A 56,781-nucleotide genomic window follows, 5' to 3' on the forward strand; every position below is an offset into this window, starting at 1 on the left:
CCCCGGCTTATTTCAAGATGCGACCTTTAGAGCGAGTCTTTCTCCACAGGTTAGTGACTACGAACTAACTCTGCCTGCTGTATACAATAATGACATGCAAATTAATGTTAGTTGGGTCGATAAACGCATGACTGATAATGCTGAGAACCAGATCAGTTTGAATGCGAGTTTCCCTGATTTGTCGGCGGTGTGTTAATGATAAAACATACAAAAGGGTTTAGCTTAGTCGAGTTAATGGTGGCGCTGGCTGCGGGAGCATTTTTACTTGCTGGGATTAGTTTGTCTTACTCGGCGATTAAAGGCACGATTCAGGTGAGCAAAGAGCTCGAAAATGCACAAGAGGTGCTTCGTTACACGAGTAAAGTGTTTAATCGCAGCATTAAGCAAACTCAAATAACCCCGGTTATTAGTGCTGATAAAAGCATGATAACCATCACTCAGCCTGCTGGTGTCATTGCCTGTGATGGTCAAGTTACCGCAGTGCAAGTTACTGAAGTTTATAGCTTAAACGATAATAACTTAATGTGCTCACTGAATGGCGCAGCTGCGGAGCGTTTGTTAACAGGGGTCGAGAGCTTATCGTTTGATATCGCGGGTGAATTAGTGACGGTGAGTGTGAAACCAGAGCAATTACCTGGGCAATTCGGCAATGGTATAAATATCGATATTGCGCTCACAAACACAATCTTACTGAAGGCATATGGTGGTGGCAGTGTTTAATAAGCAACATGGTTTTACCTTAATTACAGTGCTGATTTTAACGAGCATGGCCAGTCTTGTGGTGCTGAGCTCACTGCGTGAAAATATTGTGCAAGAACGTTTGAGCGGTAATTTTCAGAAAAAGTTAAACAGCCGCTTGCTAGCCGAAAAAGGGGTGTTTGAGCAAGCTAAACTATTACAACAAACACTGAATCGTGAAGGCGTATTAGCGGTTGATGATTTAATTAATAAAACGAATTTAGCGTCTGGTACCGGCATTATTGCGAGTGATGCTACCTTTAGTGCAACCCTTACTAAAAACCCTGATGGCGAGCTTGAAATTGCCAGTCTAGGGCAGCGCTTTGAAGGCGATGCACAGAGTAATTTAGTCGCACGCTTTGGCATTCAAGGTGCTAAAGGCAGCTCGGTATTTACTAATGCGATGGTTGGCTGTAAAGGGGTTAATTTGTCAGGCAGTGGAAGTATCGACAGTTATGATTCAAGCCAAGGTACTTACGAAGAAACTAAATCGGACGACGGTGATGTATCAACTATTGCCGGTGACTCTGATGTTGTGCTTTCAGGGCACTCGCCAATTAGAGGTGATGTAAAAGCTAGTGGTGTAATTTACTTAAACGGGTCATCGCCCATTATAGGTAATATTCACTCCAATACGGGGGTGTATATTTCTCCAGGTAGTGGTCTGCGAGTCGATGGAAATGTGTATACCCGGGGCTACTATAAACACCGAGGTGGCCGCATTTCAGGTGTAGTAAGAGCAAATGGTGATGCCACAATGCAATGGTCTACTTACATTGATAATACTCAAGGTGAGACCCTCGATATCATGTATGGCGGTGCTGGTGACTTTAAAGACACCTACAATAACCAGCAAGACGGCGTACATTACAGTAATAGTAAATTTAATATAAACCCGAATGTTGAACCCGTCACTGTGGCCGACCCCACGGCACCTGATTACGATCCGAGTAACCCTGATACTAACTGTGACCCTTTAATTTTGCCCGAAAAAATGACTGACATAATGGCTGGTATCACTGGGTATGATTCTGTTTCGGTTGGGCCTACTCAACTATTTAAGTTTAATACTGAACAAGGGTTTCACAGCAATGGTGGCAGCCAAATTATTGTGCCGACCTTAGCTGATGTATTTTTGTTTGATAAGAAGATTCAAAATCAATCTCATGGGAGCCATTCTAAAGAGTATGTATTTGCTTTAGATGGTTTGAAAATGACCAGTGATGGCAAAATGGAGGTCTCAGGGGGCGATGTCATCTTATTGATAGATGGTGATTTTTCAATGGAAGGTGATACCACCCTGACGATAAAAAAAGACAGCAGTCTTACTGTATTATTAACGGGGAAAGTTAATATTGGTGCCGGTGCTAAAGTGATCACTGAACAAGAAGGATTAACGACCAGTGGGCATCCATCGCTGTCGTTTTACTCGTCATTTAACGGTGTGAATGGTGTGCAATTTAGTGGCGCTGCAAACTTGTATGCCGCAATTTATGCGCCGCTTACCACGGTAAAATTGTCGGGAAGTGGCGAGCTATTTGGCAGTGTTCGTGGTGCGGTGATCACTTCATCAGGCGGCAGTGGGGCGCACTATGATGCGGGTCTGCTTAAAGTACAAAATGGGGGGAAACCGTCAACCCCTGCACGGATTGTGTTTTTAGGCTGGAGCTACAAAACACCGCCACAGAGTGAACCGAGCCCCGCACAATAATGACTTAATTCGAGCAAGGTGATACTTGCTCGAAAAAATATTTAGTTTCATTTAAACCTTTTGAATCCCTCCTTACGTCTAATACACTAAATTCACAACAATAATCATAAAGGACAACATCCAGGATGTTGATAGATGCAGAGCAAGCGTTTGCACAGCAAAGTGAGCACACCTTGATTGAGCGCGTAAAAAGCGGCGATCAAGTTGCCTATGCAGCACTTTATGAGTTGCATGTGAAACGTGTTTACAGCCTTTGTTTGCGACTTATTGCAGATAAAGAGCACGCCGAAGATGCAACACAAGAAGTGTTTGTACAGTTGTGGCACAAAATCGCCAATTTTGATGGGCGCTCACAGTTTACGACCTGGTTACACAGCGTGACGAGTAATATTGCGATTAGCTATATTCGTAAACATAAAAACTGGTTACAGAAAGTCGTGAGCTTTGAGCAAAGTGGCATGGATGAACAAAGTGCAGCGGACTGTCAGGGTTTAAATGGCCTTGATAAATTAGTACTCAGATTGCCCGAACGAGCGCGTATGGTGTTTGTACTCCATGCAATTGAAGGCTATCGCCATGAAGAAATAGCCAGCATGCTTGATATGGCCGTTGGTTCAAGTAAATCGCAGTTTCACCGTGCAAGGCAGTTATTAAAAGAGTGGTATGAAAATGAGTAAGCCAGATTTTGAACAGTTTTTAAATGACTCGCTTAATCAACCTAAGCAAGATATCGGCCCAGATAAAAACTTATGGCCGGGTATTGAGCGTGCAATTGCTCACCCTACAGAGCAACAAGCTGAACAGTCACGTTTTACGTGGAATAAGCTTGCAGCCGTTGCTGCATGCTGTGTTGCGGCACTGCTTAGCGTGCAATTGTTTGTTGCTCAGACCGAGCCGAATACGATGATAGCCATGAGTGATTATTTTACGAAGCAAAAACAGGGCTTGTTGGTGCAATATCAGAATCAACCTGCACTTACCGACAATTGGCAGCAGCAGCTTGAAGAATTAGAAGAAGCAGAGAGTGCCATTAAGCAAGCACTGGAAAATGAACCTGAAAATCCTGCGTTATTACAAATGCTGTCGCAGGTTTATCAGCAACAACTTGATTTAATTAATAAGGTGCATGCACCTAAGTGGCAAACGATTTAGGAGTGATAACCATGAAACTACTCGCATTAACATTAGGATTACTGCCACTGATGGCAATGGCAGGACAAACAATCAATGAACAGGTTGATATACCTGCGAATAAGCGCATTTTTATTGAAAACCAACGTGGTGATGTGCGTATTGAAGGGTGGGATAAACCGATGTTAAAAATCGAAGGTGAATTAGATGATAAAGCCGACGGTTATCGTTTAGATGTGGAAGGAAGCCGCGTCGAGTTTATTGTCAAAATGCCACGTAACATAAGTGGCTGGAACAAAGGCGACGGTTCACGTTTAACGATTTATATGCCAAAAAGCAGTGAGCTCGAATTTGCTGGGGTGAATGTGACCGTCAGTGCCAAAGAGCTGGCAGCAGGCGCCGACATTGATACTGTGAACGGTGATATAACGGTGCAGGATATTAGCGGTAACATGAGTTTTGAAACGGTGAATGGTGATGTCAATGCGATTGACCTAAACGGTGATATTCGTTTTGAAACGGTGAATGGTGAAATTAATGATAAAAACTCACAAGGTACGCTGCGTTTTACAGCAGTAAATGGCGATATCAAGTCAAAAACCAAAGCCGAAGATGTGCGTCTTGAAAATGTAAACGGTAATATCGACTTTGCATTTGATGCAATTAAAAAACTACGTATCAATACGGTGAACGGCGAAGCCGAAGTGCATATTAATAAATTACTCACCGGTGCAAATGTGCGCTTTGAATCTGTCAGTGGAGATGCGGAGTTTTACTTCCCAGCTGACGTATCAGCCCAGTTTGAAATAGAAGCACATGCAAACGGCAAAATTGTTAATGAGCTAAGTGATGATAAAGCAATAAAAGCGAAGTATGGACCATCGAGTGATCTTGAGTTTAGTGTTAATGGCGGGAACGCTGATATTGAAATGGATACCATTAGTGGTCGCATAGAACTGCGCAAACAAAAATAATCACTAAGGTGAGCGTCATTAATCTAAGCACTGAGTAATATGTCTAGTTACCAAGGTTTAGCTTAATTACAATAAAGCGGGAAGATTTCCCGCTTTTCTATTTGCACAGCCTTTGCAAGTCGATAGAATAGAGCCATTCAATTTAAGTTTTGTGAAGATATGGCTAAACCAGATAAGCAAGTCGATACGTTAAAAGTTCCTCCCCATTCAATTGAAGCTGAGCAATCTGTTTTAGGTGGTTTAATGCTTGATAATCAAGCGTTTGACCGTGTTGCTGAGTTGGTTGTCTCGCAGGATTTTTATACCCGCACACATAAATTGATTTTTGAAGCGATGGTGAGTCTTGCAGAAGCAGGCGACCCGATTGATTTGATCACCATTTCTGAAAGCTTAGAAAAAAATAATCAGCTGAGCAATGTGGGTGGCTTTGCTTACCTTGCTGAAATCGCAAAAAATACTCCCAGTGCTGCCAACATCGACGCATACGCAAATATCGTTCGTGAACGTGCCGTTATTCGTGAAATGATTGGTGTTGCAAACGAAATCGCCGAAGCGGGCTTTAGTCCAGAAGGACGCACAAGCCATGATTTGCTCGATTTTGCAGAAAGTAAAGTATTCAAAATTGCCGAGCAACGTACTAAAAGTACCGAAGGTCCACAAAGCTTACATAGCATTCTAGAAAAAACGGTTGATAAGATTGAAGAGTTATATCAATCGCCACAAGATGGTGTAACGGGTGTAAGTACAGGGTATGCCGATCTAGATAAAATGACGGCGGGTATGCAGCCTTCAGATCTGATTATTGTTGCTGCACGTCCATCAATGGGTAAAACCACGTTTGCGATGAACTTAGCTGAACATGCGGCAATGACGCAAGACAAACCCGTGCTTATCTACTCACTAGAGATGCCGTCAGAACAAATTATGATGAGGATGCTTGCCTCACTCGGTCGTATTAACCAAACGAAAGTACGTACAGGCCAATTAGATGATGATGATTGGGCTCGCCTCTCTTCAACCATGGGCTTATTGATGGAAAAAGGGAAGATGTATGTTGACGATGCATCGGGCCTTACACCGACCGATGTACGTTCGCGTGCACGTCGTATCGCACGTGATCATGGCGGTATTAGTATGATCATGGTCGACTACTTGCAGCTAATGCGCGTTCCGAGCTTATCTGATAACCGTACCTTAGAGATTGCCGAAATCTCGCGTTCATTAAAAGCCCTTGCCAAAGAGCTACAATGCCCTGTAATTGCCCTGTCGCAGCTTAACCGTACGCTAGAGCAACGTGCTGATAAACGCCCAATCAACTCTGACTTACGTGAATCAGGCTCAATCGAGCAGGATGCCGACTTAATCATGTTTATTTATCGTGATGAAGTGTATAACGAAGACAGTGCCGAAAAAGGGGTCGCTGAAATCATAATCGGTAAGCAACGTAATGGTCCTATCGGTAAAGTGCGTCTTACGTTCCAAGGTCAATTCTCACGTTTTGATAACTACGCGGGCCCAGCTATGGATGACGAATATTAATGCGCTTAGCCATCGCCGAAATTAATCTAAAAGCACTGGCTAATAACTTAGCGCAAGTGAAGCACTTTGCGCCCAATTGCAAGGTGATGGCGGTGTTAAAGGCCAATGCATATGGCCACGGTTTGGTTAAAATTGCCCAGCACCTAAGTGCCGCTGATGCATTTGCAGTGGCACGTATTGATGAAGCATTAGCGCTGCGGGCGGGAGGTTTAACAAAACCAATCGTTTTACTTGAAGGCTTTTTTCATCAAGACGATTTACCTATTTTGCTCGCGAATAACTTTCAGACCATTATTCATGATGAAAATCAATTGGCTGCACTTGAAAGTGCCACGTTGGATGCACCGATAGCGTGTTGGTTAAAAATTAATACAGGGATGCACCGTTTAGGGATTGCACCATCACAATTTGAATCGTTTTATCATCGTTTAAAAGCAAGTGACAATGCACGTGATGATATTAAATTAATGACGCATTTTTCGTGTGCTGATGATGTAAACGATGAGAAAACCACCCAGCAAATAGCGTTATTTGATTCATTAACGGATGGCAAAGCTCAGCAGCACTGTTTAGCAAACTCAGCGGGTATTTTAGCATGGCCGCATGGGCATGGTGATTGGGTTCGCCCAGGGTTAATGCTTTATGGTGTCTCGCCGATGCTAAATGGCGTGGGTAAAGAACACGGTTTAGCGCCAGTGATGCGTTTAACAACACGCGTCATTGCGATTCGCGATGTTGATGCGCATCAGTGTGTTGGTTACGGAGGCCGTTGGTGCAGTGATAAGCCAACCAAGCTTGCGGTTGTCGCGATGGGATATGGTGATGGCTATCCTCGCCATGCACGACAAGGCACACCGGTGATCATTAAATCACAACGCTATGGTATTGTCGGCACCGTCGCGATGGATATGATAACAGTTGATATTGGCGATAATGGCGACAATATTCAAGTGGGTGACGAAGTAATCATGTGGGGCCCAGAGCTGCCTGTCGAAGAAATAGCGCAGTGTGCTAGTACCATACCTTACGAGCTACTGTGTAATATTACTCCGCGAGTCAGCTATGAGTATCAAGAGTAACGAAGCACGTTACTCTTTAATAAAATAGATGTCGCTAAAGCCCATTTTTGCAAACTCTTGATCACGAAAATTACGCACTGCCGCAGAGCCTTTTGAGGTCATTTCTATTTGTTGTTCCATCTTTAAATAATTGCTTAAGTCAATTCCCTCAGCTGCCGCAATGGCGTGGTACATGTCGCGGTACTTGTCTTTAGAAAAGTTGATTTCGCGAGGTTGGTTTTTAAATGTGTATGTAATGCGGCGTGCCATAATGACTCCTCTTAATTTATAGGGCTGATTTTACACTAAATACGAGCCTTAGCCATGACTTGTCGCTATAAGCGGGTTACAATGCGACACTGTTAAAAAACTCGGTAGCTTAAAATGAAACTTTCTGTAGAGATTAGTAAATACCCACTTCATCAAGATTACATTCCATTTATTAAAGGCTTTATTGACCGCGTAAACAGCTATGATGGCCTTAAAGTGATTACTAATACGCTATCTACACAGATTTTTGGTGATTACGACTTAGTCATGTCTGTACTTAACACTGAAATTAAGCGCTCTTATGAAGAGTTTGGTAAAGCAATTTTTGTTTGTAAATTTTTACACGGTGATTTGTCGCCAAGCGATGATTAAGTAATCGATAACGACGGCGTGATATGGAATTTTTAACCGAAACTTTCTCTGGCTTTACGGCAATGTCGCACTGGGAATATATTGCAGTGGCGTTGTCGATGGCGTACTTGTTGCTCGCGATTAAAGAGAGCTTATGGTGTTGGCCTGCCGCGTTTGCAAGCACCTTTATTTACACCGTAATGTACTGGAATGGCGCACTATTGATGGAGTCGCTGCTTAACTTATACTACATGTACATGGCTGTGTATGGGTGGGTAATTTGGCGACGAGGTTTAAACCATAAAGACCGGTTGCCGATTGTTTCGTGGTCATTAAAAAAGCATGTCGTGATCTTATTTACTACCTCATTAGCCTCGGTGGTGATTGGTTTCATCATGACCAATTACACGCATGCAGATTTTGCATATTTAGACAGCTTTACCACCTGTTTTGCTGTGGTTACAACCTACCTTGTCGCCAAAAAAGTTCTTGAAAATTGGCTATACTGGATTGTTATAGATGCGGCTTCCATGTATTTGTACTTTGAAAAAGGGTATTACCCGACCTTGGTGCTGTTTGTTTTTTATACCATTATGGCAGCGTGGGGGTTTAAAACCTGGTATGAAGAGTATGAGCAACATCAAGCTAAGCCATTAGCTCAACTTTAAATGAAAACAGAACAACAAATAAACGCGCTATTTTCGCGTTTTGATCCCGCGTTAACGATTACGTCAATCAGTCCATTGGTTGAAGGGTTAAGTAACGATAATTACTTAGTAAAAACAGCGACCAATAGCTATTTGGTAAAACATTATCGCGACCATTGGCCTGCACTAGGCTTGGCTGCTCAAACACATTTTGCTAAACAAAGTTGCTGCCCAGCGCCTCTTTGGCTAGAACAAGCCACAGACACGGCTATTTTCGATTATGTTGAAGGTCGTATTGCCAGCGGCGATTTTTGTGACAGTTTACTGCCAGATTTAGTCAATCTGCACCTGTATCCCTTGCTCACAGAGCCAATGGACATCGCTTATGAAATTAATTGTTATCAACACACCACTCGCTACCAACAGCATCTTACATTAATAGAAGAGTCACTCGCTTATATTGCTAATGCACCAAAAGATATGGGCTTTTGCCATAATGATTTGGTTAAAGAAAATATCATTGTGAATAATAGCGGTATGTTTTTAATCGACTTCGAATATGCCAAAAGTAATGATGTTTATTTTGACTTGGCAGCCTTAGTGGTCAGTTTTCAGCTGAATACTGAACAACAGCAAGCTTTGCTTGAACAATACCGAACACTTATATCAGCCCACCACGAATTTACCCTTTCGCTCAACAAGCTGGCGGCATTTCAGGGGCTATTTTTATTATTGTGTATTTGTTGGTACGAGCAACGAGGGGCAATGGATAAAGTGGCGCCACTGCTTGTGCAGCTTCACCACTTCATTAAACAGCAAAAACGCTAAAGGCCACCAATTCGCTCGGCAAGCTCTTTGTATTTTTTTACATCATCGTGTTCGAACAAAGGCTCACCTTTGTCATCTTGTGATTTCGAGATCAGTAAATGTTCGCGAGCAAGTCGTTTCACGCGTTCTACTTTTACACCTAAAAATTCTGCAACTTGCTCTGTTGACATTAAACTCATGATCAAATTCCCACCTTGTTATTAATTTTATAAGTATACGTTAATACCGTGGTTCTGCCTTAATGTGAAGTGTTTTAATGAAAATTGCTGAATTTATAAGCATGTAAAGTGTTCAATGCTAGCATTTATAGCAAGATGCCATTATCATTGCCGGGTTGTCATGCTGATATCGCGAGTTGGTACTGACAACGACAAATGTGCTCTCGTGGTGAAATGGATATCACGTGGCCCTCCGGAGGCTGAGTTGCAGGTTCGATCCCTGCCGAGAGCGCCATTTGCTCCTTCTTTTGTTATTTTCTACACTGTTTATATCCTTTTTATTTTCATGATTTTAAAACATGACTTATCAACCCATTGCATGTGGTGATTACGACCAATTCGAATTGTGGTGTATGCACTCAACAGAATTACAGATTACATTGCACTCAGGCGAGCAAGTAAATGGCAAAGCGATTAACTTACAGATTATAAGTCCTGAAGGTGAGCACTTAATTTTGAGCACAAAAAAAGGCGAACATGCCGTTCGCCTTGATTTAATCAAATCTGTTGAGCCACGCTAAGGTAGGCTTATAACCACTTTTTATTCTTAAAGTAGATACCAATACCAACGGTAAGGACCACTAAGAAGATTAAAAATAGGCTAAATGCATACGGACTTTCCGTGCCCGGAATACCGCCCACATTGACACCAAGTAAGCCCGTTAAGAAGCCTAATGGTAAAAACAATGCTGCAACGACCGACATCACATACATACGCTGATTAAGTTGTTCAGACACTTGGTTAGCAATAGTCTGTTGAATAATTTGTGCACGTTCAATTGAGCTGTCTAGCTCTTCTAAAAAGCGAATCAACATATTGGTTGTTTCGTTTAAACGGGCTTTGTCGTCTTCATCTAACCACTTGTATTTGTTGTTTAACAGCGTAATAAGGGCCTCTTTTTGTGGCCTTAAATAGCGTTTTAGGGCGATGGTCTGACGGCGCATTTGTGCTAAAGCTTGGTTATCAAAACCTTTGCTTGGCTCATCAATTTCGTCTTCAAATATATCCAACGTGTCATCAAGGCTATCAATGACCCCTTGCATACGCGATGTAAGATTTTGTGCTAATTGACACACGAGCTCTGAAATTGAACATGGACCGTTACTGTCATCAAATGTTGCAACAACATCTTGCACTGAGAGTAAACGGCGTTTGCGGGTTGTGATAATAACGTTTTCGTTGATAAATAAGCGCAAAGACACCATGTCTTCTGGGCTTTGTGCGGGATTTAAATTAACGCCACGTAAAAAGAGCATCGAACCGTTGGTTACTTTTGTTAGGCGTGGACGCGTCTCATCCGCAATCAGGGATGCTAATTCATAGTCAGTCAGTAAATTACTGTCAGCAAGCCACTTTACAGCGTCAGCTTGGCTGTAATCCATATGAACCCAAAGTTTTCCATGTTCGGGTTGCCAATTCTCCAGCTCGGTACTATTGTCAATAGCACGTGCACCGCCTTGCTCGTCTAAAATTAAGACATGAAGTAACCCATTGATCATATTGAACTCTCATTTTACAAATAGTGCGATATAGTTGAGTATATACATTAGTATAGTCAAGACTATATTAATGAAATCGATTTATCGATGAGATGAATATATTTTGTTGGTGTTTCTAGCTCTGTAGCGTATAAGACACTTTTTTATAGAGGGCACATTAATGAGTGCAAAAATTATCGTTGGCTGGCGCGAATGGCTAAGCCTTCCTGATTTAGGAATTGATAAAATCAAAGCAAAAGTGGACACGGGGGCGCGTACATCGTGTATTCATGCTTTTGATATTGAAGAGTTTTCAGAAAATGGCGAAAACTGGGTGAAATTCACAACCCAGCCTCTGCAGGATGATGTGGATACTGTGGTCCACTGTCGTGCAAAAGTGATGGAGCGTAAGTATGTGACCAGTTCAAGTGGTCAAAGAGAGCTTCGTTACTTTATAGAAACAACGTTAGTCGCAGGAAGCCAAAGCTGGCCCGTTAGAGTGACTTTAAGTAACCGTTCAACAATGAAGTTTAGAATGTTGTTAGGGCGTACAGCAATGGAAAATCGCATAGTCGTCGATCCGGCTTTATCTCATTTATTATAAAAGGCGCTCATAGCACGCTCAGTGTGTGAGTTTGTCAGTAAAGGTTTTAACTATGAAACTTGGTATTTTATCTCGCAACCAAAACTTATATTCAACACGTCGCTTAATTGAAGCAGCTGAGCAACGTGGTCATGAAGTAAAAGTGATTGATGCATTGCGTTGTTATATGAACATTAATTCTGATCAACCAGAAATTCATTACCGCGGCGAAAATTTAAAAGATTTTGATGCTATTGTTCCGCGTATTGGCTCGTCAGTGACTTTCTATGGGTGTGCAGTATTACGTCAATTTGAAATGATGGGTGTGTTCCCTGTAAATGAATCAGTGGCTATTTCACGCTCTCGCGATAAATTACGTTCATTACAGCTATTATCGCGTAAAGGTGTAGGCATGCCTGTCACAGGGTTTGCAAGCAAGCCTGATGATGTTAAAGACTTACTAAGCATGGTTGGTGGTACACCGGTGGTTATTAAGTTACTAGAGGGTACACAAGGCATTGGTGTTGTGTTAGCCGAAACGCGCAAAGCGGCAGAAAGTGTAATCGAAGCTTTCATGGGCTTAAAAGCGAACATCATGGTGCAAGAGTACATCAAGGAAGCGGGCGGTGCAGATATTCGCTGTTTCGTTTTGGGCGATAAAGTAATCGCAGCGATGAAGCGTCAAGCACAAGAAGGTGAGTTCCGCTCTAACTTACACCGTGGCGGCAGTGCGACATTGGTTCGCATTACCCCTGAAGAAAGAAAAACAGCCGTTGCTGCTGCAAAAGCAATGGGCTTAAACGTAGCGGGCGTTGATTTACTTCGCTCAGCACGAGGACCATTAGTGATGGAAGTTAACTCATCGCCGGGTCTTGAAGGTATCGAAGTCGCTACGGGTAAAGATATTGCAGGCATGATTGTTGATTTTATTGAAAAAAATGCAGCAACGAAAAGAACTGCAACACGTGGTAAAGGCTAAGATTTACAAGCGCTCTAGTAAAAGGAAAAGTGCGTGGCAAAGGTTAAGAAAAATACTCCGTTTTCAATTTTAGGTGATACGGTTGGTGTGGGTGAACGTAAAACGTTTTCTATTGAAGCTGCAAAGCTTTATACCCACTCACCGCTTAATATTCCAATTGAAGTCGTTAATGGGGTCCAGCAAGGGCCTGTGTTAATGGTATGCGCGGCAATTCATGGTGATGAGCTCAATGGTGTTGAGGTTGTAAGGCAATTGCTCGCAAAAATTGAGCCTGAACAATTACGCGGCACAATTATAGCGGTGCCAATAGTGAATGTATTTGGCTTTATCCATAAGTCGCGTTATTTACCTGACCGTCGTGATATGAATCGCAGTTTTCCGGGTTCAACACGGGGGTCATTAGCTGGGCGAATGGCGAATGCCTTTTTCTCGCAGGTGGCAATGCATTGTACGCACATTATTGATTTGCATACTGGTGCGATTCATCGTACTAACTTACCGCAAATTAGGGCTAACTTAAGTGATCCTGATACCGCGGCTATGGCAAAAGCATTTGGTACACCAGCGGTGATAGACGCCTCATTACGCAATGGCTCTTTACGCAGCGAAGCGGCTAATTTAGGTATCCCAGTGATAACCTACGAAGCGGGTGAAGCGCTGCGATTCGACCCCATTGCGATTGCAGCCGGTGTGCAAGGCGTTGATTATGTTATGCGTCATTTAAAAATGGTGCGTGGTAAGCGGGCGAAAAAACTCCCAGAGCCGGTGATTGCAAGTTCAACAAGTTGGGTGCGTGCAGAGGTTGATGGTATTGTCCGTGCGCAAGTATCCCTTGGTGAGCGCGTCATGAAAGGGCAAGTGCTCGCTTATATCAGCAGTCCACTTGGTGATGCTGAGCTTGAGCTATTAGCGCCACGAAGTGGCATTGTAATTGGCCAGCAAACCATGCCGCTTGTAAATGAGGGCGATGCGGTATTCCATCTTGCTTACTTTGCGCATGCGAATAGCTTGGTAGAGCAACAGCTAGAAACCTTTATTGACGAAATAAGCGATATTGAAGACGAGCTTAAAACGGCTGAACTCAATAATTAGTTGCTGACATCGTCAATACATAAAATAAAAGCCGCATTTGCGGCTTTATTTTTTGGGTCCCAGAATACGCTTTGTTGATTGCGTTTTACTCGGAGTAGGGGCTTTATTGAGTACCATTACTGGGCGAGTAACAAAAATATTATTGGGGTAAATAACCTTGTGACCATCGACATGCTCAAGCACCACGTTCATCAAACCCATTTCAATGATACGTCCCTCTAAAAAGTTTGCGCCATCGATGACACGTATCCAATAGCCCACACGACAGTCGTTTTGAATGAACATTAATAAAAAGGCGGTTAAATTACTCAATAACGACCACGCTGCGAATAGGGCGACACCTAACATAGCAAATAGTGATGAACCTAAAACTAATAAACCGCGCAGCTCAATGCCCCAAAATACTAACACTAGGCACAGCATTACAATGGCGAGAATAATGTTTAGTAGCAGTTCTGCACGATAAACACGATGAGGATCTGCTTTACCTTTGATGGCTTTTAACAGCAGTTTCTTTGTGGTTTTTCTTAGTAATGGGTAAAGTAAAATCGCGATAATCGTCACGATTAAATGGTATTGCTCGTTAAAGAGTGTTTCGAAGTCCAAGGGGGATCCTACATTAATGTTAAGCGTCGAGATTTTAGCTCTTTACCAACCGAATAACACTATCTTAGAAAGTATTTTTAACGGTGACAAGCCATTGCACAGAATCAATGTCGCTGTCCTTTTTGTTGATAGGCGCAGCAATATCGAGGTGAATGACCGTTCCGGCATTTGCTCGACTTGGTGCTAACCGTAAGCCAACACCGATATTTTGCAGTACATTACCATTCGTGCCGTTATCTTTGTCGTTATACCAAGCGCGGCCGATGTCGTAAAAAGCCGCGCCACCGACTTTAAATAGTTGCAGTAAGTCATATTCCCAATAATAGCGTTTTTCGAGACTTACTAAAAAGCTACGATCGCCAATTTGATAATCAAGCGGGTAGCCACGTAAACCATTTTCGCCGCCAAGGGTGAGTTGTTTATCGGCTGTCAGGTTTTTGGCATATTGCAGGCGCACTTTGGCATACCAGCTTTGTTGTAAACTGGTATTCAAATAGTATTGTACTTGGCTACTGGTTATGAGATTTTCGACATCGTCTTGTTCTTCGTTCCAATAACCATCTATATCAGCTTTAAAGCGCCATAGCTGATTATCTCCGCTGTAATGGGCTTTTGACAGAGACAAAGAATAAATAGTCCGGCTGGCGTCATCGCTAAAATCTTTACTTGAATAACCCAGTAATGCTTGAATATTCCAGCCAAGATTTAGGTCTTCAGTACGATAAATACTGTCGAAATTTCTTACTTTTACATAATGGTCTTCGAACCATTGCGCACTGATGAACGGGTAACTTAGGCTGCGATCATCTGCGATAGGTAACTGGGTGGCAGCAATAGCTTTAAAGGTGTCTTCACGGTTTTCTATCCCTAAACTGATTCGTTGTGTCCAGCTTCGGGCAAGTTGACTTGAATGTCCAAAGTAAGCGCGATTGAGGGTGGTTTTTTGCTCGAACTCACTGACAACTTCGCCGCGATAATAGAGTGGCTCACGGCGCTGGTCTGAGTAACTAGTTGCACCGTAGCTGTATGGAGTATCAATTGAGTAGAATGGGTAACTAACATCGATGTAATGGCGTTTACCATCATCGTTATCTGAATATTCGAGTCGACCACGGTAGCGACTCGAAAAGATATTAGGGTCATCGTATACAAATAAATACCCGGTGCGGTCTGCATCGTGCGTACGCGAGAATGACACCCGTTTACCCCAGCCTAAAAAGTTTGATTCACGAAAGCCTATACTTGATTCGTTTTCACCGCCGCTGCGGCTAAAGCTAATTTCGGGCAGCAAAGTCCACAAGTCACGCGTAACGACTTTAACATTCACGTTGCCGTCGCAATCAAGTTCAGCATGAATCCGTGCATCGTATAAATAACCTTGTTTACGCAGGAGCCGTTCTGATTCTAGTAACTTACGAGGTTGATAAATATCCCCCTCTGAAAACAGCAGTACACTGTGAATCACTTCGGGTTCGGTTGTCATATGAGCACGATTCGCAAAGCGAAATAACGCGTTGTTTTCTTCTTCAAGTGCGGTATTGAAGACATTGAGCTGTTCAAGCTTAATGGAAGTGATTTTGCGGTTATCGGCGGCTTCGGGGAGGGGATTGTCAGTATCGAGCTGGCGACGTAAGTTGTTGTCTTGCGTTTTAAGAGTGCGTTGGTTGTGACAGTAGTTATTATTGTCAGCGAGTACCTGCTCTGCATAGGCATGCGATGTTACGCTAAGTAACACCATTGGTAAAATCTGAGCAACAAAGTGCGACTGCTTAAATCCCATTTACACCCTTAGTTGTTTATTTGCTATGCAACTACTACATACTAAGCGTGAGAAAAAGTCTAGCTTATTATTGTAACTGCATGACTAAATACTGATGAAGTTTTGGCAAAACACTCGCCGCTTCAACGCCTTCAGCGTTTATCCAAACACTTTCGCTATAATGTTCAAAGTTTAGATTAAAACTATGATCTGTAAAGTGAAACCTTAACTGATGACGATCGGCACCGGCATCAAAGTCTGCAATTTTAATTGCGGGGGCGTGCAAAAAGAGGGTAGCCCACAGTTCAAAATCTTCGTCGTTAGGCAGGTCGCGTGAGTTAATGACAATTATTTCATACTCGGCGTCATAAATAAGGTCAGTCATCGTAATCCTAGTGGGCGGCGAGGTAGTCGCGAATGGTGTTTAAAAAAGGAGAACCGTACTTGTTTAGCTTCGTAAACCCCACGCCTGATACTTTTAAAAATTCGCTATCATTGGTCGGCATGAGCTGTGCCATTTCAGCCAGCGTTTTATCATTGAAAACGACATACGGAGGAACGTCATCCGCATCAGCCAATTCCTTACGCAGAGCCCGTAATCTAGCAAATAGCTTTTTGTCGTAATTAAATTGCGCGAGTTTATCTTGATAAACGTGTTTGGCTTGTAAGCGTGGCTCGGCTAATTGCAGGGCGTATTCACTTTTAAGTACTGCACGAGCTGCTTCGGTTAAGCGCAGTGAAGAGCCTTGAGTTATATCTTGGCTTAATAAGCCTTGGTGAATAAGCTGCCTTAAAATACTCAGCCAAAACTCCACACTGTGATCTTTGCCCATACCGTAAGTGCTCAGTTGGTGGTGATTGTTATCGCGGATACGGCTGGTATTTGCCCCGCGCAGCAATTCAACAATATAACCAATACCAAAACGCTGCTCTGCACGATACACGCACGAGAGTGCTTGTTGCGCGACCAACGTGCCGTCAAAGCTTGTCGGTGGATTTAAGCAAATATCGCAGTTGCCACAGGTTTCACGTTTGTACTCGCTAAAATAGTTGAGCAGGATTTGTCTGCGACATGTTTGGGCTTCAGCAAAGCTGGCCATCGCATTAAAGCGCTGCTCTTCTACTCGGCGGCGTTGCTCATCTTCGATATCTTCAAAAAAGCGACGAACGCGTCCTATGTCGGCCGGATCAAAATACATTATCGCTTCAGCGGCTAAGCCATCACGACCAGCACGGCCTGTTTCTTGGTAGTAAGCTTCAACACTTTTAGGAATATCGTAATGCACAACAAAGCGTACATTAGGTTTATTAATTCCCATACCAAAGGCAACCGTTGCTACTACAATTTGAATATCGTCACGGGCAAAACCTGACTGCACAAATTGTCGTTGTTCGTTACTCATCCCCGCATGATAAGCCGCGGCATTAAAGCCTGCATCAGCGAGTTTTTCGGCAACATCATCAACACGTTTACGGCTGGTGCAGTAAATTATTCCACTTTGGTTTTGCTGCTCTTTTAAATAACGCAGCAGCTGCACCATGGGTTTGAATTTTTCTTCGATGGTGTAACGAATATTGGGCCTATCAAAGCTGCCTGTGTGTACGTAAGGCTGATTAAGCTGTAGCTGCTCAATAATATCGTAACGTGTCGCTTTATCGGCTGTGGCAGTTAATGCCATCATCGGAACATGCATAAAACGCTGTTTTAGCTCATTAAGCCGACAATAGTGAGGCCTAAAATCATGGCCCCAATGCGAGACACAGTGCGCTTCATCAATAGCAAACAGAGCGAGTTTTAGGTGACTAAGGCGCTCTAAAAATTCGTGTTGTAAGACTTTTTCAGGTGCAACGTACAACAGCTTTATTTGCCCGTAATGCAGTTGCTGGTACACCGCTTGCTGCTCTTCGAATGGCAGACTGTTGTTAATATAAGCGGCCTGAACGCCCAGTGCTTTGAGTTGTGCAACTTGGTCTTGCATTAATGAAATAAGCGGCGAAATGACGACAGTGACACCATCAAGGATCAAGGCGGGTACTTGATAGCAAAGTGATTTTCCCCCACCTGTTGGTAACAAGACGAGCGAGTCTTGTCCGTCAAGCGCTGCGGCTATAATCGCTTCTTGACCATCACGAAAATCCTTGTAACCAAACACTTGTTTGAGTACGGCTTGTGGCGATCGAACGGGGGTGTTAGTCATTGCGGTATTGGTATTCATCGCCGAGCATTTTAGTGTTTTTTTTGGATGATGTCTGTAGCAATATACCTAAACGACCTCAATATGCAGAATTCAGCGTTTCACAGGTGCTTAATATCAAGGCGTTACTTTGCAACAATGGCAGTCCCTTTTAAGAAGTAACAACGATGAGAGTAAGTGCCTGTGGAGCGCCCAAAGGGTTGGTTTAAAAGCGATTTATACTGCGTTATTGATTTTAACAATAGAACCACTATTACTTGCAATCAATGTCTTGCCTAAATCGCTTTTAATTCCAACTGAAACTCGCATCTTGAGGTGGTTTGGGTATACATGGGTTTATTTGCCGCGTTTTAGTTGCGCCAGTAAATAGGCGGCGTAAAATAGTGTTTTTAATCTATAAAGCCTGACTTATGCCTACCAATCTTGAACAGCGAAAAGGGGTTATTTTCGCATGTTTAGCGTTTTTTATGTGGGGCTTAGCACCCATTTATTTTAAACTTTTACAGAATATATCTGCCTTTGAAATCTTGATGCACCGTGTTATTTGGTCGGTGTTATTTTTGTTGATCATTATTGCTGCACGCCATCAATGGCAGCGCATTCGCGTTGTATTAGGTCAGCCTAAGTTGCTCCTAATGCTGGTGGTAACGGCCAGTTTGCTTGGCTTTAACTGGGGCTTGTTTATTTGGGCGGTAAACAATAACCACATGCTCGATGCGAGTTTGGGTTATTACATAAACCCACTTTTAAATGTGTTGTTAGGTATGCTGTTTTTAGGTGAGCGACTGCGTAAATGGCAAGGCGTAGCCGTTGGCCTTGCATTATGCGGTGTATTATTACAATTGCTCAGCTTTGGCTCTTTTCCAATCGTGGCTTTTTCTTTGGCAGGCTCGTTCGCTATCTATGGCTTACTGCGTAAAAAGCTGCCTATCGAATCGCTGCCAGGGTTATTACTTGAAGCGTTAATTTTACTGCCTGTTGCTCTGGTTTACTGGTGGTTAATGGTGCCCACAGCCAGTTCTGATTTTACTGCCAATGATTGGCATATCAATCTGTTACTTATTAGTGCAGGTGTGGTGACCACGTTGCCTTTGCTGTGTTTTACAGGCGCTGCTAAACGTTTGCAGTACAGTACATTGGGCTTTTTTCAGTATATTGGTCCAAGTTTAATGTTTGTGCTAGCAGTGGCATTTTATGGCGAAGTATTTGATGCTGAAAGGGTGATAACGTTTGCGTGTATATGGAGCGCGCTGGCTTTGTTCAGTTGGGATTCGTACCGTCAAAGCCGTAAGCAGCGTAAAGCATCATTAAAAGCAGTGACTAAACCTATTTAATATCAGCTCACTAACTTGTTACGGCCAGTCTCTTTGGCTTGATAGAGTTTTAAATCGGCCTGTTTTATCAGTTCATCAATGCTGTAAACAGGCCCATTATGAAATCCGATAGATAGCGTAAATGTAATGTTGTCACGACTAAATTCCGCGCTGTGTTTTTCGATGAAATGGCGAAATTTTTCTAATCGTTGCTGTGCTTGTTGCGGATCATTATCAGCAAAAAAGACAGCAAACTCTTCTCCGCCTAAGCGTCCGACTAAATTATCTTTAAAGTACTTAAGTAGGCACCGTGACAGGCATTTGAGTACATCATCACCTGAGTCATGACCGTACTTGTCGTTAATTGATTTAAAGTAATCGATATCAATCATGCCGAGTGAGACCGATTTTTTTGCCGCGTGTGCCGCTTTTAAATGCTGACTCGCCTCGCCAAAGAAATAGCGGCGGTTTGGCAATGATGTTAGGTAGTCGGTATTCGCTTGTAAGCGAATCGTTTTAATATTTTCTAACATGTCGACGTTTTGGCTTAAGCGACAATAAAACTCTTCGTTATTAAAGGGCTTACTTAAATAATCGTCAGCGCCAGACTTTAAAAAACGCGTTGATAAATGTAAGGTATCTTGTGCTGAAATACCAATTATGGCTTTTTCGTCATTGTTATACAGGCGACGAATTTCGACACAGAGCTGATCGCCATTCATATTAGGCATTTCGTTATCAGTAATGATCACAGAGATTGAGGGGTTTTCTGCTAAGACTCGCAGTGCATCCACGCCATCTACCGCTTCAATAACTTGGTACTTATGTCGTGCGAGTAGATTACAAATGTGACGGCGAGTTGCGGGGGAGTCATCAACCACTAAAACTAATATTTGTTCATTACGCGGTAGGCGAGTCAGTTGTTTTTCTAAGTATTGATAGGCTTGTTTATTTTCTTTGGTGATGTAATCAATGATAGGATGCTTTTCGACCGTGTTTCGGGTTTTTTCGTCTAAATTGCCGGTCATAACGATGGTAGGAATGTCGGCATCGACGCTGCAGGGGATGGCTTCACTGTTGGGTGCATCTGGAAGGATAAAATCAACAACGGCGCAAAAATAGTTATTTTCAGCAATAAGTTGTTTAGCTTCAGCTAACGATGTTGCGATGTCTGCTTCAAACCCTACTTTATGCGCGATATGCTTTTGCACTCGCGCAATAGTAGGTGCATCTTCAATGATTAATATTTTTCTGGTCACGTTTTACCTTGTAATAACTTTATCGCGTAGCGTAAGTTATTACATGTTGTAACTCTAAAAAGTTAAAAAAGCAACTTGCTTACAAACTATCCGACTCAGAATAATAATCAACGCTTTGTGGTGTCGGGCTCGCGATACGAGAACGACCGAACAAAGTATGAAACTTAGTTTTGCAGGTAGTTTGTTTTAGGTATTTTATCCAAGCGCGCTCAATTGGGTTGGTTGCTTCTAGGTTACCTGTGACTACTTGCACAAATTGAGTTTGAAATTCATTTTGTGGTTCTAGGGTTTTGTTGTATAAACCCTTTAGTACAACACCATGCTGTTCGAGAATGTCGGCTTCTAGCAAAGTGAAGTGACCACTACGACCAAAACCGCGTGGGAAGTTTTGATCATCATAAAATTGACGTTGGCTTACGAATGCCTGACGAAGTGATGAAATGTCATTGCTCATGGCTGTATCCTCATACCCTATTTTCTTGCAGGAGTATGGATCAAGTTGTCGATTTTATTAAACAAGTTATTTTTATCGTAAGGGTAAAAAATGGATATCGATTTATTAAAGACCTTTGTTGAAGTGGTGCGCACACGTCACTTTGGTAAGGCAGCTGAAAACCTGTACATTACCCAGTCTGCTGTGAGTTTTCGGATCCGTCAATTAGAGCAAGGTTTAGGCGTTAATTTATTTATTCGTCAGCGTAATAATATACAGCTAACAGCGCCGGGTGAACGACTCTTACCTCACGCACAAATGATTATCACCGGCATGCAAAGGGCTAAAGTCGATGTGGCACTTGCTGATAATATGCATAAGCAAATTAGTTTAGCAGGCACTCCGAATATTTGGGATGCTTTTTTACAGTTTGGGATCACGAATATTGTCTCGGCAATGCCGGGAGTTTCATTGGTTGCTGAAGTGAAGGCGCAGCAAGAGAGCACGCGTTTATTACTTGAGCGCACACTCGATTTAGCCGTGCTGTTCGATCCCCCTAAAGTAGATGAGTTAATTGTTGAGCGTATTTGTGAATTGCCGATCATTCCGGTGAGTGCATACGAAACAGCGAACAGTGAGAACTTTTTTGATAACCAGTATGTGTATGTAGACTGGGGCACCTCGTTTTCGTTATGGCATGCTCGTGAGTTTAATGGTCACGCTCCTCCTTATTTTAGAACCAGCACAGGGCGTATTGCCTTAGACTTAATTTTGAAGTGTGGCGGTAGTGCCTTTATTCCTCAGTTATTAGTCGAGGAGCAGCTTAAAGCGGGTGAGCTATATCATGTTGAAGATGTGGCGCATACCTCGCGAGATGTGTTTGTTGCCTACCACAGAGATAATGAACAAACGCCACTATTAGAGAAATTGGTGACTTTATTGACTGAATTAAAAATTAAAGCTTAAAAAATTTTAAACGATGCTTTAAATAAAATTTTATTTTGCAGTAGTAAGTTACGTTTTTATTTCAGAAATAATTACATTTCATGAAGGTAAATTTACGATTTTATTTCAATTGTCATTTTTCTGTCATTTTTCGCTGGCAAACTGCCCGCATTGAAACACGAGCACGTGTTTTTGTTGCGATTATTGAGGAAACGACATGAAATTTGCAAAGTCTAGCTTATTCTTAGCTTTATTTGGTGGTTTATCTTTTTCAGCATTAGCGGATGTTGATGTGTATGGTAAAGCAAACGTGACTGTTCAATCATCTGATGATGGTGAAGGGTCTTTCACTGAAATCAAAAGCAATAACTCACGTTTTGGCCTGAAAGGCTCTGAAAAAATAACTGAAGGCTTAGAAGCTGTTTATAAACTAGAGTTTGGTGTTGACGTATCTGACGCTGATTCAAAAGGCGACAATGATGACAACATCACTGCACGTAACCAATACGTAGGTGTTAAAGGTGGCTTTGGTCTGGTTGTGATTGGTCGTAACGACACAGCAATGAAGCTATCTCAAGGCAAAATTGATTTATTCAATGACCTTGAAGGCGATATTAAAAATGTATTTAAAGGTGAAAACCGTTTAGGTAATACGATTTCTTACGCATCTAACGATTTCAGTGGCTTTAAAGTGCTTGCAACCTATATTGCAGAAGATGATGTTGATGCAGATAACGGTTATTCACTTGCAGTTACTTACGGTGACGCTCAATTAAAAGACAGCAAACTGTATGCCTCTGTTGCAGCAGATAGTGAAGTGAAAGGCTACGATATTGTACGTGCAACCGTACAAGGTAAAGTCGGCGACTTTAAACTAGGTGCTATGTACCAAACACAAGAGAAAGTGGATGGCAGCGCAGAAGCGGATGGTTACTTGGTGAATGCGGCGTATAAAATGAATAGCAACACGTTCAAAGTTCAATACCAAGTGATTGATTTTGATGAAGGCGATAAGAAAACGGCTATCTCTGCTGGTGTTGATCACACGCTTAGCAAAAACACCAAAGTATTTGGTTTCTACTCAACATTTGATATGGACAACCAAGTGGATCAAGATTACCTAGGCGTTGGTATTGAATACAAATTCTAACCGTTCACACGGATAACTCCCTTATTTTAAGCCCTGCATTGATGCGGGGCTTTTTTATGCGAGCGCGTAATCTGATTTGCCTGCTAACCAACGTGTAATTAGCTTGTTTGATTGCTCTGGGTAATCGGTTAACATTTTAAAGGCAATGGGTCTGACATGGGCCAGCGTTTGTTTGTCGCGATTAAGGTCGGCGATTTTAAATTCGGCTAAACCGGTTTGCTTGGTGCCGAGCACTTCACCTGGACCACGGATTTCAAGGTCTCTTTCGGCAATAACAAAGCCGTCATTACTTTCGCGTAATACACCTAAGCGTTTTTGTGCTGTTGCAGATAAAGGCGCGTGATAAAGAAGAACACAGTGCGATGCTATCGCCCCTCGACCAACACGGCCTCTTAATTGATGTAATTGCGCAAGTCCTAAGCGTTCGGGGTTTTCAATGATAATCAGGCTGGCATTCGGCACATCAACACCCACTTCAATCACCGTTGTCGCGACTAAAACATGAATATTACCCGCTTTAAACTCACTCATAATCGCTTGCTTTTCAGCGGCTTTCATTCGGCCATGTACTAAGCCGACATTTAGCTCGGGCAGGGCTTCTTTTAATTGTGCTGCGCTGTCCTCTGCTGCTTGGCACTGCAATACCTCAGACTCGTCAATAAGCGTACAAACCCAATACACTTGACGGCCTTGCGCTGTGCAGGCTGTTCTGACTCGTTGAATGATTTCCTCACGGCGAGTATCTGGAATGGCAACGGTTGTGATAGGCGTTCGACCTGGCGGTAATTCATCAATCACAGAGGTTTCTAAGTCTGCATACGCGGTCATAGCCAACGTGCGTGGGATAGGTGTGGCTGTCATAACCAGTTGGTGGGGATAACAGTCACCAAAACGCCCTTTTTCACGCAGTGATAATCGTTGGTGCACACCAAAGCGATGCTGCTCATCAATAATGATTAAAACAAGGTTATTAAATTCGACCTGCTCTTGGAACAGCGCATGAGTGCCAACAATCATTTGCGCCTCACCCGAGGCTATTTTTTCAAGTGTGGCGGCGCGCTCTTTTCCTTTACTTTTGCCTCCAAGCCATGCGACTTCAATGCCCAAGTTGTTAAACCATTGGCTAAAGTTGATACCATGCTGCTCAGAAAGAATTTCGGTCGGAGCCATTAAGGCAACTTGGTAGCCTTCGCTAATTGCTGTTAGCGCACTGAGTGCTGCAACAAGGGTTTTTCCTGAGCCTACATCACCTTGAACAAGGCGCATCATTGGGAAAGGGTGTTGAAGATCGCCCTTGATCTCTGCCACAACTCGGCTTTGTGCCGTGGTGGGACTAAATGCCAGTGTCGACAAAAACTCTGTCTCTAGCGGGTTATGAGGCTTTAATGCAATAGCTTTTACACTTTGGCCTTTTTGGCGTAGCTTCAACAAGCTTAAATTTTGTGCGAGCAGCTCTTCAAATACTAATCGTTGCTGAGCAGGGTGAAAGCCTTGCTCAAGCGCCGTTAAATCGACATCGTTTTGCGGGCGATGCAAGGTCAAAAGTGCATCACTTAAGCGCATGCCAGTGGGTTGAAATTGTTCTGGCAGTAATTCTTCAACGGGATATTTAGCAAGTAAAGCTAAGGCTTGGTCGCTTAAAGCGCGGATAGACAGCTGCTTAAGGCCTTCAGTAACAGGGTAAACGGGTGTTAGGGTGGTGTTCGTCGGTTGTTCTGATGGCGTGTCTGATAAACTGTATTCAGGGTGGGTCATTTCAAACCCAACCCGACCACGGCGTATTTCACCAAAACAGCGAATAATTTTACCAGCGCTGAGCGCATTTTTTTGTGCCGCACTAAAATTAAAAAAACGCAGCGTTAAACGACCTGTGCCATCATTAACTTGGCAAACCAGCATGCGTCTTTTGCCAAATGTAATTTGGCTGGTTTCAATTGTGGCCTCGACACTCACATGGCTGTGTGGCTGTAATTCACAAATGGGGTGAATGCGAGTACGGTCTTCATAGCGGTGCGGTAAATGAAACAGCATATCCTGCACTGTATGAATACCAAGCTTAGCAAGGCGCTCGGCCATTTTGGGGCCAACGCCTTTTAATTCAGTTATCGGGTATAACGCTAAGCTACAATGACTCAATGGTGACTCAAATTATTAATTAGTAAACTTTTTTCAGTTTACTGTGAGTCGTTAGCGGCTTCAAGCGATTGCGTATGTTTTAAAATCTGCCAAAAGTCATCATCAGCGACTATTTCTCCACTTTCATCAAGCGCGGGGTAAGGCAGTTCTTTTTCGCGGCATTGCTTTGCAATAATAGGGTGGCATCCCTCAAATAAAATACGGTGTTTTATGCTGTCGTCTAACATATTACGTTCATACAGGCCGGCTTCTTCGCGTTGGCGCTGTGCTTCAAACAAAATTAATGCGGCTGCAACGGATACATTGAGCGATTGCACCATCCCTTGCATTGGAATAATGATGTGTTTATCAGCATGCTCAAGTGCGCGAGGCGAAATTCCATCACGCTCTTGGCCTACAATCACAGCCGTTGGTTTGGTGTAATCAATTTCGCGAAAGTCGACCGCATCGTCACTGAGGTTAGTTGCTAAAATTTGCACTTCTGGATTATGGGCTCGCATCATCGCTACGGCGTCGTCTATGGTGCGATGCAAGTGCGTTTCTAACCAATTTTTGCTGCCACCCGAGGTGTTATTGGTTAGCCATTTTTGATTGTCAGGCCACACTGCGTGCACATGATGACAGCCTGTTGCGTCAGCAGTACGGGCAATGGCTGATAAATTATGATGCTTGTGTACTTCTTCTAAACAAACCGTTAGGTCCGTTTGGCGGCGTTCTAACACCTGTTTTACACGCTCAAAGCGAGTTGTATCCATAGTTGTGTGCTCGTTGACGGATTCTAATTGGCGCTGATTATACCCAGTATAAGGCTAGGGCACTACCGCTCTACTGATTGGGTTTTGTAACGAAATAAGCGTTTCAGTTGATTGAATGGCCTCTATGGCTTGAATTTTATTGATCAACACATCCTGTAAGTGGTCAATAGAGCGCGCCATTACTTTGATAAATATACTGTAGTTACCCGTGGTGTAGTAGGCCTCAACCACTTCTTCGAGCTCTTTTAGGTGCAGTAAGGTGTCTGGGTAATCACGGGCATTATTGAGATTAATACCAATAAAACAGCAGACATCGTAACCGAGTTGCTTTGCATTAATACTCACTTGGGTGCCGGTGATAATACCGGCTTGTTTCATTTTTTCGACGCGAACATGAATAGTGCCGGCACTGACGGCAAAGCGTTTGGCTAATTCTGCGTATGGGGTGCGTGCATTTTCCATTAATGCGTTGAGGATGTTTTTATCGAGATTATCGATTTGATAATTTTCCATGAATTAACCGAGTTGTAATTATTGATTATCTAAAATTTATAGCATTATTTTTACGATAATTACAATGTTAAGTTCTTTTTATTGCGGGTTATTGAAAATAATCTTCATTTGGTTGAGGATTGTTTTAACGAAGAGATTTTAGTTCTCTATAAGCAAGTAACAATAACTGGGAATGAGGCCAATTATTATGAGTTCACACTACCTGCAGCAACAGCAGCAAATTAGTAAAGTAAAACAGTTTTTTTCGAGTCAATTAGAGCAGCAACTTGGCTTAGTTGAGGTGCAAGCCCCTATCTTGGCAAAAGTAGGTGATGGCATTCAAGATAACTTGAGTGGAACTGAAAATGCTGTATCGGTGGCGGTGAAAACGATTCCTGGTAGCCAGTTTGAAGTGGTGCATTCACTCGCTAAATGGAAGCGTAAAACGCTTGCTGAGTATGGTTTCTCTGTCGGTGAAGGGCTTTATACTCACATGAAAGCATTACGCCCAGACGAAGAGTCATTAAGCCCGATTCATTCAGTGTATGTTGACCAATGGGACTGGGAAAAAGTGATTTGCGAAAGCACTGAACGTACTTTAGATAAACTTAAAGAAACAGTGACGTTACTTTATCAAGCGATAAAAGCGACTGAACGTTATGTTGCAAGTGAGTTTGATATCCCCCCATTTTTACCTGAAAAAATTACCTTTGTTCACAGTGAACAATTACGCCAAATGTACCCTGATTTCACTGCGAAACAGCGTGAAAAAGCGATTGCGCAGGAATACGGCGCGGTATTTTTAATTGGTATTGGGGGAGCGCTTGCAGATGGTAAAATTCATGATGTGCGTGCGCCAGATTACGACGATTGGTCGACGCAAACCTGCAGCAAGTTTGCTGGTTTAAATGGCGATATTCTAGTGTGGAACCCAGTACTTGAAGATGCGTTTGAAATTTCGTCGATGGGAATTCGTGTAAGTCCTGATGCATTGGCTACACAACTGGCGATTACGGGCGACCAAGCGCGTCTTGAATTTGATTGGCATAAAGCGTTATTAGCGAAAAAGTTCCCGCAAACGATTGGTGGTGGTATTGGTCAGTCTCGTTTAGCGATGCTGCTATTACAAAAGCACCATATCGGGCAAGTGCAGGTCGGCGTGTGGCCTGAGCAGTTAAAGCAGCAAGTTGAAGGAATTCTTTAGTTTAAAGATTAATGACCCTGGTAAAAAGAGGCTTTAAGCCTCTTTTTTTTAACTTGTTTTAAACTCTACTTCAATTTTGCTTTCTTCGAGTTTGACTTTACAAGGTGGGTATTGGCGGTTAGTGAGTAACACTTTATCGAAAATATGGATCTCAACTCCCGAGTGCAATGTTTTATTAACGACGAGTTGTGCGCCTTCAAGCAGTTCATGTAAATGAAGCTCTAAGTTTGAGAGCTTTTTCTCGAGTTGCTCTGCTTGTTCACAGTAATGCATTTGTGTAGCGCCTATCTTAGCCAATAACAGCTTTTTCTTTTCAGCGTCTTTGACTTGGTCGGCTTTTTCAATGGCTTCTTGCAAGTTATCTAGCTGTGAGTCGGTTTGTGCTAGGTCTTTTAAACACTGATCGGTTTGTGCGGTGACTTGGGCGCCAGAGGCCGCGAGGTTAATAACCATTTTGGCACCTGATTCATTGCCAATTTCACCTGCTATCACCATTTGTGCATCTAAAATAGTGCCCCCAAATAACTTACCTTGAGGGTTGTCTTCTTTGCCTAACTGCAGCAACTTAGCGGCTTTCATCACACAATGGCTTGATTGGCGGTCAATGATAATGTTATTGCCTTCAAGGTAGCTGTATTGACCATGAGATAGGTGAATGTCGCCTTGGCAAACAATATGACAAGATAAGCTTTTATCATCGAGCTGGTGGCCTATTACACCTTGTTTAATGGTGATATCGCCTGCCGCTGTTAAGTGACCTGACTCAACGGTTCCCATGACGGTAATGTCGCCTTTCGCATTTATGCGCATGCCGGGTTCAACGTTATGGGTTACGATGACACTGCCTTCAAAATCAACATGGCCACTTTTAACGTTAACATCAGCAATCGTAAAAATGTCGTCTACACGCATGCCATTGGCAATATCAACAGGCACCCCTGCGATCACTGAAATCAGCTCCAGAGGATTGTTTTTTGAAATCTCAGTGCCTTCACCTGCAACTAAGGCATGGCTCTCACCAGCTTTAGCTGGCAGCACATCACCGGTGACGGTAAACCCTTCTTTACCGGGAGTGGCAGGCACTTGTTTTATAAGCAGTACACCCGGCTCTACGCTGGCTAACTTACCAAAGTCACGCATGTCGGCGGTGCCATCTTCGCGTAGTTTGGGCTGTTTTAAACGGTCTTTTAACGTTTCTACTTGCGGCACTAGTTTTGAGGGCTGGCCATCAATGGGCAAGCGGCCTTTTGCTAATACGCCTTTGGTTTTAGTGCCTGCGGGTAGCTCAAACTGTTTTTGCAATAACTGTTCTAAAAATGCTTGTTTATAACCCCGTGCTACGCCGGCTTTAATGAGTTCTTTTTTCGCGTTTTCAAGGGTTAGGGCTTTGCCGCCTTCAGCGATAGTCAACTCACCAGTGGCCAGCATTTTGTCATCACTTAATGATACCTCAAGGCTTGCATCATGCTTTGAAGCTACAACGAGCATACGTTCAGTAGATTTATTTTTAAAAAAGTTATTGATCGCATCATGATCCACTCTGCATTCGCAGAAGGATGACTTTTCTAATGCTTCGATAATAAACGCAGCACTGGGTGGTGAGTGTTCGTGAACATCTAATAAGACGTTTCCATTATGAGCCAGCTTAAACACGTGGGGGATCCTTTTGTACTACAATAGTTAAAGGTTTCTAATTATTATTACTACACAGATTGCTAGAGAATGGTTTGTGAGTCAAGAACTTCGGCTGAGGAAAATAGTAACTTTGTCTAAAAAAGTGCCAGCAAGGGGGTTGCTGGCACTGTGTGTATTAGTTCGTTGAAGGTAATTCCATAATACCGTCAATTTCAACTTGCACGCCTTTAGGTAGTGCACGCACGCCAATTGCAGCGCGAGCTGGATAAGGTTGTTTAAAGTACTGGCTCATCACTTCATTAACAATTGCAAAGTTTGATAGGTCAGTCAGGAAAATATTGACTTTAACCATGTCTTGAATTTGACCACCCGCGGCTTGGCAAACAGCCGTTAGGTTTTTAAATACTTGATGTGTTTGCTCTGTAAAGTCTTCAGAAATAACGTCCATTGTTTCTGGTACAAGAGGAATTTGACCTGATAAGTAAACAGCGGTACCTACTTTAACAGCCTGGCTGTAAGTGCCGATTGCTGCGGGTGCATTGTCAGTAGAAATAAAAGATTTGTTCATGATTATCCTTGTTACTTTTTACGGTAGACTTTTTGTACATCTGGCATCACACGAATGCGACGCATAATATTGGCAACGTGAACACGGTTCTTCACGGTAATGCCTAAGTCTATCATGTATAGATTACTTTCTTTTTCGTCGGTGGCTATCTCGACAATGTTTGCTTGGGTTGAGGCGATGACATTGGTGAGCTTAGCTAGTGCCCCTTGATGATTGATAATTTCAATACGAAGGGCGGCAATGTATTCTTTCTCGGGATTATCGTCCCATTTTACAACCAAGTATTTCGAACGTTCATTCTCCCAGCCGCGAATATTCTTACATTCTTGGCGGTGAACCGTTAAGCCTTTACCTTGGCTGATATGAGCGGTGATGGCATCTCCAGGAACGGGACGGCAGCACTTAGAGTAATTAACGAGCATACCTTCGGTGCCGATAATGGTCGCTTTGGCTTTTCTGGCAAGCGCATTAAGGTCGTCGGCCTCTACTTGCATTAGGCGCTTGGCAATTAAGACGCTCATTAAGTTACCAGAGCCTATTTCGACCAACAGCTCTAATACGGTATTCAGTTCATGTTCTTGAAGCACGCGGCGAATATTTTCATCTGGAATGTCATCCAGTTTTTGCTCACCAAGGGCTGAGTCGAGTAAGCGACGCCCTAGTAACAAGGCTTCTTCGTGCTGTTGGCTTTTAAGGTAGTTACGAATCCCTAAGCGGGCTTTACCTGTTACCACAAAGTTGAGCCACGTGGCGTTAGGGTGTGCGCCAGAACTGGTAATAACTTCGACGGTTTGACCCGTATCAAGCGCTTTACTCAGTGGATGCGGTTTGCGGTTTACACGTGCCCCAACGCAGGTGTTACCTACATCGGTATGCACTGCATAGGCAAAGTCAACGGCGGTTGCCCCCATGGGCAGTTCAACAATACGACCATCTGGCGTGAAAACATAAATCTCTTCAGGGAATAGCTCGGTTTTAACGTTTTCAACGAACTCAAACGATGACCCAGCACTTTGTTGTAGCTCAAGTAAGCTTTGCATCCATTGGCGTGCACGCTGTTGTGCGGTGTGACCTGCGCTATCACCTGCTTTTTTATACATCCAATGAGCGGCAACCCCTTTGTCGGCCATATGATCCATATCGTGGGTACGAATTTGAATTTCGACCGGAATGCCATGTGGGCCCACTAATGATGTATGCAATGATTGATAACCATTGGTTTTTGGCACCGCAATGTAATCTTTAAAGCGCGTTTCAATTGGCTTATACAAGTTGTGCGCAACACCTAAAACGCGATAACAGGTATCCATGTTATCTACATTGATACGAAACGCGTAAATATCCATGACTTCGTTAAAAGAGAGCTCTTTGTTCAGCATTTTTTTATAGATGCTGTAGAGGTGTTTCTCACGCCCAGAAATCGTGGCGTCGATACCAGCCTCTTCAAGGCGTGCTTCGATTTCACTTTTAATGTTACTGATGACTTCTTTTCGATTACCGCGGGCTTTGATCACTTCAGATTTCAAAGCGCGATGACGCATAGGATAGAGTGCCTGAAAGCCTAAATCTTCCAGCTCATTTTTAATGTCGTGAATACCTAAACGATTTGCAATTGGCGCATAAATTTCGAGTGTTTCGCGGGCAATACGACGACGCTTGTCGGGACGAAGTGCGCCGAGTGTGCGCATATTGTGCGTTCTGTCTGCCAGCTTAATTAAGATCACGCGAATGTCTTGTGTCATTGCCATGATCATTTTACGGTAGTTTTCCGCTTGGAATTCTTTTTTGTCTTTAAAGCTCAGCTTATCGAGTTTACTAACGCCTTCAACTAATTCGGCAACCGTATCGCCAAAAATCTCAGCTAAATCTTGTTGGCTAAAGTCGGTGTCTTCAATCACGTCATGCATTAATGCTGCCATTAAAGTTTCGTGATCGAGATGCATGCCAGCAAGAATTTGTGTCACTTCGACAGGGTGAGTAATGTAGGGCTCGCCACTTGAACGTGTTTGACCCTCGTGGGCTTCACGAGCAACCACGTAAGCTTTTTGCACCAGCTCGATATCGGCGGGAGACAAATATTCGGATATTTTCTTTTTTAGACCTTCAAAAAGATACAAAGTCACACTCCAATGCGCAAATGAAGTAAATCGGTAACGGTATGAATAGAATATACGATGAAAAGAAGGGCTTGCCAACGGCTAGTGCTGAAATACTAGCCGTTTAGCGAAATCAAAGCGGGGAGCTTGATTATTGGTTGCCACCTACGATAGCAGCCACTGCAGCCATTTCTGCTGCTTCTTGGTGTTGTTGTTCTTCACGATCAATTAAGTCCATTGATGAGCTATTTACTAACCCTTTCTCAATTTCACGTAAAGCAATGACTGTCGGCTTGTCATTTTCTGCGTCAACAAGTGGATCTTTTCCACCTACCGCGATTTGGCGGGCACGACGAGCCGCAACTAAAATTAAGTCAAAACGATTACCAATTGCATCTACTGCATCTTCAACAGTTACGCGAGCCATCTTAGCACTCCAAATAAATTCTTAAGCAAAGGCGTAGTTTACTGCACCAAGTCAGATTCGCCAATAGCTAGTGGTTAATTTTTATCTCTATTCGTTAATTAACGCGTGTCTTACTTTAATAAATTATCTAAAAGCGTTTGATGGCGCTGTGCTTGGCTCTTGAGTGATAAACGTTTTGCCATAACAATTGTTTCGATTTCAGCCAAGGCGGTATCAAAGTCGTCATTTACTACAACGTAATCATATTCATTGTAATGAGAGGTTTCAGACTGGGCTTTGGCCATTCTTCCTGCAATAACCTCACTCGAATCTTGGCCGCGGTTCGTTAAGCGTGACTCAAGCTCTTCTTTTGAGGGGGGCAAAATAAAAATGGTTTCAACATCTTCGACTAATTTACGAATTTGCTGTGCACCTTGCCAGTCAATATCTAAAAATACATCAATGCCTTCTGCAAGCTGAGTCTCAATTGCTTGCTTTGAAGTGCCGTAGTAATTATCGAACACTTGCGCCCATTCAAAGAAATCATTCTTTTCAATCAGTGCTTTAAATTCCTCAACCGACACAAAATGATAATGCACACCGTTTTCTTCACCTGGGCGAGGTGAACGAGTTGTGTGTGAAACCGATACTTTCATATCGCTGTGTTTGTTTAGTAATGCACTAATTAAGCTTGATTTACCTGCGCCTGAAGGGGCCGATAAGATAAATAAATTTCCGCGAGTTTGCGCCATGATCTGTCTCTATTGAAAATAAATAGGCTTGTAGGAGCGAATACTCCAACAAGCCTTTACTGTATTCTACAGTGTACTTTATTTGACGCGTTGTGCTCAAGTTTCAGTGAGATTACTCGTCTTCATTGTCAGGGACTGCTTGCCCCTCATCTTTGTGCTTTGCGGTATCCGCCATAGCTTGCTCACTTGGCGTATTGTCTTGATCGGTTGGTTTTGTATTCTCTTGCCCACCACAGGCTCCACAACAACTCATGTGTTTTCCTTTATTTTATTGTACAAGCGGACTGCTGCTGACATTAAAGTCGAAGCCTTCAATATCGGCGTCAGCAATTAATAGTTGGATATATTGCGCGATGGCTTTGCGCTCTACTTTTTTATTCAGGTAGTCCTCAATACGTGACTCCACGGCTTCAAAAGGCAGTTGCAGCCCAGGCTCTTTATGATCAACATAAACAAGGTGATAACCAAAACGGGTTTCAATAGGGTGAGCAATTAAGCCAACATCAGCACTGAATACTTGACGTTCAAACTCGCTGACGGTTTGCCCTTTTGTTATTTGACCAAGTTGGCCTCCTAACTGAGCCGAATCACATTTTGAATATTGCTGTGCAAGCTCACTAAAAGAAGCGCCTTGCGAGAGTGCGTTAAGCAGGTTTTCGGCTTGGTTCAGCGCATGACTACGCGCTTTTTCATCACTACTCGGTGCTGCAAGTAAAATATGTTTTGCTGCAATGAGGGGAGGTGTGGTGAACTTGGGTTTGTTTTGTTGATAATAATGTTCGCACTCAGTCGCGCTGGCACGGGGCAGTTGCACTTCTGCAGCGATAAGTTTTTCGAGCAATTTATTTTGGCGTTGCTCGTCGGTGTCTGAAGCGTGCGTATCTAGATTGATATTTAGCGCTTGTGCGCGTTGTTGTAACAATTCGCCAATGATCAAACTCTGTGCCGCCTCTACCATCGCAGCGCGATGATCGTCGGCTGGGTGATACTGCATTTCATTAAGAATTTGTGTTTCGCTAATAGTGTGTTGATTAACGTTAATCATATCGACCTCGAGGGGGAATGCCCTGTCGAAACAGGGCATGATAGGTTAAGATTTGCTACGAACCACTTGGTAGTTTCGGCCTAAATATTGTACCGGTACGCTGGCAATATGAACTAAGCGACTAAATGGGAATACCACAAATAACGTCATACCTAGTGCAACATGTAGCTTATAAATCCAATGTACTTGTGTAATTGCTGCGGTTGCTTCGGTTAAATCAAAGGTCACAATGTTTTGTGCCCAGCTCATTAGGAGTAGCATTTCTGCACCATCTAAATGACCTGCTGAGACAAAAATTGACAATAAACCTAAAATTAACTGCACGTATAACAGCAGTAAAATTGCAATATCCATATTACTGCTGGTGGCTCTAATGCGCGGTTCATATAAGCGGCGTTTGATTAAAATGGTTAGACCGTAAAAACAAATCAAACCAAACACACCGCCTAACGTCATGGCAATCAGTTGCTTGTGACCCGCTTCAATACCAAACACATGCCATACTTCTGCTGGTGTGAGTAAGCCTACAAAGTGGCCGAGCAATACCATAATGATACCAATATGAAATGCGCGGCTGCCTTGCTTGAGTTTTTTGCTTTCAAGTAGTTGGCTTGAGCCTGTTTTCCATGTGTACTGCTCTCGGTCGTAACGTATTACCGAGCCAATAACAAACACGGCTAAGGCGATATAGGGGTAAATCCCAAAGAAAAAGGTGTTTAAATAACTCATGATGAACTCCTTAACTGGCTTCTTGATTAAAGTCAGTCCAGCTAACTGGAACATATTGATCTTTGCGCTGAGTTTCGTCAGGGCGATTGACTGAACTTGGGCAGTTAGTTGCATCTTGTGCACCAAAAGTAATGGCTTCTTCTTCCCATTCTTTGTCAATTGCTTGTTTCGTATCGTCGCGCTTTTCACCGTTGATTTGCTTGCGTAATACCTCGAGGTCTAGGTCACTCTGTGCAAGCTCTAGCAAGCTTAAAAACAGTAATGAGTAGTTACTCTCTCGTTTTTCGAGTCGGCACAATAGCAGACCAAAAATATGATCAACTTCAACTAACCAAGACTGAGCATTCTCCTCACCTTGGGTTGCTAAGAACTCTAAAAACAGGGGAATGTAGTCAGGTAGTTCATTTTGACTTAACTCTAAACCTGCCTGTTTATATTGCTCGACTAAGTCGACCATAGCTTGACCACGGTCACGGCTTTCGCCGTGAACATGTTCAAAAAGCCACAGACCAAGCGCGCGTCCACGTTCAAACAATCCGTCATACTCGGCTTGCCAGTCGAGTATGTCTTTTTCGCATTGTGTGGTGATAAAATCACAGACAGCACGTTGATTTTGCTCTGTTAGTGAACTTTGCTTAAGCGTGCTAATTAGCTCATCTTTCGCTTCTACAAGCTCAGCAGTTGGGTAATCAAGTAAATGAGAAAATACACTTAAAACTTGCATAACTTACTCCTTGATCTCAACGGGGATAATTTGTTTCACGGTGGCTTTTTTGGCACCAAATAAATTTACGCCGTTGTTACCATCACTACAGCCATTACCAAAGCTGAAACCACAGCCATTTTTCATATCGTAGGCATCTTCAGCATACGATTTATGACTGGTGGGTATCACAAAGCGGTCTTCGTAATTGGCAATCGCCATATAACGATACATTTGCTCAACTTGGTCAGCGCTTAGTCCAACTTGCTGAAGTACTTCGAGATCTTCAACGCCATCGACTTGTTGCGAACGTTTGAAAGCGCGCATAGCAATCATGCGTTCAAGTGCTCGTACAACGGGCTTCTCATCACCTGCGGTAAGTAAGTTAGCAAGGTAGCGCATGGGGATACGTAATGACTTCAAGTCAGGAATAACGCCATTCATGCCAACATGACCTGCCTCTGTCGCTGATTGAATCGGCGACAATGGTGGAATATACCAAACCATTGGCAAGGTTCTGTATTCAGGGTGCAGAGGCAGTGCTACTTTCCAGTCCATTGCCATTTTATAGACAGGAGATTGGCGTGCTGACTCTAACCAATTTTCAGGGATCCCTTCTTTGCGTGCTGCTTCAATGACCTCAGGATCGTTCGGATCTAAGAACATACTAAGCTGTGCAGGGTATAAGTCTTGCTCATTCGGTACACTTGCAACTTCTTCTATGCGGTCTGCATCATAAAGTAAGACGCCTAAGTAACGAATTCGACCTACACAGGTTTCAGCACACACGGTGGGTTGACCTGCTTCGATTCGAGGGAAACAGAAAATACATTTCTCTGATTTACCCGATTTCCAGTTGTAGTAAATTTTCTTATACGGACAACCTGATACACACATCCGCCAGCCACGGCATTTGTCTTGGTCAATTAAGACAATGCCATCTTCTTCACGTTTATAAATCGCACCAGAAGGGCAGCTAGCAACACAGGCTGGGTTGATGCAGTGCTCACACAGGCGTGGCAAATACATCATGAAGGTTTTTTCAAATTGCCCGTAAATGTCTTTTTGTACTACGTCGTCAAAGTTTTTATCTTTTTTACGCTCTGAGAATTCAGTCCCGAGAATCTCTTCCCAGTTAGGTCCCCAGTTGATTTTCTCCATACGCTGACCCGTAATTAACGAGCGAGGGCGAGCAACCGGTTGGTGCTTGCTATCAGGTGCGTTATGCAGATGTTGATAATCAAAATCAAACGGCTCGTAGTAATCATCAATTTCGGGCAAATCTGGATTAGCAAAAATATTAGCTAGTAAACGGCGTTTATTACCTTGTTTGGGCTCTAATACGCCTTTACTGTTGCGTTTCCAGCCACCATTCCATTTGCTCTGGTTTTCCCATTCTTTCGGATAACCAATACCCGGTTTGGTCTCTACGTTGTTAAACCAAGCGTATTCAACACCTTCTCGGCTAGTCCATACATTCTTACAAGTGATTGAACAGGTATGGCAACCGATGCATTTATCTAAATTTAGGACCATGCCAATTTGTGCACGTACTTTCATAATTTTATCCTCGGTTACTCGTTATCTAGCCAATCAACCTTGTCCATCTTACGGACAATTACAAACTCATCACGATTACAGCCCACAGTACCGTAGTAGTTAAAGCCGTATGATTGCTGTGCATAACCCCCAATCATATGGGTTGGTTTCATGATGGCGCGGGTAACTGAGTTATGAATACCGCCTCGAGTTCCTGATATCTCAGAGCCTGGTGTGTTTACAATGCGCTCTTGTGCGTGGTACATCATGCTCATACCTTGTGGTACACGCTGTGATACGACGGCACGTGCTGCAATGGCACCATTAACATTGAAGATTTCGATCCAATCGTTATCTTTAATACCCCCTTCTGTGGCATCCGTTTCACTGATCCAAACAATCGGACCACCACGGCTTAATGTCAGCATAAGTAGGTTGTCTGAGTAGGTTGAGTGAATACCCCATTTTTGGTGTGGCGTAATCCAGTTTAAAACTAACTCTTTATTACCATTAGGTTTTTTATCTAATAATGGTTGAGTTGTTTTTAAGTTTACAGGTGGTTTGTACGACACCATGGTTTCACCGAAATCACGCATCCATTGGTGATCTTGGTAAAATTGTTGACGGCCGGTAACGGTACGCCAAGGGATCAGTTCATGCACATTGGTATAGCCTGCGTTGTAAGACACATGCTCATCTTCAAGCCCTGACCATGTTGGTGAGCTGATGATTTTACGTGGTTGTGCTTGAATATCTCTGAAGCGAATTTTTTCATCTTCTTTAGGGGTTGCTAAGTGTGTATGGTCGCGACCCGTGAACTCACCCAATGCTTGCCACGCTTTAACAGCAACATGACCATTGGTTTCAGGAGCAAGACTTAAAATGACTTCAGCTGCATCAATAGCGGTGTCTATTTTTGGACGACCTTTTTGTGGGCCTTCGCTGGTGTGCGTGTAATTCAACTCACCTAAAAACTTCACTTCTTGGTCTGTATTCCAATTAATACCTTTACCCCCATTACCGAGTTTCTCGAGCAGTGGCCCAAGAGAGGTAAAGCGGTTGTAGGTATTAGGGTAGTCACGCTCAACTTCGATCATATTGGGTGCTGTGACACCAGGGATCAGATCGCATTCGCCTTTCCACCACATACTAATGCCGTCTGGCTGGGCTAACTCGCTTGGCGTGTCGTGCATGAGTGGCGATGTTACTAAATCTTTCTCAACGCCTAAGTGACCTTCACATAAGTCAGAGAATTTTTTCGCAATGCCTTTGAAAATATCCCAATCCGAACGTGATTCCCACACTGGATCAACCGCTTTTGAAAGTGGGTGAATGAATGGGTGCATGTCGGATGTATTCATATCATCTTTTTCGTACCAAGTTGCGGTTGGTAACACGATATCGGAATACAAACAGGTCGTTGACATACGGAAATCAAGTGTGACCCATAAATCAACTTTGCCCTCTGGTGCATCATCATGCCAGACAACGTCTTCAGGTTTTTTATCTCCGCTTTCGCCAAGATCTTTACCTTGCAAGCCATGCTTAGTACCGAGGAAATGACGCAGCATGTATTCGTGACCTTTACCCGATGAACCCAGTAAATTAGAGCGCCAAATAAACATGTTACGCGGGAAGTTTTTAGGGTTATCAGGGTCTTCACATGCAAAGTCTAAATCACCTGATTTAAGTTGTTGCACTGCATAATCTTTAGCTGATAGTCCTGCTTTTTCTGCATCTTTACACAGTTGCAGTGGGTTCATGCCAAGTTGAGGGGCAGAAGGTAACCAGCCCATGCGTTCTGCACGTGTATTGTAATCAATGATTGAGCCAGTCCAGTTCTCTTTATTTGCTAAAGGAGACAGCACTTCGGTCATTTCAAGTTTTTCATAACGCCATTGATCAGAATGGTTATAGAAGAAAGACGTCCCGTTCATTTGACGCGGTGGACGTTGCCAATCCAAACCAAACGCAAGCGGTAACCAGCCACATTGTGGACGTAACTTTTCTTGGCCTACATAGTGAGCCCAGCCACCACCTGATTGACCCACACAGCCACACATCATCAGCATGTTGATTAAGCCACGGTAGTTCATATCCATGTTATACCAGTGGTTAAGTCCAGCACCCACGATGACCATGCTGCGGCCACGAGTTTTGTCTGCGTTATCGGCAAACTCACGCGCTACTTGGATTACGTGAGCCGCGTTAACACCGGTGATTTTTTCTTGCCATGCCGGTGTATACGGCACATTGTCTTCATATGATTTTGCAACCGCAGGGTCGTCCAAGCCGTTGTCAACGCCGTAATGCGCAATCATTAAGTCAAATACGGTGGCAACGAGTGCTTCGCTACCATCTTTGAGGGTAATTGCTTTAACAGGGACTTTACGAACTTGAATATCGTCATGTTCAGTATGTTGGAAGTAACCAAGTTCATGTGCTTGGCCACCAAAGTAAGGGAATAATACTGATTCAACTTTATCTGAGTGATCTTTTAAGCTGAGCGCTAACTTGATATCGCTGCCGTTTGTTCCTTCACGTTGCTCAATATTCCACTTGCCTTTTTCACCCCAACGATAGCCAATAGCCCCCGTTGGTGAGACAAGTTCATTGCTTGTTTCATCAAGACCAATGGTTTTCCATTTCGGGTTGTTGTCTTGGCCTAAGTTATCAGCCAAGTCTGCTGCACGTAAGAAGGCACCTTGTGTGTAGCCTTGGTCGGTTTTATCCAACACGACAAGCATAGGCATATCGGTGTAGCGGCGAACGTAGTCGGTAAAATAACTACTTGGTTTTTCAATGTGGAATTCTTTTAGAATTACATGTCCAAAGGCCATTGCCAGAGCAGCATCGGTACCTTGTTTTGGCGATAACCAAATATCTGATAATTTAGAGCATTCAGAGTAGTCAGAAGTAATAACAACCGTTTTGGTGCCTTTGTAGCGTACTTCAGTGAAGAAGTGAGCATCAGGAGTACGTGTTTGTGGAACATTTGAGCCCCAAGCAATGATATAATTTGAGTTATACCAATCAGCTGATTCTGGAACGTCTGTTTGTTCACCCCAAATTTGTGGCGATGCAGGTGGTAAATCACAATACCAGTCATAGAAGCTTAAGCAGTTACCACCAATCAGTGATAAATAACGCGAACCAGCCGCGTAGCTAACCATGCTCATTGCAGGAATAGGTGAGAATCCCATGATACGGTCGGGGCCGTACGTTTTTGCGGTGTAAACATTAGAAGCCGCGATGATCTCGTTCACTTCATCCCATTTAGCACGGATCAAGCCACCTAAACCACGTTTTGATTTGTAGCTTTTCGTTTTGGCAGGGTCAGTAACAATCGATTCCCATGCTTTAACTGGATCACTATGTACTTGCTTAGCTTCGCGCCACAGTTTTAATAATGCTTGACGAACTTTAGGGTATTTTAAGCGGTTGGCACTGTAAATATACCACGAGTAGCTTGCTCCACGAGGACAACCACGAGGTTCATGATTTGGTAAGTCAGGACGTGTACGAGGGTAGTCTGTTTGCTGAGTTTCCCAGGTAACTAGCCCATCTTTTACATAAATTTTCCAACTGCATGAACCTGTACAGTTTACACCATGTGTAGAGCGTACAATTTTGTCATGCTGCCAGCGACGACGATAGCCGTCTTCCCAATCGCGATTTTCATCAGTTGTTACACCGTGACTACCCGCAAAGCTTTGCTTGTTAGTCTTGAAAAAGCGCATTTTATTCAACAAATGGCTCATTTACTTATTCTCCTATCCTGCTCAACTTTAGCGCTCAATCACTAGGCACCTTGAAGCGGCAGAAAGCTACATTGCAAATCAAATATAGTGTTTCACCGCTACAGTAACTTGATGAGGATCAATATCTCAATGGGGGGTAAGGCTATGAATATTATGAGAATACCTACAAAGAGGTAGTGTAAATGTGGGGCTATTAGGGTGAAAATACTGGTGTTGATAACATACAAGCGTTATGGTTTCGTAACATAGAAAAGGTGGGTAATTATTGTGGGTATTCGGTTAAATGAACTAAAAAATCGATTTAATGGCTCGGTCATGGTGTATATCAAAGGGTCATTGGTCGGGATTATTAGTCTGGCCATTACGACCTTGTTTGCATCGTATTGGATCACAGAATTAGCCGACTTAGATGCTCGCGCAATTAATTTGAGTGGCTCGCTGAGAATGGAGTCGTATCAGCTGGGAATGTACGGCCTTGAAGGAAACAAACAAGAAATAGATAAACGCATTGCAATATTTGAAGAAAAACTAAGAAACCCCATTTTTCAGAAGCTACAAAATGATGAACAGTTAAATGTGTTGTGGCAGCAAACCATTGTTCATTGGCAATCATTCTTAAAGCCCGCACTGCTTAACCTACCGATAGAAGATAAGGCTCAATTTAATCTCTACGTAAAAACACTCGCTCAAAATGCTGATGCATTTGTTTATGCGGTGCAAATAGATGCTGAAAGCAAAATTAGATTACTGCGCACTATTCAAGTTGGCGCGTTGTTTATTACCTTATTGGTGGGCATGTTTACCTTGCATTTAATCAGTTTAAGGGTTGAAAAGCCTTTGGCTGAACTGACTCACGCTGCCTACGCTATCGGGAAAGGAAATTTTACGCATCATGTTGATTTACAGGGCGATGACGAACTGGCGTTAATGGGAGCCACCTTGAACCATACCTGCGAGGCGATAGCATCAATGTATGGCCAACTTGAATTACGCGTAAAGCAGCAAACTGAAAAGCTTGAGTTAAATAATCAGACCCTTGCGTTTTTGTTTAAAACAGCCCGTTTGCTACTGGAAACCAGAGAAAAAAAGCATGACTTACAGCAAACGTTTGATGAGTTGTCGCAACTCATTGGCGTTAATGACATTGAGTTATGCTTAATGACATCGGGTGGCGACCAGCCGTATGTACAAATAAAACCAACACACGATGACAAGGGAGCATGCCGCGCTCAAAGTTGTGATAACTGTATTGGGAGCGCTGCATTTGTATCAATTGATGACAGCACCGTAACACGCTTTCCATTAGTGTATGGGGATAACCATTACGGTGTGATTGTTGTGCGTGGAGGCAAATGCTTTGCCGAAGATTCTTGGCAGTTACAGCTTGTTCAGTCGGTGACCGACCAGGTTGCCTTGTCGCTTAACCTTGACGAGCAGCATAATCAAGACCGTCGTATCGCGTTACTCCATGAGCGTACGGTGATTGCGCGTGAGTTACATGACTCTTTAGCACAAGCATTATCGTATTTGAAGATTCAAGTGACGCGCTTGTCGAAAACGCAGAATAAGCAGCAATATGATATGCAGCAGCCGATTATTGATGAACTTAAAATGGGGTTAGATTCTGCATATCGGCAATTACGTGAACTATTAACCACTTTTCGTTTAAAAATGGTGGAAGAGGGGTTAGAGGCATCGCTGAATAAAACCATTGATCAGTTAGCCTCGCAAAGCAGCATTTCGTTTCATTTAGAGTTTGCCGTTAAGCAAGTGCCTTTATCTCCAATGGAAGAAATTCATATTTTACAAATTGCACGAGAGGCAAGCCAAAACACCGTGCACCATTCACAGGCGAACAATGCGTGGATCACCTTAAAGCAACTTGATGATGGTCAATTAGAGCTTGCTATTAGTGATGATGGCGTAGGGATTAGCCACAATGCAGAGAAATTAAACCATTACGGCATGGCTATTATGCAAGAGCGAGCCAAACACCTTAATGGTGAGTTAGTGGTATTACCTCGAGAAGAGCAGGGGACACAAGTAAAACTGACGTTTTTGCCTGTCGGCGGTAAAGATCTGTATCAGTGATTTAAAGATTTTATAATGTATAAGCGCATGATTGATAATGGGCTTGTTGCTGTAAATTACTTATTTGTGGGTAGTTTGTCTGCCCATTCTTTTGTATGGTGATGCAAATGCAAACTCTCTAAGCTGTATCCAAGATGCTGAAGTACATCGACCTAAACTAGTTTTTAGCATGGTTAATGTACCGTGGGTGACCACCGGGTAAATAAAGAAATTTGTTTGCCTCCCGACTTGGAAAGGCTGTGATGTTGCAAGATAATTTTGATAGAAAATATAATTACTTACGCTTGTCAGTAACGGAAGTCTGTAATTTTAAATGTAATTACTGCTTACCGGATGGCTACGTGTGTGATGCTCGTCCGAAAACCCTCAGTGTTGATAAAATTAGCACCTTGGTAAACGCCTTTGCGATGGCGGGTACTAAAAAAATACGCTTAACTGGCGGCGAACCCACTTTGCGCAAAGATCTTGCCGATATCGTCGCAGCATGCAGTGAAACCCAAGGTATTGATACCGTTGCAATGACAACCAATGGCTATCGCTTACTTGAAAAACTTCCTCGTTTAGTGGCCAGTGGTTTAACAAACCTAAACCTGAGCGCCGATAGCTTGAATCCTTATACATTTTCGCAAATCACCGGCAGTGACTCATTACATGAAGTACTTAGCTGTGTTGATAAAGCCTTAGAGCTGGGTGTTAAAAAAGTTAAATTAAACGCGGTTTTACTCAAGCAATACAATGCCAACCAATTACAGCAATTTCTTGATTATATTAAAGATAAGCCTGTCACATTTCGTTTCATTGAACTGATGCAAACCGGTGATAACCGGGCTTATTTCAATGCCCAACATGTACAAGGTCAGCAACTTAAACAGCAGCTTTTACAGTCGGGTTGGCGAGCAGCCCCCAAAGCGGTGGATGCGGGCCCAGCCGAAGAATTTTTTCACCCTCACTATGCGGGTCAAATTGGCTTGATCATGCCTTACAGTAAGGCATTTTGTGCAAGCTGCAACCGCTTACGCGTCTCTGCTGAAGGCAAATTGCATTTGTGTTTATTTGGTGAAGCAAATGATGACTTAACGCCTTGGTTAGATAATCAAGATGTTAGAGGCTTAGCCACTCACCTTTTAAGCAGTGTTCAACATAAATGGCAAGGCCATCAATTACAAATGGGACGAACAGGGCTGACCAAACAACTGGCTATGTTAGGGGGTTAGTATGTTAGTGGGTATTGTTCTGGCTGGAGGGCTTTCTCGCCGCATGGGGCAAGATAAGGCTTTACTTGAAATTAATGGTCAAACGCAATTAACACGCGCGATTGCTTGCCTTAAAGACGCGGGCTGCGATGAGGTCATTGTGAGTCGAAATAGCAGCGGTTTTATCGTTGATAAATTTGTACAGCAAGGACCTGTAGCGGGTATTCATGCCTGTTTGAATCACGCTGAGTATGATGATGCGCTTGTTATTCCTATCGATATGCCGCTGCTATCTAAAACAAGTTTACGCACCCTTATCAACCAAGGGCGCAGACGAGATTGTGCCTGTTACTTTGCACACAGTGTATTGCCTTGTTACCTCAATCGGCTTGAACGCGTGAGTTTAATTGCCCAGCAACGTTTAGAGCATGGGCAGCGCTCTGTCAGTGGTTTACTTGAAGAGCTTGGAGCGGCCGTCATTGAATTGTTTGAGTCAAATGGCGAGGGTCGTGAACTATATAACGTTAATACACCACAACAATGGGCACAGGCTCGTTGTTTGGTTGATCAAAAGGATTACGCATGGCGCGAGTAAAAAGCAACCGCTTTGTACCATTAAACATAGCGATTTTAACAGTGAGTAATAGTCGAGGCCCTGAGCAAGACACTGCGGGTGATTTGTTGCAGCAAAAAGTCATAGACAGTGGGCATCATGTGCTTAATCGACAATTACATAAAGCCAATATTTATAAAGTACGCGCGGAAGTCGCTACATGGATAGCCAGTGACGATATTGACGTGGTACTGATTTCTGGTGGCACTGGACTGACACCGGATGATATTACGCCTTCGGCAATCGATGTGTTATTTGATGTGTCTGTGAGCGGTTTTGGTGAGTTATTCAGGCATTTGTCTTGTTCGCAAATTGGCACCTCATCACTGCAATCCAGAGCGTTAGCAGGGCTTTCGAATAGAACCCTTGTTGTTGCTATGCCGGGTAGCCCAAATGCGTGTGCTACCGCCTGGGATGAGATTTTATGTCAGCAACTCGATTCGCGGTGTGGGCCATGTAATTTTGTAGCAGAGCTTAAATCACATCGTGTTGAACAATGCCATTCTCGGGAGATGAATTAATGCAGTTAACCCACATAGATAAAAGTGGTCAAGCAAGCATGGTTGATGTTGCAGATAAATCAGCAACAGTGCGAGAAGCGCGTGCATGCGCAACGGTCGTGATGCAGCCAGAAACGCTCGCTCTTATTGAGCAAAATCAGTTAGACAAAGGCGATGTATTAGCTGTCGCACGTATTGCAGGAATTCAAGCAGCAAAAAAAACAGCTGATTTGATCCCCCTTTGTCATCCGTTGGCGTTAAGTAAGGTGGCGGTTGAGTTTTCTATTAACAACCAAGGCAGTGCGGTTGATATTCAAAGTTATTGCAAGTTAGTTGGGCAAACCGGGGTTGAAATGGAAGCGTTAGCTGCGGTATCGATTGCAGCACTCACTATTATCGATATGTGTAAAGCGGTTGACCAAGGCATGACAGTACAGAACATGCGAGTTACCTATAAAAGTGGTGGCAGACGCGGCACCTATATTGGCTAATTAAGGGGAGTATGTATGAATAAGGTACTTTTTTTTGCACAGTTACGTGAACGTTTAGGCTGTGACTCGGTGCAACTAGATGCACAAGGTATGTCGGTTAGGCAGTTACGCCAAACATTGGCTGAACGAGATGAGCGTTGGCACACCTGGTTACTCGATAAAGATGTGTTAGTGGCCGTAAACCAAATTTTGGTTGATGATAATGCTGCGGTCGGCACTGGCGATGAGGTTGCTATGTTTCCACCTGTCACTGGAGGTTAGTGATGATCCGTGTACAAGAACATGATTTCGATATGAACGAAGAGTATCAATCCATGTTAGCTGACGACTCGGTGTCGGGCGCCGTGGTTATGTTTGTAGGCCGTGTTCGCGACATTAATCAAGGCCATCAAGTCGATAGCTTATATCTAGAGCATTATCCGGCGATGACAGAGAAATACCTTACCCAGTTAGAGCAGCAAGCGTTGTCATTATGGCCTTTGGAAAAGGTAACCTTAATTCACCGCGTTGGTAAATTAAGCTTAACAGATCAAATTGTGCTGGTGGCAGTGTCGAGTGTCCACCGCGAAGCCGCATTTGAAGCAGCACAGTATTTAATTGATTTACTTAAAGCGCGTGCGCCATTTTGGAAAAAAGAGCACGTTGAAGGGGAGCAGACTCGTTGGGTGAGTGCCAATCATAAAGATCAAATAGCGGCTGCCCAGTGGCTGTAGGGTTGAGACAATGCAGTGGCTAACAAATAAACTAACCACATACACGATAGCGACTGTGCTGGTTTTATTTTGCTGTGTATTGCCTGCAAGCGCTAATGATAAAGACACATCTTCTTCGCTAACGATTGCTTGCTCGGCTAACTTTGTCGCTGTAATGGATCAGTTGCTGCCAGTATTCAAAGCACAGATTAAAACCGATATACAGGTTAAAGTGGTGACTGGCTCATCAGGCACACTCGCAACACAGCTTCGTTATGGAGCCCCTTATGACGTATTTTTTTCAGCCGATGCAATATTACCTACACAACTAAAAACCGATGGTTTTGGCATTGAAAGCACAGTGTATGCGCTTGGCGAATTGGTGTTTTATTCGTCTGAGGGCTATGACAGTTTGGAAGGCGTTATGACACGTTTGCCCCATATTACTTTAGCTATTGCGAATCCACGTTATGCACCTTATGGACAGGCTGCGGTTGAGGTATTGGCTCATTTACAAACCAAGCCGAAAAAAACAGTAACGGGGGGATCTATTTTGCATGCTTTTCAATATGTTGAAAGCCAAAATGCAGAGTTAGGTTTAATTGCAAAAAGCCTACTGCAACAACCACATAATGGCACGGCTATCGCCATTCCCAGTGAGTGGTATCAGCCAATTGAGCAGCATGTTTTATTAGTAAAAGACTCAGTGTTTGCGCGTCAGTTTTATCATTTTGTTCAAACTGAACAGGCACAACAGTTAATAAAATCAATGGGCTATAGGTAATACTATGAGCGAGGGAGACTTGCAAGCCATCTTTATTACGTTAAAACTTGCTGCGTTAAGTACGCTGGCGTTGTTAGTAATAACGATTCCCTGCGCATATTGGCTTGCGCGAAGTAAACGGGCCATAAAACCCTTCCTCGAAACCTTAATTACCTTGCCTTTAGTTTTGCCTCCTACGGTATTAGGGTATTACTTTTTAGTGTTATTTTCGCCGCAACAAGGTATCGGTTTATGGCTGCAAAATACCTTGGGTATACAGTTAGTCTTTAGCTTTTCGGGGATTTTAGTGGCGTCGATGATCTACAGCTTACCTTTTACTTTTCGGCCCTTACAAAGTGCATTTGAACAATTGCCTGATAACTTATACAGCAGTGCTGCCTTATTGGGCTTTAAGCCATGGAAGCAGTTTTTATGGTTAGTACTCCCCATGATTAAACCGGCTATTTATACCGCTGCGACTTTAAGCTTTGCCCATACGGTGGGGGAGTTTGGTGTTATTTTAATGATTGGCGGTAATATTCCAGGAGAAACTCAAGTTGTGTCACTGGCGTTATTTGATCATGTTGAGAGTTTTAATCTTCAGGCTGCAAATATGCTTGCAGGGCTGATGCTCGTGTTCTCATTTGCCGTTGTGTTTGCATGTCAATGGTGGCAAAGGCAAACGCAGCGTGTAAGTACACCAACCAGCTTGCTTTGAATAGGTTTAAACAGATGATGGCATTAAATAGCGACAGCAGCATGGGTATTTCAGACCCACAGTGTACGTCTAAGCCTGTGGTTGCGCATATTGAACTTAATTGTTCAGAGCCTGTTACTCAGCAACTTGATTGTCAGCTTAAGACCTTGCAAATAACGGTGTTATTAGCCCCAAGTGGTACAGGTAAAAGCAGTTTGTTTAATGCAATTGCGGGTGTTGCTCCTGCATTTGGCGGATTAAAAGTAACAGGGCAACAGCAGTTAGGTATGCCAGCACATAAGCGCCGCATCGCATACGTAACACAGTCTCCTTTGTTATTTGACCACCTAAGCATTGCCGCTTTATTAAAGTTGGTTGCTAAGCAACAAGCGCAGCCATTTGATATAAGTTGGGCAATCGACCCCTTAGGGCTGACCGACAAACTAGTGTATCGGGCTCACCAATTAAGTGGTGGACAGCGCCAGCGCGTTGCGCTTTTGCTTGCGATGATAAAAGGAGCGCCATTATTATTATTAGATGAAGTGCTTACCGGTCTCGATCAAATTAATAAGCAAGCCTGTATAGGGGTTATAAAAGACTACCTTTGTAAAGTGCAAGGTGCTGCTTTGTTAGCATGTCACCAACTGGATGATGTATTAGCTTTAGCTGATAGCTGCTTATTGCAGCATACGATAAGCAATAGTACACAGTGGCAAATGTTCCCTGTGGATGAAGGTGTTGAGCGTTATCAGCAGCAGTTACTAGAGAGCCAATCGAGTGAGAACATACAGGGAAGTCAATTTACCTCTATGTTTTACGGACAGGTTCATGCTCACTTTCCTGCCCTGGGCTTAACGGAGTATCACGTTGGCGGGCAGCGCTGCTTTGCTGCGTATAATTCAGAGCATCAAATAGGGCGTTTGCAGCCATTAATACTGAAAGCAAATCGTCTGGGTTTATCAAAAACAGCACTACCAGAGAGTAGTTTTGTGAACCAATTAAAAGTGCGGATCACGGCGTTTTACCCCGTTAATATGGGAAAAGAGCAAGGTATGTTGGTGAAAGTAAGGCTCGCTAACAGCGAACAAGACGGTGTGCATAAACCCGCATCATTGCATGTGTGGATCACGCGCTTATCATTTAATCAACTACAGCCTAAATTAGATGAAACGTGGTTTTTAATAGGTAAAGCGGACGCATTACACGGTTAACTATCGACTAAGTTATTTCTTACTAAACCGCGTTTTACATTTTTGCAGAGCTTCGCGAATCGAGAAATATCGTCAAAATTAGGGATTGTGCCTATTTGCAGTTGGTGTTCCCAGTAGCATAGTTCGGTATCAACCAACTCCATTAGCTTTTTAGGGCAGCCGATACACGAGTTATCGGTGCCACAAAAAAAGGTATCAGGTTCGTATAAGGGAAGTTCTACTTTTACCTGCTCGATTAATTGCTGCATGGCGGTGACGCGGTCAGGTTTACGTGTTTGCATTTGACTGCTTTGCTTCTAATTTAATGCACAATCAAAAGGAATAAAGGGCACTAAGTCGCCACTTTGCCACTGAGTTTTTTCAGCATCAAGCAATAAATAACCTTGGCTTTTTGCAAAAGTACTGAGCATGCCAGAACCTTGTCCTTTTAAAGGCTCAACATAGGTTCCTGTGTTATCGACAACTAATGATGCACGAATAAATTCAGCGCGACCTTGTTTTTTACTAATATCACACGCTAAAGGTAACTTAAGGGGAGGCTGTGTACGCACTGTTTCACCAGCCATTTTACGAAGCGCAGGTATCGCGAGTTGATGCAATGTCACAACACTTGAAACCGGGTTGCCCGGTAATCCCATAAATCGCTTGTTGTGGCCGTCTTGTGTTAAATGCTTAAAATGACCGTATGCGAATGGTTTACCTGGCTTTATTGCTACTTTCCAAAACTGCATTTGGCCAAGCTCTGTGAGCACTGTTTTTGTGTGATCAGCATCACCGACCGACACACCACCCGAGGTAATAATGATATCGGTATTTGAAAGTGCTTCTTCAAAAGCCAACCTGAGCGCGTCAGGGTCGTCAGCAATGATGCCAAAATCCTGCACCGCAAAGCCTAAATTAGTTAAAATAGCCTGAATCGTGTAACGGTTAGTATCGTAAATTCCACCTTGTGAAAGTGGCGTGCCGGGTTCAAAAAGTTCATCGCCCGTAGAAATAACCCCCACTTTAAGTGGCTTATAAACGCTAACAGAGGCAATACCAAGCGAGGCAAGCATACCGATATCTGTGGCTGTTAAACGTTGCCCTGATGCAAATAATTGGCTGCCGATACTGATATCTTCACCTTGTTTACGTACATTTTGTGCAAAGCAAGGCTTAGTGTTTAAAGTGATTGTTTGTTCAGTGGAGACCGTGACATGTTCTTGCATAATCACCGTATCAAAACCAGCCGGAATATGTGCGCCTGTCATGATGCGTATGCAGCAACCTGATTGCCATTCGCCGTTGAATGGATGCCCGGCATAAGCAGTGCCAATAATATTTAAATGTGTGTGTTCATTTAAGTCACTAAAACGAAATGCAAAACCATCCATTCCTGAGTTATCTGCGTTAGGCACATTAATGTCGGCGATAATCGGTGCAGCAAGAATACGACGATGAGCAGCCGATAAAGGCAGTGTCTCTGTTTTAACTAATAACGGCGTGTCTGATAAAAGTGCTTCGCTAGCGTGTTGAAAAGAGAGCAGGGGCTGCTCACTCGAAAACTGATTCATTATTAAGCCCCTTTTTGCTGATTGATTATCCACACGGCAGCTTCAACACGTGAGCGCAGGTTTAGCTTTTTCAGCAGGTGTTTTACGTGCACTTTAACGGTGCCATCAGAAATATCTAATTCTCGTGCGATTAACTTGTTTGATAACCCTTTCGCAATTAACTTGAGGATTTCAAATTCACGGCTAGTGAGTGAATTGAGGATGTTCGCTTTTTGCGATACATCAGGTTTGCGGATCGCTTGGGCGAGTACCCCTGTGAGCTTTTCACTCAGCACCATTTTACCCAGTGCCGCTTGTTTTATTTTTTCGAGAATTTCTTCAGGATCCATGTCTTTTAGTAAGTAACCATCTGCGCCATAGCTGATTGCAGTGAGCACGTCTTCATCGTTATCAGAAACCGTTAGCATAATAATACGCGATGTAACATCGCTGGCACGCATGGCTTTAAGGGTTTCTAAGCCATCCATTCCTTGCATATTAAGGTCAAGAATAATGAGATCGGGATCATGCTCTATAGCTAACTGTAGCCCTTCTTTGCCTGTTGCTGCCTCACCGATGACGACGAGTTCGTCTTCTAAATCGATTAACTGTTGTAGGCCTTTGCGTAGCAATGGGTGGTCATCAACTAATAAAATTGAGCTGGTTAGTGCATTCATACTTTAACTCTTTGTTGGCTTTAGCCTGAAAGACTGGCGGTTTAAAAATATCTTAACGTGGATCAATAAAGTATTCACCAAAAAGCCTCCCTATTACTCCTAATAACCTTAAGCTTTCTTATATTACTTAATGATAAACAATTACTTACGCTTAAATATACCCACTAAGTGGTAGTTGTTTGCTGTTTATGCTGTGTGTGGCTTACCCATCAATGTGAATTGTTGAGTTGATTTTATGTGCGCATAGTAAGTTCAATTAGAACGAAATGGAGCAGCATATGGCTGAACTAGACAAGTGGGAACCGGAAAATGAAGCTTTCTGGAATTCCCAAGGTAAAAAAATTGCGCAAAGGAATTTATGGATTTCGATCCCAAGTTTACTTTGTGGCTTCGCTGTTTGGCTTTACTGGGGAATCTTGACCGTTCAGATGATGAATGCAGGGTTTAGTTTTAGCGCAGATGAGCTATTTACGCTGACGGCGATAGCTGGACTTTCTGGTGCTACATTACGTATTCCCAGTAGTTTCTTCATTCGCTTTTGTGGTGGCAGAAACACGCTGTTCTTCACTACATCGCTACTCATAATTCCGGCTCTATTTACCGGCTTGGCATTACAAGACCCAACGACACCATTGTGGCAATATCAGTTACTTGCTTTGTTGTCGGGTATTGGTGGGGGTAACTTTGCTTCTTCAATGTCAAATATCAGCTTTTTCTTTCCAAAAAAACAACAAGGTTTAGCGCTGGGTCTCAATGCAGGGTTAGGTAACTTTGGTGTGACAACGATGCAGATTTTGATTCCATTGTTTATGACATATGGGGTGTTTGGTGCATTGGGCGGCGATCCAATTACGTTGGTGAGCACGTCGGGAAGTTTGATTGGTAAAATTCCAGCCGGTTCTGAAACTTGGCTGCAAAACGGTGGTTTTTTATGGCTACTGTTCTTAATACCGCTGTTCTTTGCAACATGGTTTGGTATGAATAACATTCGCACGCCAGAAGTGTCACCAAACTTAGGCAGCCCTCTGAGTGCATTTGCAATGATTTCTGTGATGCTAACGATTGGTCTTGCCACTGCGGCGGCTGGTCTGTGGTTGATGCTTCCTGAATCAGCAAATGGTTCTGGCTTTGGGGTACCGAAAGAGTTGGTACTGGTGCTGGTTGTTGCTATTACCGTATTTTTACTGAAGATGATACCGGGGGCGATTGGTAAAAGCCTCACTAAGCAATATCAAATCTTTAATAATAAACATACCTGGGTAATGAGCACGATTTACACCATGACGTTTGGTTCATTTATTGGTTTTGCGGCAGCATTTCCGTTAGCAATCAAAGTTATTTTTGGTTTTCAACACATTATGGTTGATGGTGTGATGACCCATAGTACCTTAAACCCAAATGGCCCAAGTGCGCTCATGTATGCGTGGATGGCACCATTTATTGGGGCATTAATTCGTCCACTAGGTGGGTGGATTGCTGATAAATGGGGTGGTGCGTTAGTAACACAGGTGTGTTCTGTGGTAATGATTGGCTCGTCGTTAGGTGCGGCCTATTACATGAAAGAGGCTTATCAGTCGCCTACACCTGAAGAGTTCTTTATGCCATTTTTCATCTTATTCTTAGTGCTATTTGGAGCAACAGGGATTGGTAATGGCTCAACCTTTAGAACGATTGCGATGGTGTTTCCTAAAGAACAAGCAGGCCCTGTATTAGGTTGGACTTCAGCAGTGGCTGCATACGGTGCATTTTATATTCCAATGGTATTTGGTCAGCAAATTAAAGCGACAACACCTGAGGTAGCACTGATTGGTTTCGCGGTATTTTATGCGCTATGTTTGATTATTAATTGGTGGTTCTACTTAAGAAAAGACGGCGAATTTTATAATCCATAACGATCTCCACTTGTCCAGAGCCATCAACTTCGGTTTTTGGCTCTTTTTCTATTGTTGCAGGAAAAGAATATGAGTAAGTTTCAAGAATTATTATCCATGGCTCGCCATCAAGCTGAACCCGTTAAGCTACTGTTGTTATTTACAAAAGCAAATGTTGAAAGTTCAGTTAACGATGTCAATAAAGGCGTGATTGAGCCTGTTATGTGTGTTGATAAACTGCCCAGTGAGTTAACTGACTATACGGCGCTTTGTCACGAAGCAGATAACATAAACCAAGCATGGGATTTATTATTTGTCACCAGTATTGGTGCTAATACAGAGGTCAGCCTGATTGAAAGTAGCATGAAGGCAATGATTAAAGACGTACAAAGTGGTAAAAACACGGCGTTGTATGTTGTCCTCGATAGAGAAGATAACCTTGTAGAAATGGTCGGTAGTTAAGTCAGTATAAAAAATTGCACGGCAATAATGGCACAAAGTAAGTGGTCGATATTAAACTGATTAATGGCCGTTAGTGTGCTCTGTGCACAACTCTCCTAAATGTAAAAAGAAGGCAGCTACTCGCTGCCTTCTTTTTATTTTAATGACTCTACATACTCTGTTAACTGATTAAATAACCAGTCTGGCAAGCTTGCTTGTGGGTCTTGCGTATCGAGCCAGTTTTTAACAGTTAGGCACAGTTCTGTGTCGCCTTGGATTGCTAATTTACGTGAGAAAAAAAGTGTATCAGGGTCGTATTTTCCACTCATCAAACTTAAAAATGTATCACTACTCCCTGTTAACTTTCCGTCGTATTTGAGGTGTTCTTTAGGGAGTAACCACGGTTTTATAGAGAAAATAGTTAACCGTTTAGAGGTTGCATTGAGTGAAATAAGCAAGCTGAGTGGCAGGTTATCGACGTCAATGCATAACTGTTTATCAATTAAAAAGTCGAGCTCACCGTCGTTGATCTGTGTCTTAAAAATGAGGTTTATTCGCTGTTCTATCAGCCAACTTATGCCTGCGGTTGGCGTGAGATGAGTAATAGCAGTTAGCCATTTCGGGGTAAAAAATGGCGGAGTTTTATGCTTCATAATATCAGTGAGACTAATCATATTAGTAGATTACCTTATTAGGTTTGCTGGCTTACCATTATTGATAATTTATTTCTTAGTTTAAATAATCAGGAGTGGGTATGGAGTTACTTTGCCCAGCAGGAAACTTACCCTCGTTAAAAAGGGCAATTGCGCAAGGCGCTGATGCGGTTTACGTTGGCTTAAACAATGATACCAATGCGCGTCACTTTGCGGGCCTAAACTTGAATGAGCGGCAACTCGTTGAAGCGGCAGACTATTGTCAGCAGCATAAAAGAAAATTGCATGTTGCTATTAACACCTTTGCTCACCCCAATCATTTTACAAGATGGAAGCATGCCATTGATGAAGCGATTGCAGTGGGGGTAGATGCCCTGATTGTTGCTGATATTGCTGCGCTTGATTTTATTGCGAATAATTATCCGCACCAAGAAATGCATGTCAGTGTGCAGGCATCGGTGACAAATGCACTCGCAATTGATTTTTATAAGCAGTTTGGTGTGAAGCGAGTGGTATTGCCTAGGGTATTAAGTTTGCAACAGGTCAGGCAATTGGCAACCACCACCGACATCGAACTTGAGCTTTTTGCCTTTGGTAGTTTATGTATTATGGCCGAAGGGCGTTGTTATTTATCTTCATATTTAACAGGCGAATCACCTAATACAACAGGTGCCTGTTCACCGGCCAAGTTTGTTCGTTGGCAACAACAGGGCGCTCGAATGCAATCACGCTTGAATGATGTATTGATTGATCAGTTCACTGACGATGAGCAAGCCGGTTATCCAACGTTATGTAAAGGGCGTTTTGTTGTTAATAACGAAACCTACCATGCCTTAGAAGAGCCAACGAGCTTAAATACGCTTTCTTTGTTACCTGAGTTATTAGCCATGAATATTGCGGCCGTTAAAATTGAAGGCCGACAGCGCAGCCCTGCCTATGTTGAGCAAGTTACACGCGTTTGGCGACAGGCTATTGACCATGCAAAGCAAAATGTGACTGACTTCAGTGTTGAAACGCATTGGCAAACGACGCTGGACAGTTTATCTGAGGGGCAGCAAACCACCTTAGGTGCGTATCATCGCAAGTGGAAATAGGAGTAACAATGACACAGTTAAAAGTTGCGGTAGGGCCCATGTTGTTTTTGTGGCAAAAGGAGTTGCTCGAACAATTTTATGAGCGGGTAGCGCAGTCGACAGCCGATATTGTTTATTTAGGCGAAACCGTCTGTGGAAAGCGGCGTTTAAGTCGACTAAATGATTACCTTGAGTGGGCTAAAATGCTAGAGCAAGCAGGAAAAGAAGTGGTGCTGTCTAGCTTAGCCTTGTTGGAGTCGGGGGCTCAACTTCAAGAGTTAAAACGTGTGTGTCGTCAAAGCGCGTATTTAATAGAGGCGAATGATCTTGCCGCCGTGCAGCAATTACATAGCTTGGGATTACCATTTGTGATTGGCCCCGCAATTAATGTTTATAACGGTTATACGCTAGCAAAGTTTGCTCAAATGGGAGCTGTGCGCTGGGTTATGCCTGTTGAATTGTCGAGAGATTGGCTGGTGGCTTTAAAACACGAATACGCGGGTTTGACAGATTTACCGATGCAATTTGAAGTGTTTAGTTATGGCTTGTTGCCTTTGGCTTACAGTGCGCGATGCTTCACGGCTCGCCATTATGACTTAGCTAAAGATCAATGTGAGCTCATTTGTCAAAAGCACCCTTCGGGATTAATGACCCACAGCCAAGACGGTAAAAAGGTGTTTACCTTAAATGGCATTCAAACAATGTCTGGGCAAGTGTATAACTTGTGTGAAGACCGCCATGCACTTAATAGCAGTGCGGATATCGCGCGGCTAAGTATGCACGATATGGACGACTTACAATGGATTGAGTCGTTTGCTTTGGGCACCGACTCTAAGCGACTGGATGAACATATTAATGGCTTTTGGCATCACATTGCGGGTATGCATTGCCAGTCTTAGTGCTGGCTAAATAAATACAATATGAGAGCCAGTGTGATAAACCAAAAACCACTTACCATTTTCCAAAATAATAAACTGCTGGCTTCCTTCGGTTCAGGATCCGGTTTTAAAAATTCAGGATTAGGGACGGTTAAGTCATGCATGAGTGCATCCACGGTTTGATAGCGCTCTGTTAAATCAAAACTAACCCCTTTTTGCAGTGCTTTATCAAACCAAATTGGAATAACGGGGTTATGTTTAATGGCACTGTGATAACGTAGTTTGTCGTAGTCTGCCATGCTTGTGCATTGCTCAACTTTTTCGCC

At 43.2% G+C, this 56,781-nt stretch carries 61 protein-coding genes, 1 tRNA gene and 1 riboswitch (2 of these 63 running past the window's edge); of the genes, 34 read left to right on the forward strand and 28 right to left on the reverse strand.

All coding sequences use genetic code 11. The features are described from left to right. The 8 genes from ACSSVW_RS16300 to alr all read left to right on the forward strand — a co-directional run. On the forward strand, positions 1-196 hold the 3' portion of the coding sequence (locus ACSSVW_RS16300; protein WP_454179704.1) for a type IV pilus modification PilV family protein. Its footprint begins 203 nt before the window's first position; only the last 196 of its 399 coding nucleotides appear in the window; its start codon lies beyond the left edge, outside the window; its stop codon occupies positions 194-196. Next, positions 196-720, forward strand: a complete 525-nt coding sequence (locus ACSSVW_RS16305) for a prepilin-type N-terminal cleavage/methylation domain-containing protein (protein ID WP_118844648.1) — start codon at positions 196-198, stop codon at positions 718-720. Before ACSSVW_RS16300 ends, ACSSVW_RS16305 begins: the two co-directional genes overlap by 1 nt. Beyond that, positions 701-2,449: a DUF7305 domain-containing protein gene (locus tag ACSSVW_RS16310; protein WP_454179706.1), complete on the forward strand. Its 1,749-nt coding sequence runs from the start codon at positions 701-703 to the stop codon at positions 2,447-2,449. Before ACSSVW_RS16305 ends, ACSSVW_RS16310 begins: the two co-directional genes overlap by 20 nt. Positions 2,450-2,574: 125 nt before the next feature. Next, positions 2,575-3,126, forward strand: a complete 552-nt coding sequence (locus ACSSVW_RS16315) for an RNA polymerase sigma factor (protein ID WP_036973104.1) — start codon at positions 2,575-2,577, stop codon at positions 3,124-3,126. Then, on the forward strand, positions 3,113-3,601 hold the full coding sequence (locus ACSSVW_RS16320) for a hypothetical protein (RefSeq protein WP_182395528.1): 489 nt from the start codon (positions 3,113-3,115) through the stop codon (positions 3,599-3,601). Before ACSSVW_RS16315 ends, ACSSVW_RS16320 begins: the two co-directional genes overlap by 14 nt. An 11-nt stretch (positions 3,602-3,612) precedes the next feature. After that, positions 3,613-4,554: a DUF4097 family beta strand repeat-containing protein gene (locus ACSSVW_RS16325; protein ID WP_454179707.1), complete on the forward strand. Its 942-nt coding sequence runs from the start codon at positions 3,613-3,615 to the stop codon at positions 4,552-4,554. Between the two features lie 159 nt (positions 4,555-4,713). Further along, a complete protein-coding gene (gene dnaB / locus ACSSVW_RS16330) occupies positions 4,714-6,093 on the forward strand; it encodes a replicative DNA helicase (RefSeq protein WP_036973100.1) in 1,380 nt (459 codons plus the stop codon). Then, positions 6,093-7,172, forward strand: a complete 1,080-nt coding sequence (gene alr, locus ACSSVW_RS16335) for an alanine racemase (RefSeq protein ID WP_074989353.1) — start codon at positions 6,093-6,095, stop codon at positions 7,170-7,172. The genes dnaB and alr overlap by 1 nt, the downstream gene beginning before the upstream one ends. 9 nt (positions 7,173-7,181) lie before the next feature. Here the strand turns inward: alr and ACSSVW_RS16340 are convergent, their stop codons facing one another. Continuing rightward, positions 7,182-7,421, reverse strand: a complete 240-nt coding sequence (locus ACSSVW_RS16340; RefSeq protein WP_036973096.1) for a DUF2960 domain-containing protein — start codon at positions 7,419-7,421, stop codon at positions 7,182-7,184. Positions 7,422-7,535: 114 nt separating this feature from the next. Here ACSSVW_RS16340 and ACSSVW_RS16345 point away from each other — a divergent pair, with 114 nt between their 5' ends. Genes ACSSVW_RS16345 through ACSSVW_RS16355 form a run of 3 tightly spaced genes read left to right on the forward strand, consistent with a single transcriptional unit; the run spans position 7,536 to position 9,247 of the window. Further along, entirely contained in the window at positions 7,536-7,793 is a 258-nt protein-coding gene (locus ACSSVW_RS16345) for a YkoF family thiamine/hydroxymethylpyrimidine-binding protein (RefSeq protein WP_036973093.1), read from the forward strand. Positions 7,794-7,816: 23 nt separating this feature from the next. Beyond that, positions 7,817-8,440, forward strand: a complete 624-nt coding sequence (gene pnuC, locus ACSSVW_RS16350) for a nicotinamide riboside transporter PnuC (RefSeq protein WP_036973092.1) — start codon at positions 7,817-7,819, stop codon at positions 8,438-8,440. Continuing rightward, positions 8,441-9,247 (forward strand): phosphotransferase family protein, encoded by an 807-nt coding sequence (locus ACSSVW_RS16355; RefSeq protein ID WP_036973090.1) that lies wholly within the window; start codon positions 8,441-8,443, stop codon positions 9,245-9,247. It abuts the gene before it with no gap. On the opposite strand, the gene ACSSVW_RS16360 is transcribed toward ACSSVW_RS16355, so the two are convergent. Next, positions 9,244-9,426: a hypothetical protein gene (locus ACSSVW_RS16360; protein ID WP_036973088.1), complete on the reverse strand. Its 183-nt coding sequence runs from the start codon at positions 9,424-9,426 to the stop codon at positions 9,244-9,246. The genes ACSSVW_RS16355 and ACSSVW_RS16360 overlap by 4 nt on opposite strands. Before the next feature lie 199 nt (positions 9,427-9,625). Between ACSSVW_RS16360 and ACSSVW_RS16365 the strand changes: the two genes are divergently transcribed. After that, positions 9,626-9,700, forward strand: a tRNA-Arg gene (locus ACSSVW_RS16365). A 64-nt stretch (positions 9,701-9,764) separates the two neighbouring features. Next, on the forward strand, positions 9,765-9,986 hold the full coding sequence (locus ACSSVW_RS16370; protein ID WP_036973086.1) for a Rho-binding antiterminator: 222 nt from the start codon (positions 9,765-9,767) through the stop codon (positions 9,984-9,986). Positions 9,987-9,993: 7 nt separating this feature from the next. Here ACSSVW_RS16370 and ACSSVW_RS16375 read toward each other — a convergent pair whose 3' ends face one another. Further along, entirely contained in the window at positions 9,994-10,965 is a 972-nt protein-coding gene (locus tag ACSSVW_RS16375) for a zinc transporter ZntB (protein WP_074989354.1), read from the reverse strand. A 160-nt stretch (positions 10,966-11,125) separates the two neighbouring features. Here ACSSVW_RS16375 and ACSSVW_RS16380 point away from each other — a divergent pair, with 160 nt between their 5' ends. The 3 genes from ACSSVW_RS16380 to ACSSVW_RS16390 are packed head-to-tail and all read left to right on the forward strand — an operon-like array spanning position 11,126 to position 13,598. Then, entirely contained in the window at positions 11,126-11,548 is a 423-nt protein-coding gene (locus ACSSVW_RS16380; protein WP_036973081.1) for an ATP-dependent zinc protease family protein, read from the forward strand. A 52-nt stretch (positions 11,549-11,600) separates the two neighbouring features. Continuing rightward, positions 11,601-12,506: a 30S ribosomal protein S6--L-glutamate ligase gene (gene rimK / locus ACSSVW_RS16385; RefSeq protein WP_036973079.1), complete on the forward strand. Its 906-nt coding sequence runs from the start codon at positions 11,601-11,603 to the stop codon at positions 12,504-12,506. A gap of 33 nt (positions 12,507-12,539) precedes the next feature. After that, the gene (locus tag ACSSVW_RS16390; RefSeq protein ID WP_036973078.1) at positions 12,540-13,598 is read left to right on the forward strand and encodes a succinylglutamate desuccinylase/aspartoacylase family protein; all 1,059 of its coding nucleotides are present in this window, start codon (positions 12,540-12,542) and stop codon (positions 13,596-13,598) included. Between the two features lie 45 nt (positions 13,599-13,643). On the opposite strand, the gene ACSSVW_RS16395 is transcribed toward ACSSVW_RS16390, so the two are convergent. The 4 genes from ACSSVW_RS16395 to recQ form a co-directional block, all read right to left on the reverse strand. Further along, positions 13,644-14,204, reverse strand: coding sequence for a mechanosensitive ion channel domain-containing protein (locus ACSSVW_RS16395; protein WP_036973077.1), 561 nt, complete (start codon positions 14,202-14,204; stop codon positions 13,644-13,646). 64 nt (positions 14,205-14,268) lie between these two features. Further along, positions 14,269-15,984 carry a BamA/TamA family outer membrane protein gene (locus tag ACSSVW_RS16400; protein ID WP_051501926.1) on the reverse strand — a complete coding sequence of 572 codons (1,716 nt, stop codon included), beginning with the start codon at positions 15,982-15,984 and terminating at the stop codon, positions 14,269-14,271. Between the two features lie 67 nt (positions 15,985-16,051). Beyond that, positions 16,052-16,348, reverse strand: coding sequence for a DUF3630 family protein (locus ACSSVW_RS16405; RefSeq protein ID WP_075593984.1), 297 nt, complete (start codon positions 16,346-16,348; stop codon positions 16,052-16,054). A gap of 7 nt (positions 16,349-16,355) precedes the next feature. After that, positions 16,356-18,179 (reverse strand): DNA helicase RecQ, encoded by a 1,824-nt coding sequence (gene recQ, locus ACSSVW_RS16410; protein ID WP_454179708.1) that lies wholly within the window; start codon positions 18,177-18,179, stop codon positions 16,356-16,358. 389 nt (positions 18,180-18,568) lie between these two features. Here recQ and rarD point away from each other — a divergent pair, with 389 nt between their 5' ends. Further along, positions 18,569-19,492, forward strand: a complete 924-nt coding sequence (gene rarD, locus ACSSVW_RS16415; protein ID WP_036973073.1) for an EamA family transporter RarD — start codon at positions 18,569-18,571, stop codon at positions 19,490-19,492. A gap of 2 nt (positions 19,493-19,494) precedes the next feature. On the opposite strand, the gene ACSSVW_RS16420 is transcribed toward rarD, so the two are convergent. Together ACSSVW_RS16420 and ACSSVW_RS16425 are read right to left on the reverse strand one after the other, a co-directional pair. Further along, positions 19,495-20,730 carry a GGDEF domain-containing response regulator gene (locus tag ACSSVW_RS16420; protein ID WP_454179709.1) on the reverse strand — a complete coding sequence of 412 codons (1,236 nt, stop codon included), beginning with the start codon at positions 20,728-20,730 and terminating at the stop codon, positions 19,495-19,497. Positions 20,731-20,809: 79 nt separating this feature from the next. Then, the gene (locus ACSSVW_RS16425) at positions 20,810-21,184 is read right to left on the reverse strand and encodes a DUF413 domain-containing protein (RefSeq protein WP_036973071.1); all 375 of its coding nucleotides are present in this window, start codon (positions 21,182-21,184) and stop codon (positions 20,810-20,812) included. A 90-nt stretch (positions 21,185-21,274) separates the two neighbouring features. On the opposite strand from ACSSVW_RS16425, the gene ACSSVW_RS16430 reads away from it, so the two are divergent. After that, positions 21,275-22,129 (forward strand): LysR family transcriptional regulator, encoded by an 855-nt coding sequence (locus tag ACSSVW_RS16430; RefSeq protein ID WP_036973070.1) that lies wholly within the window; start codon positions 21,275-21,277, stop codon positions 22,127-22,129. A 196-nt stretch (positions 22,130-22,325) separates the two neighbouring features. Then, complete coding sequence (locus ACSSVW_RS16435) at positions 22,326-23,258, forward strand: porin (protein WP_454179710.1); 933 nt, start codon at positions 22,326-22,328, stop codon at positions 23,256-23,258. 54 nt (positions 23,259-23,312) lie between these two features. Here the strand turns inward: ACSSVW_RS16435 and recG are convergent, their stop codons facing one another. Genes recG through asnC form a run of 3 tightly spaced genes read right to left on the reverse strand, consistent with a single transcriptional unit; the run spans position 23,313 to position 26,662 of the window. Further along, positions 23,313-25,394, reverse strand: coding sequence for an ATP-dependent DNA helicase RecG (recG, locus tag ACSSVW_RS16440; protein WP_454179712.1), 2,082 nt, complete (start codon positions 25,392-25,394; stop codon positions 23,313-23,315). 38 nt (positions 25,395-25,432) lie between these two features. Next, positions 25,433-26,149 carry a tRNA (guanosine(18)-2'-O)-methyltransferase TrmH gene (gene trmH, locus ACSSVW_RS16445; protein WP_065978344.1) on the reverse strand — a complete coding sequence of 239 codons (717 nt, stop codon included), beginning with the start codon at positions 26,147-26,149 and terminating at the stop codon, positions 25,433-25,435. Positions 26,150-26,203: 54 nt separating this feature from the next. Next, positions 26,204-26,662, reverse strand: coding sequence for a transcriptional regulator AsnC (gene asnC, locus ACSSVW_RS16450; RefSeq protein WP_036973064.1), 459 nt, complete (start codon positions 26,660-26,662; stop codon positions 26,204-26,206). A 187-nt stretch (positions 26,663-26,849) separates the two neighbouring features. Here asnC and asnA point away from each other — a divergent pair, with 187 nt between their 5' ends. Next, positions 26,850-27,845, forward strand: coding sequence for an aspartate--ammonia ligase (gene asnA / locus ACSSVW_RS16455; protein ID WP_454179714.1), 996 nt, complete (start codon positions 26,850-26,852; stop codon positions 27,843-27,845). A gap of 48 nt (positions 27,846-27,893) precedes the next feature. Here asnA and ACSSVW_RS16460 read toward each other — a convergent pair whose 3' ends face one another. From ACSSVW_RS16460 to ACSSVW_RS16510, 11 genes are all read right to left on the reverse strand, one after another. Then, positions 27,894-29,498 carry a DUF342 domain-containing protein gene (locus ACSSVW_RS16460; protein WP_036973061.1) on the reverse strand — a complete coding sequence of 535 codons (1,605 nt, stop codon included), beginning with the start codon at positions 29,496-29,498 and terminating at the stop codon, positions 27,894-27,896. 157 nt (positions 29,499-29,655) lie between these two features. Continuing rightward, complete coding sequence (locus ACSSVW_RS16465; protein WP_036973059.1) at positions 29,656-30,048, reverse strand: RidA family protein; 393 nt, start codon at positions 30,046-30,048, stop codon at positions 29,656-29,658. An 11-nt stretch (positions 30,049-30,059) separates the two neighbouring features. Next, positions 30,060-32,165, reverse strand: coding sequence for a bifunctional GTP diphosphokinase/guanosine-3',5'-bis pyrophosphate 3'-pyrophosphohydrolase (gene spoT, locus ACSSVW_RS16470; protein ID WP_036973057.1), 2,106 nt, complete (start codon positions 32,163-32,165; stop codon positions 30,060-30,062). Positions 32,166-32,295: 130 nt separating this feature from the next. After that, positions 32,296-32,571, reverse strand: a complete 276-nt coding sequence (gene rpoZ / locus ACSSVW_RS16475) for a DNA-directed RNA polymerase subunit omega (RefSeq protein WP_036973056.1) — start codon at positions 32,569-32,571, stop codon at positions 32,296-32,298. Between the two features lie 110 nt (positions 32,572-32,681). Further along, the gene (gene gmk, locus ACSSVW_RS16480; RefSeq protein WP_421418935.1) at positions 32,682-33,302 is read right to left on the reverse strand and encodes a guanylate kinase; all 621 of its coding nucleotides are present in this window, start codon (positions 33,300-33,302) and stop codon (positions 32,682-32,684) included. A 112-nt stretch (positions 33,303-33,414) separates the two neighbouring features. Beyond that, positions 33,415-33,555: a hypothetical protein gene (locus ACSSVW_RS16485; protein ID WP_454179716.1), complete on the reverse strand. Its 141-nt coding sequence runs from the start codon at positions 33,553-33,555 to the stop codon at positions 33,415-33,417. A gap of 15 nt (positions 33,556-33,570) precedes the next feature. Continuing rightward, the gene (locus ACSSVW_RS16490) at positions 33,571-34,347 is read right to left on the reverse strand and encodes a peptidylprolyl isomerase (RefSeq protein ID WP_036973054.1); all 777 of its coding nucleotides are present in this window, start codon (positions 34,345-34,347) and stop codon (positions 33,571-33,573) included. Positions 34,348-34,392: 45 nt separating this feature from the next. Continuing rightward, on the reverse strand, positions 34,393-35,076 hold the full coding sequence (gene narI / locus ACSSVW_RS16495; RefSeq protein WP_454179718.1) for a respiratory nitrate reductase subunit gamma: 684 nt from the start codon (positions 35,074-35,076) through the stop codon (positions 34,393-34,395). Between the two features lie 10 nt (positions 35,077-35,086). Beyond that, positions 35,087-35,800 (reverse strand): nitrate reductase molybdenum cofactor assembly chaperone, encoded by a 714-nt coding sequence (narJ, locus tag ACSSVW_RS16500; RefSeq protein ID WP_036973052.1) that lies wholly within the window; start codon positions 35,798-35,800, stop codon positions 35,087-35,089. Between the two features lie 3 nt (positions 35,801-35,803). Next, complete coding sequence (gene narH, locus ACSSVW_RS16505) at positions 35,804-37,339, reverse strand: nitrate reductase subunit beta (protein ID WP_036973051.1); 1,536 nt, start codon at positions 37,337-37,339, stop codon at positions 35,804-35,806. Between the two features lie 14 nt (positions 37,340-37,353). Further along, a complete protein-coding gene (locus ACSSVW_RS16510) occupies positions 37,354-41,079 on the reverse strand; it encodes a nitrate reductase subunit alpha (RefSeq protein ID WP_454179720.1) in 3,726 nt (1,241 codons plus the stop codon). A gap of 267 nt (positions 41,080-41,346) precedes the next feature. Between ACSSVW_RS16510 and ACSSVW_RS16515 the strand changes: the two genes are divergently transcribed. The 10 genes from ACSSVW_RS16515 to ACSSVW_RS16560 all read left to right on the forward strand — a co-directional run bounded on the left by ACSSVW_RS16515 (position 41,347) and on the right by ACSSVW_RS16560 (position 49,330). Further along, entirely contained in the window at positions 41,347-43,170 is a 1,824-nt protein-coding gene (locus ACSSVW_RS16515; RefSeq protein WP_083422916.1) for a histidine kinase, read from the forward strand. Positions 43,171-43,293: 123 nt separating this feature from the next. After that, positions 43,294-43,425, forward strand: a riboswitch (molybdenum cofactor riboswitch). Next, positions 43,413-44,384 carry a GTP 3',8-cyclase MoaA gene (moaA, locus tag ACSSVW_RS16520; protein WP_036973049.1) on the forward strand — a complete coding sequence of 324 codons (972 nt, stop codon included), beginning with the start codon at positions 43,413-43,415 and terminating at the stop codon, positions 44,382-44,384. It overlaps the preceding riboswitch by 13 nt. Position 44,385: 1 nt before the next feature. Continuing rightward, positions 44,386-44,958 (forward strand): molybdenum cofactor guanylyltransferase, encoded by a 573-nt coding sequence (gene mobA, locus ACSSVW_RS16525; RefSeq protein WP_199524279.1) that lies wholly within the window; start codon positions 44,386-44,388, stop codon positions 44,956-44,958. Continuing rightward, a complete protein-coding gene (gene moaB / locus ACSSVW_RS16530; RefSeq protein ID WP_036973048.1) occupies positions 44,946-45,497 on the forward strand; it encodes a molybdenum cofactor biosynthesis protein B in 552 nt (183 codons plus the stop codon). The genes mobA and moaB overlap by 13 nt, the downstream gene beginning before the upstream one ends. Continuing rightward, on the forward strand, positions 45,497-45,967 hold the full coding sequence (gene moaC / locus ACSSVW_RS16535; RefSeq protein ID WP_036973047.1) for a cyclic pyranopterin monophosphate synthase MoaC: 471 nt from the start codon (positions 45,497-45,499) through the stop codon (positions 45,965-45,967). Before moaB ends, moaC begins: the two co-directional genes overlap by 1 nt. Before the next feature lie 15 nt (positions 45,968-45,982). Next, complete coding sequence (moaD, locus tag ACSSVW_RS16540) at positions 45,983-46,228, forward strand: molybdopterin converting factor subunit 1 (protein WP_065978349.1); 246 nt, start codon at positions 45,983-45,985, stop codon at positions 46,226-46,228. Positions 46,229-46,230: 2 nt separating this feature from the next. Then, positions 46,231-46,680, forward strand: a complete 450-nt coding sequence (locus ACSSVW_RS16545; protein ID WP_065978350.1) for a molybdenum cofactor biosynthesis protein MoaE — start codon at positions 46,231-46,233, stop codon at positions 46,678-46,680. A 10-nt stretch (positions 46,681-46,690) separates the two neighbouring features. Next, complete coding sequence (gene modA / locus ACSSVW_RS16550) at positions 46,691-47,443, forward strand: molybdate ABC transporter substrate-binding protein (RefSeq protein ID WP_180311121.1); 753 nt, start codon at positions 46,691-46,693, stop codon at positions 47,441-47,443. A gap of 4 nt (positions 47,444-47,447) precedes the next feature. Then, positions 47,448-48,140: a molybdate ABC transporter permease subunit gene (gene modB / locus ACSSVW_RS16555; protein WP_036973043.1), complete on the forward strand. Its 693-nt coding sequence runs from the start codon at positions 47,448-47,450 to the stop codon at positions 48,138-48,140. Between the two features lie 14 nt (positions 48,141-48,154). Further along, positions 48,155-49,330, forward strand: a complete 1,176-nt coding sequence (locus tag ACSSVW_RS16560; RefSeq protein ID WP_454179725.1) for an ATP-binding cassette domain-containing protein — start codon at positions 48,155-48,157, stop codon at positions 49,328-49,330. Here the strand turns inward: ACSSVW_RS16560 and ACSSVW_RS16565 are convergent. Genes ACSSVW_RS16565 through narL form a run of 3 tightly spaced genes read right to left on the reverse strand, consistent with a single transcriptional unit; the run spans position 49,327 to position 51,539 of the window. Then, positions 49,327-49,611 carry a hypothetical protein gene (locus ACSSVW_RS16565; RefSeq protein ID WP_036973042.1) on the reverse strand — a complete coding sequence of 95 codons (285 nt, stop codon included), beginning with the start codon at positions 49,609-49,611 and terminating at the stop codon, positions 49,327-49,329. The genes ACSSVW_RS16560 and ACSSVW_RS16565 overlap by 4 nt on opposite strands. 15 nt (positions 49,612-49,626) lie before the next feature. Then, the gene (gene moeA, locus ACSSVW_RS16570; RefSeq protein ID WP_454179726.1) at positions 49,627-50,883 is read right to left on the reverse strand and encodes a molybdopterin molybdotransferase MoeA; all 1,257 of its coding nucleotides are present in this window, start codon (positions 50,881-50,883) and stop codon (positions 49,627-49,629) included. A gap of 2 nt (positions 50,884-50,885) precedes the next feature. Continuing rightward, positions 50,886-51,539 carry a two-component system response regulator NarL gene (narL, locus tag ACSSVW_RS16575; protein WP_036973040.1) on the reverse strand — a complete coding sequence of 218 codons (654 nt, stop codon included), beginning with the start codon at positions 51,537-51,539 and terminating at the stop codon, positions 50,886-50,888. 278 nt (positions 51,540-51,817) lie between these two features. Between narL and ACSSVW_RS16580 the strand changes: the two genes are divergently transcribed. Further along, the gene (locus ACSSVW_RS16580) at positions 51,818-53,431 is read left to right on the forward strand and encodes an MFS transporter (RefSeq protein WP_065978353.1); all 1,614 of its coding nucleotides are present in this window, start codon (positions 51,818-51,820) and stop codon (positions 53,429-53,431) included. A 69-nt stretch (positions 53,432-53,500) separates the two neighbouring features. Then, positions 53,501-53,872 carry a hypothetical protein gene (locus ACSSVW_RS16585; RefSeq protein ID WP_036973038.1) on the forward strand — a complete coding sequence of 124 codons (372 nt, stop codon included), beginning with the start codon at positions 53,501-53,503 and terminating at the stop codon, positions 53,870-53,872. 134 nt (positions 53,873-54,006) lie between these two features. Here ACSSVW_RS16585 and ubiT read toward each other — a convergent pair whose 3' ends face one another. Next, positions 54,007-54,525 (reverse strand): ubiquinone anaerobic biosynthesis accessory factor UbiT, encoded by a 519-nt coding sequence (gene ubiT, locus ACSSVW_RS16590; RefSeq protein WP_454179727.1) that lies wholly within the window; start codon positions 54,523-54,525, stop codon positions 54,007-54,009. A gap of 80 nt (positions 54,526-54,605) precedes the next feature. Between ubiT and ubiU the strand changes: the two genes are divergently transcribed. Both ubiU and ACSSVW_RS16600 read left to right on the forward strand, forming a co-directional pair. Next, a complete protein-coding gene (gene ubiU, locus ACSSVW_RS16595; protein WP_074989365.1) occupies positions 54,606-55,598 on the forward strand; it encodes a ubiquinone anaerobic biosynthesis protein UbiU in 993 nt (330 codons plus the stop codon). Positions 55,599-55,606: 8 nt separating this feature from the next. Beyond that, positions 55,607-56,476, forward strand: coding sequence for a U32 family peptidase (locus tag ACSSVW_RS16600; RefSeq protein WP_454179729.1), 870 nt, complete (start codon positions 55,607-55,609; stop codon positions 56,474-56,476). Here ACSSVW_RS16600 and ACSSVW_RS16605 read toward each other — a convergent pair. Continuing rightward, positions 56,473-56,781 carry the final stretch of a protein kinase domain-containing protein gene (locus ACSSVW_RS16605; RefSeq protein ID WP_454179731.1) on the reverse strand. Its footprint extends 1,410 nt past the window's final position, so only the last 309 of its 1,719 coding nucleotides appear in the window; the start codon falls outside the window, past its right edge; it ends in the stop codon at positions 56,473-56,475. The genes ACSSVW_RS16600 and ACSSVW_RS16605 overlap by 4 nt on opposite strands.

The organism is Pseudoalteromonas sp. MBR-15 (assembly GCF_053628915.1).

Bases quoted from the DNA above. Each gene is read 5' to 3' on its own strand.
- ACSSVW_RS16310 (WP_454179706.1), top strand. From the start codon at position 701: ATGGTGGTGGCAGTGTTTAATAAGCAACATGGTTTTACCTTAATTACA.
- ACSSVW_RS16580 (WP_065978353.1), top strand. From the start codon at position 51,818: ATGGCTGAACTAGACAAGTGGGAACCGGAAAATGAAGCTTTCTGGAAT.
- moaC (WP_036973047.1), top strand. From the start codon at position 45,497: ATGCAGTTAACCCACATAGATAAAAGTGGTCAAGCAAGCATGGTTGAT.
- ubiT (WP_454179727.1), bottom strand. From the start codon at position 54,525: ATGATTAGTCTCACTGATATTATGAAGCATAAAACTCCGCCATTTTTT.
- rimK (WP_036973079.1), top strand. From the start codon at position 11,601: ATGAAACTTGGTATTTTATCTCGCAACCAAAACTTATATTCAACACGT.
- ACSSVW_RS16375 (WP_074989354.1), bottom strand. From the start codon at position 10,965: ATGATCAATGGGTTACTTCATGTCTTAATTTTAGACGAGCAAGGCGGT.
- ACSSVW_RS16565 (WP_036973042.1), bottom strand. From the start codon at position 49,611: ATGCAAACACGTAAACCTGACCGCGTCACCGCCATGCAGCAATTAATC.
- ubiU (WP_074989365.1), top strand. From the start codon at position 54,606: ATGGAGTTACTTTGCCCAGCAGGAAACTTACCCTCGTTAAAAAGGGCA.
- ACSSVW_RS16405 (WP_075593984.1), bottom strand. From the start codon at position 16,348: ATGACTGACCTTATTTATGACGCCGAGTATGAAATAATTGTCATTAAC.
- moaB (WP_036973048.1), top strand. From the start codon at position 44,946: ATGGCGCGAGTAAAAAGCAACCGCTTTGTACCATTAAACATAGCGATT.
- narI (WP_454179718.1), bottom strand. From the start codon at position 35,076: ATGAGTTATTTAAACACCTTTTTCTTTGGGATTTACCCCTATATCGCC.
- moaD (WP_065978349.1), top strand. From the start codon at position 45,983: ATGAATAAGGTACTTTTTTTTGCACAGTTACGTGAACGTTTAGGCTGT.
- ACSSVW_RS16355 (WP_036973090.1), top strand. From the start codon at position 8,441: ATGAAAACAGAACAACAAATAAACGCGCTATTTTCGCGTTTTGATCCC.
- pnuC (WP_036973092.1), top strand. From the start codon at position 7,817: ATGGAATTTTTAACCGAAACTTTCTCTGGCTTTACGGCAATGTCGCAC.
- moaA (WP_036973049.1), top strand. From the start codon at position 43,413: ATGTTGCAAGATAATTTTGATAGAAAATATAATTACTTACGCTTGTCA.
- ACSSVW_RS16345 (WP_036973093.1), top strand. From the start codon at position 7,536: ATGAAACTTTCTGTAGAGATTAGTAAATACCCACTTCATCAAGATTAC.
- dnaB (WP_036973100.1), top strand. From the start codon at position 4,714: ATGGCTAAACCAGATAAGCAAGTCGATACGTTAAAAGTTCCTCCCCAT.
- narH (WP_036973051.1), bottom strand. From the start codon at position 37,339: ATGAAAGTACGTGCACAAATTGGCATGGTCCTAAATTTAGATAAATGC.
- ACSSVW_RS16600 (WP_454179729.1), top strand. From the start codon at position 55,607: ATGACACAGTTAAAAGTTGCGGTAGGGCCCATGTTGTTTTTGTGGCAA.
- ACSSVW_RS16430 (WP_036973070.1), top strand. From the start codon at position 21,275: ATGGATATCGATTTATTAAAGACCTTTGTTGAAGTGGTGCGCACACGT.
- mobA (WP_199524279.1), top strand. From the start codon at position 44,386: ATGTTAGTGGGTATTGTTCTGGCTGGAGGGCTTTCTCGCCGCATGGGG.
- ACSSVW_RS16325 (WP_454179707.1), top strand. From the start codon at position 3,613: ATGAAACTACTCGCATTAACATTAGGATTACTGCCACTGATGGCAATG.
- ACSSVW_RS16315 (WP_036973104.1), top strand. From the start codon at position 2,575: ATGTTGATAGATGCAGAGCAAGCGTTTGCACAGCAAAGTGAGCACACC.
- modA (WP_180311121.1), top strand. From the start codon at position 46,691: ATGCAGTGGCTAACAAATAAACTAACCACATACACGATAGCGACTGTG.
- narL (WP_036973040.1), bottom strand. From the start codon at position 51,539: ATGAATGCACTAACCAGCTCAATTTTATTAGTTGATGACCACCCATTG.
- ACSSVW_RS16370 (WP_036973086.1), top strand. From the start codon at position 9,765: ATGACTTATCAACCCATTGCATGTGGTGATTACGACCAATTCGAATTG.
- ACSSVW_RS16490 (WP_036973054.1), bottom strand. From the start codon at position 34,347: ATGATTAACGTTAATCAACACACTATTAGCGAAACACAAATTCTTAAT.
- ACSSVW_RS16320 (WP_182395528.1), top strand. From the start codon at position 3,113: ATGAAAATGAGTAAGCCAGATTTTGAACAGTTTTTAAATGACTCGCTT.
- narJ (WP_036973052.1), bottom strand. From the start codon at position 35,800: ATGCAAGTTTTAAGTGTATTTTCTCATTTACTTGATTACCCAACTGCT.
- ACSSVW_RS16425 (WP_036973071.1), bottom strand. From the start codon at position 21,184: ATGAGCAATGACATTTCATCACTTCGTCAGGCATTCGTAAGCCAACGT.
- ACSSVW_RS16585 (WP_036973038.1), top strand. From the start codon at position 53,501: ATGAGTAAGTTTCAAGAATTATTATCCATGGCTCGCCATCAAGCTGAA.
- moeA (WP_454179726.1), bottom strand. From the start codon at position 50,883: ATGAATCAGTTTTCGAGTGAGCAGCCCCTGCTCTCTTTTCAACACGCT.
- ACSSVW_RS16485 (WP_454179716.1), bottom strand. From the start codon at position 33,555: ATGAGTTGTTGTGGAGCCTGTGGTGGGCAAGAGAATACAAAACCAACC.
- ACSSVW_RS16545 (WP_065978350.1), top strand. From the start codon at position 46,231: ATGATCCGTGTACAAGAACATGATTTCGATATGAACGAAGAGTATCAA.
- ACSSVW_RS16560 (WP_454179725.1), top strand. From the start codon at position 48,155: ATGATGGCATTAAATAGCGACAGCAGCATGGGTATTTCAGACCCACAG.
- alr (WP_074989353.1), top strand. From the start codon at position 6,093: ATGCGCTTAGCCATCGCCGAAATTAATCTAAAAGCACTGGCTAATAAC.
- asnA (WP_454179714.1), top strand. From the start codon at position 26,850: ATGAGTTCACACTACCTGCAGCAACAGCAGCAAATTAGTAAAGTAAAA.
- rpoZ (WP_036973056.1), bottom strand. From the start codon at position 32,571: ATGGCTCGCGTAACTGTTGAAGATGCAGTAGATGCAATTGGTAATCGT.
- ACSSVW_RS16340 (WP_036973096.1), bottom strand. From the start codon at position 7,421: ATGGCACGCCGCATTACATACACATTTAAAAACCAACCTCGCGAAATC.
- gmk (WP_421418935.1), bottom strand. From the start codon at position 33,302: ATGGCGCAAACTCGCGGAAATTTATTTATCTTATCGGCCCCTTCAGGC.
- ACSSVW_RS16305 (WP_118844648.1), top strand. From the start codon at position 196: ATGATAAAACATACAAAAGGGTTTAGCTTAGTCGAGTTAATGGTGGCG.
- modB (WP_036973043.1), top strand. From the start codon at position 47,448: ATGAGCGAGGGAGACTTGCAAGCCATCTTTATTACGTTAAAACTTGCT.
- ACSSVW_RS16435 (WP_454179710.1), top strand. From the start codon at position 22,326: ATGAAATTTGCAAAGTCTAGCTTATTCTTAGCTTTATTTGGTGGTTTA.
- trmH (WP_065978344.1), bottom strand. From the start codon at position 26,149: ATGGATACAACTCGCTTTGAGCGTGTAAAACAGGTGTTAGAACGCCGC.
- recQ (WP_454179708.1), bottom strand. From the start codon at position 18,179: ATGAATACCAATACCGCAATGACTAACACCCCCGTTCGATCGCCACAA.
- ACSSVW_RS16510 (WP_454179720.1), bottom strand. From the start codon at position 41,079: ATGAGCCATTTGTTGAATAAAATGCGCTTTTTCAAGACTAACAAGCAA.
- ACSSVW_RS16380 (WP_036973081.1), top strand. From the start codon at position 11,126: ATGAGTGCAAAAATTATCGTTGGCTGGCGCGAATGGCTAAGCCTTCCT.
- asnC (WP_036973064.1), bottom strand. From the start codon at position 26,662: ATGGAAAATTATCAAATCGATAATCTCGATAAAAACATCCTCAACGCA.
- ACSSVW_RS16400 (WP_051501926.1), bottom strand. From the start codon at position 15,984: ATGGGATTTAAGCAGTCGCACTTTGTTGCTCAGATTTTACCAATGGTG.
- rarD (WP_036973073.1), top strand. From the start codon at position 18,569: ATGCCTACCAATCTTGAACAGCGAAAAGGGGTTATTTTCGCATGTTTA.
- ACSSVW_RS16360 (WP_036973088.1), bottom strand. From the start codon at position 9,426: ATGAGTTTAATGTCAACAGAGCAAGTTGCAGAATTTTTAGGTGTAAAA.
- ACSSVW_RS16465 (WP_036973059.1), bottom strand. From the start codon at position 30,048: ATGAACAAATCTTTTATTTCTACTGACAATGCACCCGCAGCAATCGGC.